This is a genomic window from Hyunsoonleella pacifica, from assembly GCF_004310335.1.
GTDB classification, from domain to species: domain Bacteria; phylum Bacteroidota; class Bacteroidia; order Flavobacteriales; family Flavobacteriaceae; genus Jejuia; species Jejuia pacifica.
In genome coordinates this window covers 405,199-462,869 of the sequence record NZ_SIRS01000004.1, presented here as the reverse complement: position 1 = coordinate 462,869, position 57,671 = coordinate 405,199, and the positions used below count along the sequence as shown (strand labels likewise).

Here is a 57,671-nt window from a genome sequence, read left to right as displayed (position 1 = left end):
TTATAGGAATAGCAACAGAAGTAATTACCAATCAAAACATTTTAGGATTTTGGTTTTTTGCAGGTTTAGCACTTACAGGAAAATATGTAAAGCAAACCAATCAACTATCTTCTAATGTAGATAAGGTAAAAGACACCTTTCGTCAGTATACCGTTTTGCTAGATTTAATTGAAAACGAAATATTTCAGTCCGAATTATTACAGCAAAAGCAAAAGCAAATTAAGTCAGAAACAGAAAAAGCATCAGTAATTTTTAAAAAGCTATCAAGGTCTTTAGATGCCTTAGACAATAGAAATAATATAATAGGAGCAATTTTTGGCAACGGTCTTTTTTTAACTGATATAAAAAATACTTACAGAATAGAACAATGGATAGAAACATATAAAACAAAGGTTGTTGATTGGTTTGAAGTTGTGTCATTCTTTGATGCTTACAGTACTTTAGGGAATTTTGTGTACAACCATCCAGAGTACGTGTTCCCTGTAATTCATAATAGCAAACATATTATTAAATCAGAAGGTTTAGGACACCCACTTTTAAACGCCGGCAAAAGGGTGGATAGCGATGTTATTATAGAAAAGGAGCAGTTTTTTATAGTAACTGGAGCAAATATGGCTGGTAAAAGTACATTTTTAAGAACGATTTCCCTACATATAGTTATGGCCAATGTTGGTTTACCAGTATGTGCTAAATCTAGTTTTTATACTCCAATAAAATTAATAACAAGTATGCGTACATCAGATTCTTTAACTGATGATAGTTCGTATTTCTTCTCAGAATTAACAAGATTGAAATATATTGTTGATACCATAAACGAAGATCCATATTTTATAGTATTAGATGAGATATTAAAGGGTACAAATAGCACTGATAAAGCAATTGGTTCAAGGAAGTTTGTAGAGAAGCTAGTATCTTCTAATGCTACAGGTATTATAGCAACTCATGATTTAAGTTTGTGTGAAGCAGAAAAAGAACTAGAAGCTATTAAAAACTATTATTTTGATGCTAAAATTATTAATGATGAACTACATTTTGATTATAAGTTAAAACAAGGTGTTTGTAAAAATATGAATGCAAGTTTCCTTTTGAAGAAAATGGAAATAGTATAATCTTTTTAACCATTAAAAGTGACTTTTTATCAAGTACAGCGTCTAAATATTAAAGTATTTAGACAATGAAGAATTTATTTAGATTTATATTATTGATAACGTTTATTTTGATTGGAATATCAGTATCAGCTCAAGAAATTAAAGTTAATGATAGTATATATGAAGTTAAAAAAGGCACTATTTTAAACAATGGAGTAGATGTGACTGATACGTTGAGTGAAGAGGAAAAAGCAAAAATCTTAGCTGAGTTTGAAAAAAGAAAACAAGCAGCAGTAGAAGCAGTAGCAACACAGAAAAGAGTAGAGAAGGCAGAGAAAGAGCAAAAAAAATCTGAGAAAAAGAGAAAAAAAGCAGAAAAAGCCTTAAAGCAAAAAGAAAAAGCGCAATCTAATTATAATAAAGCAACTAAGAAATACCAAGCTGCGCAAGAGAAGTATGAAAAGCTTAAAAGTAAGGGCAAATTGTCTCCAATGGATGAGAAAAAATGGTTAGAAAAAATTGAAAAGCTGCATGCTAATGTGATTAAAACAAAAAAGAAATTAAAATAGATATTCAAAACTAGATTTGTCTTAAATCTGGTTTGATTACTTAAAATTATATGATATCTTAAGAGTTCAAAAAAAATATTTTTTTGAACTCTTTTTATTTTTATACCCTATGCAGGAAACATTGAAAATAGCATTATTACAAACCGATTTGTTTTGGGAAGACCCTGAGCGTAACCGTAAAGCTTTCCAAAACAAACTACAAAGTATTAAAGAAAACGTTGATGTTATTATTCTGCCAGAAATGTTTACATCAGGATTTACTATGAATGCAGGTAAAGTAGCTGAAACTATGGAAGGTGTTACTGTATCTTGGATGGTAACTTTGGCAGAAAAATTTCAATCAGCTATTGTAGGAAGTATCGTAATTTTGGAGCATAATAAGTATTATAATAGACTTTTATTTGTTGAGCCATCAGGGAAAATATCGCATTACAATAAACGGCATACATTTACTTTAGCAGGAGAGCACAAAGTTTATACTGCTGGTAAAAGCAAGTTAATTGTAAATTATCAAGGGTGGAAAATTTGTCCATTGATTTGTTACGATTTAAGGTTCCCGGTTTGGGCAAGAAATACTGATGATTATGATGTGTTACTTTATGTTGCCAATTGGCCTGTAACAAGAATTGATGCCTGGGATACACTGCTTAAAGCAAGAGCTATTGAAAATATGAGTTATAGTATTGGTGTAAACAGGATAGGTGTTGATGGCGTAGGTGCTAAATACTGTGGGAGTACAGCTGTTTATGATGTTTTAGGAAAGCGTATATCTGAAATACCATTAAATCAAGACTTTGTAGAAGTTGTTACTTTATCTAAAAATCATGTTAGAAAATATAGAAATGCACTAAAGTTTTTAGAAGACAGAGACAGTTTTAATTTTTCAGAGTAAAGGTAGCTTCAACATCCCAACCTGCACGTACTTCGTCTAATTGCTTCTCAGAATGTTTAACAATTTCTGGTTGAATTTTTTTAAGATAATTACCAGTATCATAAACTTGATTTCCATTAGAATCAAAAATTACTCTAACAAAATAACTGCCAGGATTGATATTTAAAAAGTCAAACACTCTTTGCTCAGTAGCATATTGCTCATATTTTACTTTTCCACTTTTATCTGTAAGCTGAACTATAATGGGATACACTCCATTATTGATCTTTACACGTAAATTCCCATAACTATCCTGCTTTTTAGTTCTTAAGGTGTATTGCAATGTGTCATTTGTATTTTCAAAAAAATCTGTAAAAGCTTCCGGTAAAATAGTCATTTCATACTCGTTATTCTCAGTTTTTTCAAACTCAAAGATATATGCGTTTGACAATGAATCATAAGTTTTGATAGAGAAGGGAACAAGAGAAGAATCTCGGTCTATCAAGGTTACTTTTGTTTTATCAAATTTTGTAAACGGAATATTTCCAGAAACTTTGAAATCTTCATCGTAACGAATGGAGCCATCAGGTTGAGCTTCAATTATTAAAGAATCACGCTCCTTATCACGTATCCTAACTGTATATGTTTTTGAGGCTTGTGGATGCTCAATATTCATTATTAAAGAATCAACTTCTAATTTGGGTTTATACCAATAGTATAAAGTATCTGTTTTTTTGTCTTTAGAAATTCTATATTCAAAGTCTTGTGGTACTTCAGAATCCAACGAAAATGCTATGCCATCAGGATTTCCTTCATACCCAACCATAATTTTTTCTGCATTAACTAACAGAGGTCTAGACGGGGTAAAATCTATAATTTCGTTAAAGAGCCTAAGGTTGTATGTGCTATCAGTTGGCAGGGTAATAAATTCCTTTTTAAAAGCTATCTGATCTGACTTTTGCTGGTAAATATTATCTCCATTTTTGTCTTTTAGAGCTACTAGTAAATACTTACCTGCCTTAGCGTTTTCTATAGTGAAAGAGGTAACGCTATCCAATGTGTTTGTAATATACTTAGGGGTTTCTTTATAAATTATTGAATCTGTAAATATAGAGTCTACTTCGTATAGCATCACAGATACAAAAGTTTCGGGTTCACGAAGTAAAGCATCAGTAATGTTTCCAGAAACAGTTAAAGAATCAATAAAATCTCCAGTAGAAAATACGTAGCGATAGTAGGTGTATGGATTGCCTTCATTATTATCCTCAATACTATTACCAAAGTTAAAAGCATAAGTAGTATTAGGCGGAAGTGTGTCAAAAATTCGTATTCTAATGGTTTTACTCGCTGCTCCCAGTGGTGTAATTTCGGGTTGCGTTTTCATTGGAGGCGAGATAATTAATTGCTTCTGTAAGTTTTTGATTTTGATGTATTCGTCAAATTCAATCTTTATTTCTTTTGTGCTAAAATTGGTAGAATAATTTTTTGGAGATGTACTTACAATTACAGGAGGATCTATATCTTTTTCTCCTCCCTCTGGTCTACCCCTATTAGCGCAGTTAATAAAAATACAACCAATTATAATAGCTAAAAAAAAATTAAAAAACTTATTGCACATTGCTTTATCAAATTTTAAGCAAACCTACATAAAATTTGCCTTAAAAATAAACGTAAAAATTGTTAAGCTATTGCCATAGTAGCTATACTTATTTTTATGGTTTTTGCCTGATGTAAAGCAGAGCAACATCCTTCTAGTGTAGCTCCCGTTGTAATAATGTCATCAACTAAAAGTACATGTTTGTTTTCAATTTTTAAGATGTTTTTTATCGCAAAAATTTCATTTTTTTTGTTCCATCTAGCTAAACGTCCTTTGGTAGTTTGCGATTTGGTGTTGGATATTTTTACTAAAACATCATCTACATACTCTGCATGTAATGCCTTTGCTATTTGTTTTCCAAATTCAGTAACTTGATTATAGCCTCTTTTTTTTAGTTTCTTAGAGTGCATAGGTACAGGAATAACCATATCAATAGTTTGGTAGGTTTCAACCTCACAAAGTTCTCCGCCTAGCCAATCTCCTAGAAGTGTTCCAATATGCTCAGAGCCTTTGTATTTTAAAGCATGGATAAGTTGTTGCACAGGACCTTTCTTTTCAAAACGAAATAGGGCAGTGGCTTGTTCAATTTTAGCGCGTCCCTGTAGTACTTTTTTAACAGTATTATCATTGTTAAAGTGGAATTCAGTAACAGGTAAATCATGTCTGCAGTTAATGCAAATGGTGTCTTCGTTATCGGATAGATGGCTAGAGCATGCATAGCATACTTTAGGAAAGAGTAAGTTAATGACTGATTTCAAAAGAGAATAGATTACTTCCTTTTGTAAACATAAGTAAAAAAATAACGCTATTAGGCTTTAATTTTCGTCAAACTACCTATCCAGTTTAGAGCGGTTTTTTATTTTTGCACCTATGGCAAATCAAGATGATACATTTAAGAAGGTTATTTCGCATGCTAAGGAATACGGATATGTGTTTCAAAGTAGTGAAATTTATGATGGTTTAAGCGCAGTTTACGACTATGCGCAAAACGGTGCGGAGTTAAAAAAGAACATTAGAGACTATTGGTGGCGTGCCATGGTACAGATGAATGAAAATATTGTAGGTATTGATGCCGCAATTTTTATGCATCCTACCACGTGGAAAGCGTCTGGACATGTGGATGCGTTTAATGACCCTTTAATTGATAATAAAGATTCTAAAAAGCGATACCGCGCAGATGTTCTAGTTGAAGATTTTAGAGAAAAGATTAAAGAAAAGATTGAAAAAGATGTCAATAAAGCTAAAAAACGTTTTGGAGATGCTTTTGATGAAAAACAATTTAAAGAGACTAATCCAAATGTAATTCGCCGACAAAAACAAATTGATGAAATTACGGAGCGATTAACTCAGGTACAAGATGATGGAAATCTGGAAGATTTTAAACAGCTAATAGTTGATTTAGGTATTGTATGCCCTGTTTCTGGAAGCAAAAATTGGACTGATGTTAAACAGTTTAATTTAATGTTTGGAACCAAACTTGGTGCTTCTGCTGATAGTGCCATGGATTTATACTTACGTCCTGAAACAGCTCAGGGTATATTTGTGAATTTTTTAAACGTACAAAAAACAAGTCGCTTAAAAATTCCTTTTGGTATTGCGCAAACAGGTAAAGCGTTTAGGAATGAAATTGTTGCAAGGCAATTTATTTTTAGAATGCGTGAGTTTGAGCAAATGGAAATGCAGTTTTTTATTAAACCAGGTACGCAAGCAGAGTGGTATGAGCACTGGAAAGAAACACGATTAAAGTGGCATTTGTCATTAGGCATGGGAGAAGAAAACTATCGCTTTCATGATCACGAAAAATTAGCACATTATGCTGATGCTGCTGCAGATATTGAGTTTAAATTTCCGTTTGGGTTTAAAGAATTAGAGGGGATTCATTCTAGAACTGATTTTGATTTAAGTCAGCATGAAAAATTCTCTGGCAAAAAATTACAATACTTCGATCCAGAAGAAAATAAAAGTTATGTGCCTTATGTTTTAGAAACTTCTATTGGTTTAGATCGCATGTTTTTAGCTGTTTTTTCTAATGCGTTACAAGAGGAGGAATTAGAAAACGGAACTACTAGAACAGTGTTAAAATTACCAAGTGTTTTGGCGCCAGTTAAGGCAGCTGTTTTGCCTTTAGTTAAAAAAGATGGTTTACCAGAAATAGCGCGTAATATTGTTGAAGATTTAAAATGGGATTTCAACATTATTTACGATGAAAAAGATGCTGTGGGTAGACGTTACAGACGACAAGATGCCAATGGCACACCATTTTGTATCACAGTAGATCATGATACTTTAGAAGACAATACCGTAACTATACGTCATAGAGATACTATGGAACAGCAACGTGTAAAGATTGATGATTTAAGGGTTATCATCAAAAAAGAAGTTGATGTACGTAATTGGTTAATGAAGATGAAATAGCAAATTCCTACGGAAGTAGACATTTCAAATAGACAATAAAACCCAACTTTAAAATTGGGTTTTATTATTTGTATTAGCTAAAACCTATAGCCTATTCTGATACCAGCTTTCCCAACAATTTCATTATCGAATCTGTCATTTTTATCATTAAAGAGGTTTCTGCCAATTCCGAGATTGAGTTCGCCAATAAAACCTCTTTTGGTTAGAAATTTACCTCCAAGACCAATACCTAAAGCAAAATCGGTTATGTCCTCATTAATTTCGGTATCAAATGAGAATGTGTAGTTTTTGGTTGAATTTAGCATGCCAAACCCTTCTATAAAGAAGCCAGAGGCATAGTTGTTACCTATATATATGCGGTAATAAGGAGAAATATAGTAATTTATATCATCTTGTATTTCGTCGTCAAAAGGTAAAAATATATCAATACCAACCCCAGATTCTTCGTTGAGACTACGTTCGTAGGATACTTCAAAAGCGCCAAGGATTAAATATAAACTATTAAGTTTTACGTCATTAAAATTTGTTACGGAGCTGTCATCGGATTTAGAGTTTTGTTTTTCCTGAGAAAATGACGTATTAAATATTGATAACATGATTAATGTTATCAAGCATAGTTTTTTCATTTAAGTTTAATTTTAAGTTACAGTAACTAGATGTTATTTGTTACGTTTGGTTGCGTAACAATTGTACCTTAATTATTAAATCTTAACTTGTCTATGGAATAATTCAGATAAGGAAATAAAGGTTTCTGTTCTAGAAACACCATTTATTTCTTGAATGGTATTTAAAACCTGCATTAAATGGTCGTTACTCTTACAAATTACTTTTAAGAAAACATTCCAATTTCCCGTAGTGTAATGGCACTCTAAAACTTCAGGAACGCGTTTTAAAAGTTTTATAATTAGAGGTGCATCAGCAGCTTTATCAAAATAAACACCTACAAAAGCCATGGTGTCGAAACCTAAAACTTCAGGATTTACTACAAATTTTGATCCTGCTAGAAGACCAGATTTTTCCAGTTTACGAAGACGTTGATGTATAGCAGCTCCAGAAATACCTACGTTTCTTGCAATTTCAAGAATTGGTGTTCTTGCATCATCCATCAAGGTGCGTAGTATTTTTTTGTCTATGCCATCTATTTCAGTCTGTTTCTTCTTTGCCATTTGTGTTATAGTTTAGAAGGCAAAAGTAATGATTTGATTGCAAATAGAAACATTTTTTAGGTTGATGATTTGCTGAATTTTGAATCTTTGGAGACAAAACTAAACGTTAGATAAAGTAAAATGCTAGCAGACATGCCCGCGTTAAGGATAGTAGCGGCATCCTTTTAACATGGGTGGCTGCAGAAACGGAGGCCACCCATGTTAAAAGATATAGCGGATAGCCTGACCTCGCTTTAAGCGAGGTAACGCCCAAAAATTTTTAATTGTTTAATGGATTATACCCCAAATACGGCACTTCTTTCTCTTTAAATGAAATACCAAATTTTTTCAATTCCTTAAGTATTGGTTGGTAGATTTCTTTAGTAATAGGAATTTGAACTCCCGGACTTGTAATTTTTTCATTAAGAATGGCTAGCGTTGCTATTGCTACAGGTAAACCAACAGTTTTAGACATAGCTGTATACCTTTGATCTTTACCTATAACTACCATATTTGCATCTAGTTGGTGTTTTTTTCCATTGAGTTCATAACCAAATTTATGATACATTACAATCATATCTTTATCATCTTTACTCAATGTCCAACTATCAGTTAAAATCTTTTGTAATATTTGAGCTGGAGTAGCATTTTTAAGGCCTACTCTTTTATTTGGGTTAAAAATATCGAGCTCTACAAGTTTATCCCATATGGTGTCATCTTGATCTATTTTTAACTCATGTCTTAATTTTAATTCCACGGAATCTTTATGGCTGTATGGAAGGAATGCATTTGTAAAATCGCGATAACTCATATTTTCGCTGTCTTCAATGGTAAAACTATCATCTGTCATCCCTAGAGTTACAAAAATATTCCAAGCGCGACTAAATCCTACACGGCGTATGGTGCCCCGATATAGGGTTCTCACATTATGTAATCCATAGGCGTCTTGATATTTTAGCGAGTCGCGATTAGCATAAACTTCAAACCTACCAAAACCTTCAATATCTAAAAATTCGGTACGTCTAAAAAGACGCTGATAAGGAATGTATTTATTGCTGTTTTCTTGTATGAATTTAGCAGTGCCACCTTGTCCAGCTGTAACCACATTTCTTGGATTCCATGTAAATTTATAGTTCCATAAATTAGTATCGCTTTCAGGAGCTACTAAACCACCAGTAAACGACTCAAATAAAATAACATTACCTCCTTTTTCTCTGATGTTGTCTAGTACTTGCATTGCGCTCATGTGATCTATACCAGGATCTACACCAATCTCGTTCATCAAAATAATGCCATTCGCTTTAGCGTCTTTATCTAAGCGTTGCATCTCCTCACTTACATAAGATGCTGTTACTAAATGCTTTTTGTAGGTTATACAATCTTTCGCTACATGAATATGAAACCTTGCAGGGAGCATGGATACTACAATATTAGAATTTGAAATAGCTTTTGTGCGTTGCGCATCATTAAAAACATCCAATTTTATAACATTAGCATTAGAATGCTTGGGTAGAAAGGCGAGAGCGACATTAACATCTATATCGCCTATGGTAATATGAAGTTTTTCAGAAGTAGATATATCTAATAAATATTTTAAAAGAAAAGCTGTTGATTTTCCAGATCCTATGATTAAAACTTTTCGCATATTATTTTTGTTAAGTAGATTTGTTAAATAAAATGAATTTTAAGTATGAATAAAGTTATATTAATTACTGGGGCTGTAATAGGGGTATTAGCAATAATTTTGGGTGCTTTTGGCGCACATGGTTTAAAAGCGTATTTGTCAACTGAAAACTTGCAAACTTTTGAAACTGGTGTACGCTATCAAATGTATCATGCACTATTCTTATTATTCATAGGAGGTACATCTTTAGTTAAATCAGGATATAAAAATATCATTTTTTACTTAGTCATTATAGGAGTTGTATTATTTTCTGGTTCTATTTATGGGTTGGCCACAAATACCATGTCTAGCTTTAATTTTAAATCCATTGGTTTTGTTACGCCTATAGGAGGATTGTTTTTAATAGCTTCATGGGTTGTGTTAATTGTTAACTTTATAAAATTATAACAATTTATTGCATAATTAATATTTTTAGTTTCAAATTTTATCATAATTTTGAAAACTAATTATTTATTTTAAAAATTTATGATTAATAGTAATCAAATTAAAAATTCTGTTTCGTTAGAACAATATGGTATAAAGAATGCTAATATTCAATATCAGCTAACTTCAGAAGAATTACATGAAATTACGGTCAAAACTGGGCAAGGTGCTACTGCATCATCTGGTGCTTTGGCAGTAAATACAGGAGAGTTTACTGGACGTTCGCCAAAAGATAGATTTATAGTAAAGGATAACATTACTGAAGATAAAATTTGGTGGGGGGAAATAAATATACCATTTGCTTCAAGCGATTTTGACAAGTTGTATGATAAAGTAGTGAGGTATTTGTCTGAAAAAGAAATTTTTGTAAGAGACTGTTATGCTTGTGCAGATGATAATTACAGATTGAATATTCGTGTAATAAATGAGTATCCATGGAGTAATATGTTTGCTTATAATATGTTTTTAAGGCCTACTAATAAGGAATTAGAAAATTTTGAAGCAGAGTGGACTGTTATAAATGCACCAGGCTTTATGGCAAATCCTGATGTTGATGGTACGAGGCAACACAATTTTGCAATTTTAAACTTTACAAAAAAAATCGCCTTAATAGGAGGAACTGGTTATACTGGCGAGATTAAAAAAGGGATATTTTCTGCATTAAACTTTATATTACCTGTAGAGAAAAATACGTTACCAATGCATTGCAGTGCTAACGTAGGAAAGGATGGAGATACTGCTGTTTTTTTCGGTTTATCGGGAACAGGAAAAACGACACTTTCAACAGACCCTAACAGAAGCTTAATTGGAGATGATGAGCATGGATGGACTAATGAAAATTCAGTTTTTAATTTTGAGGGTGGATGTTATGCTAAAGTAATAAGCCTTTCAAAAGAGAAAGAACCTGAAATTTATAATGCAATTAAACCTGGTGCTATTCTTGAAAATGTAATCTTGGATGATACTGGTAATGTTGATTTTGAGGATACTTCTATCACTCAAAATACCAGAGTAAGTTATCCTATTCATCATATTGAGAATATAAAAGTTCCCTCTGTTGGTAAAAATCCTAAAAATATTTTCTTTCTAACAGCTGATGCTTTTGGAGTTATACCACCTATTTCTAAATTAACACCAAGTCAAGCTGCCTATCATTTCATATCAGGCTACACTGCAAAAGTAGCAGGTACAGAAGCAGGTGTAAAAGAGCCTCAACCTTCATTTTCTGCATGTTTTGGAGCACCTTTTATGCCATTACACCCTGCAAAATATGCAGAAATGCTAAGTGCTAAAATGATAGAAGCAGGTGTAAACGTTTGGTTGATAAATACAGGTTGGACAGGAGGTCCTTATGGAGTAGGTAAGCGGATGGAATTAAAGTATACTCGCGCTATGATTAATGCTGTATTAAATGGAGATTTGGGTTTGTATAATTATGATGACTACCATATTCATTCTGTATTTGGAGTAGCGCAACCAAGAACTTGTCCTGGCGTACCAACAAGTGTCTTAAGTCCAAGACAAACTTGGAATGATGATGAAGCGTATTATACAATGGCATTTAAATTAACTAATGCATTTAGAGAAAACTTTAAAAAATTCGAAGCACATTGTACAGAAGAGATAAGACGTGGGGGGCCACAACGGTATGCGTTTTAGTAATACAAAAAAAGCGTTTTCATTATGAAAACGCTTTTTTATAAATTATAAAAAGGTATTTATTTTCCTTTATTAACCTGATCTATATATTTTTCTAAAGCCATTGTCATTGATGGTGTTTCAGGAGTAGGTGCAGCAATATCCACACGTAAACCTTTCTCTTTTACAGCTTTTATAGTTGTGTTTCCAAAAACAGCTATGCGTGTATCGTTTTGTTTAAAATCTGGAAAGTTTTGAAATAAAGATTCTATTCCGGAAGGGCTAAAAAATACTAAAACATCATAGTATACATTAGCTAAATCAGATAAATCACTCACAACAGTTTTGTAAAATGTTGCTTGTTTCCAGTCTACACCTAAACCATCTAAAGTTTCAGGAACTAGAGGTTTTACTTTGTCTGTATTTGGTAATAAGAATTTTTCATCCTTATATTTTTTGATTAATGGAGATAGCTCTGCAAATGTACGCTTCCCAACATAAATCTTACGTTTTCTGTATACAACATATTTTTGAAGATAATAAGCAACGGCTTCAGACTGACAGAAATATTTCATAGTGTCTGGAACTTTAAAACGCATTTCTTCAGCAACTCTAAAAAAGTGATCTACTGCATTTCTACTGGTAAGAATTATAGCAGTATAATTATTTAAATCAATTTTTTGGTGTCTTATCTCTTTTGCAGGAACGCCTTCTACATGAATAAAGGGTCTAAAATCTATTTTAACTTTCTTTTTCTCCTGAAGATCAAAGTAAGGAGAATTTTCAATTTTAGGTTCTGGCTGGGATACTAAAATGGTCTTCACTTTCATAGGCTCAAAACAGTTTAATTAGGCACTAAAAATCGCATATATGATTACATAGGGCGCGATTTCAAGAGCGCAAAGATACAAAATAAAATAGAAAAAGTTGTTTTTAATTTCATTTTGATACGTTTTAAAAGTGGTAAATAACCCACTAATATTCACTATAAAGAGGAAACTAAAAATAAGATAGAGCAATATCTTTGAAGGAGTTATGCTAAATATTAAAATAGCATTAACAGGTAAGAGTAAAATGCCTAAATAATTTTTATAGCTAATTTTTTGAAAAAGATAGTCGTCTATAATATCGTCAATTTCAAATAGGCTTGCGATTAAACGCTCTAGAAGTACTTTTGCAAGCATAAAAACGCCAGAGCCTATAACAAACTTAACTAGTAGAGTGTTATTAACTTCAATTGAATTAGTAAAATTTTCAATGCATAACATGCAAAATATAGTGCCAGATATTATCAAGTTTAAAAACAATAAACCATCATAATAATCTAAGAACTTCTGGTCTTTACCATAAATTTTAAGATATCTTGAATTAGATATTACCATGATAAACTCATTAAAACGTTTTGGAGCAATGGTTTTAGCAATAGCAATAGTTACTAGGCAAATTAGTAGTAAAATAGTATAGAGTGTATGTGATGGTACTTCTCGAAGCATGGGTTAAAATTATCATAAATTTTAAAGAAGGGATAAATTATTACGAAATTTTTAAAAAAAAGAATACCTTAAAAATGTACATTTGTTTCATATTATTTTAGATGAAGCACGCTGTTGTAATCATTCCAACCTATAATGAGATTGAAAATATAGAACCAATAATAAGGGCTGTATTTTCTGAATCTAAGGATGTACACATCCTTATTGTAGATGATAATTCTCCTGATGGCACTTCTGATAAAGTTGTAGAGCTTCAAGGTGTTTTTACAGGTAGATTGCATTTAAAAAAACGCAATGAAAAATCAGGTTTAGGTACAGCGTATATTTTAGGGTTTAAATGGAGTTTGATTAGAAAATATGAGTACATATTTGAAATGGATGCTGATTTTTCACATGATCCAAAAGACTTAACAAAACTCTACAAAGCTTGTGCTGTAGATGGAGCAGATATGTCTATTGGCTCTCGTTACATCACTGGTGTGAATGTTGTAAACTGGCCAATGAGTAGGGTGTTAATGTCTTATTTGGCGTCAAAGTATGTGCGTTTTATAACAGGAATGGAAATTAATGATACTACAGCAGGTTTTGTTTGTTATAAACGTAAAGTTTTAGAAAGTATAGATTTACGTAAAGTTAAGTTTATTGGATATGCGTTTCAAATTGAAATGAAATTTAAAACGTACTTGAAAAAGTTTAAAATTGTTGAAGTGCCTGTTATTTTTACAGATAGAACTAGAGGCGAGTCCAAACTGAGTTCAGGAATTATTTCTGAAGCAGTTTTTGGAGTTATATCAATGAAATTTAAAAGTTTATTTAAACGAAAATAATTGTAATGGAATTGAAAAGGATACTGATAAAGAATGCTAAAATAGTTAACGAAGGCGATATTCATAGTGGCGATATATTAATTGAAGGAGAAGTTATAAAACAGATAGATAAATCAATTAGTGCCAAATGGGCTGATGTTACCATAATTGATGCAGAGGGAAAATATGTGCTACCAGGAGCAATTGACGATCAAGTGCATTTTAGAGAACCGGGATTAACACATAAAGCAAATATTGGTACGGAGTCTAAAGCTGCATTGGCAGGAGGGATTACATCTTTTATTGAGATGCCTAATACAAACCCACAGACGACAACGGTTGAAAAACTTGAAGAAAAATTTGAAATAGCTTCAAAAACTTCATCAGCAAATTATTCGTTTATGTTTGGAGGGACTAATGATAATTTGGATGAAATACTTAAGGTTGATGAATCCTCTGTTGCTGGATTAAAATTATTTTTAGGGTCATCAACGGGGAATATGCTAGTTGACGACCCAAAAGTTCTCGAGAAAATTTTCAAAAGTACTAATATGGTTATTTCAGTTCATTGTGAAGATGAAGGCACTATTAGAAAAAATCTTCAGGAGCATATTGATACTTATGGGGATGATATTCCTATTGAGAAGCATCCGATAATTAGAAGTGAAGAAGCGTGTTATTTATCCTCATCTAAGGCTATAGAATTAGCAAAAAAAACAGGAGCGAGATTACATGTGTTTCATCTATCAACAGGAAAAGAAACCAATTTGTTTACGAATAAAATTCCTTTAAAAGAAAAGAAGATAACAGCTGAAGTTTGTATTCATCATCTTTGGTTTTCAAATGAAGATTACAAGAAAAAAGGAACGCACATAAAATGGAATCCAGCGGTAAAAACAGCAACAGATAGAGATCAGCTATGGGAAGCACTGTTAGATGATAGAATTGATGTAATAGCCACAGATCACGCACCACATACTATTGAGGAGAAAAACAACGTTTATACTAAAGCACCATCAGGAGGGCCGTTAGTACAACATGCTTTACCTGCAATGTTAGAAAAGTATCATGAAGGTAAAATTTCAATTGAAAAAATAGTTGAAAAAATGTGTCATAACCCCGCTATTTTGTTTCAAGTAGAGCGCAGAGGATATATTAAAGAGGGATATTATGCAGATTTGGTTTTAGTAGATTTAAATAATCCGTGGACAGTAAAAAAAGAAAATATTCTATATAAATGTGGATGGTCACCTTTTGAAGGTGTTACTTTTAAATCAAGAATTACACATACTATTTTAAATGGTAGTTTAGTATATAAAAATTTTAAGTTTTCTGAAGTAAAAGCAGCAAAACGTTTAACATTTAACCGGTAATGTATAAAAAAACAATAATACTATTATGTATGGTATTAGGGCTTACTTCTTGCTATAGATATAATAAGCCAGATAAGCCTAAAAACCTTATTCCTAAAGATAAAATGGTTCATGTTTTGTTGGACTTAAAATATTTGGGAGCAATAACCGGAAAAGATAAAAAAGTACTTGATAGTGCCAAGGTTAATCCAGAAGGTTATGTTTATAAAAAGTATAATGTAGATAGCACACAGTTTGCGGAAAGTAATGCGTATTATACTTACTTTATGGATGAATATGCTGAAATCTATAAAAAAGTAAAAGATAGTCTCACTAAACTAAAAGCGCATTACAAAAAAATTCTTGATAAAGAGCGACAAGAAAAAAAGAAAGCAGATTCTCTAAAAGCTATAAAACAGGAATTGGAAGCAATAGAATTAGATACAGAAGTAGATTTGAAAGAGCTTGAACTTATTGCGCCTGTTTCAGATACTGATTCGCTATCTCCGAAATCACATCGTCAATAGATTGAAATTTATAACCCAAGGCTTTAGTTACTTTTGAATTTCTGTAATTTGTTTTAGTAGTTAAAGAAGTTGCAACTTGTTTTGTTAATACTCTGCGTTTACCAGTGAGTTTTCGTTTTAACCAATCTAATCGCCAACCAATTTTAAGTAACCAGGGTTTTGCTAATTTTTTTGGAGGTTTAACTTTAAGAGCCTTCGCTGTAGTTTTTAAAAAGGTTTTGTAAGACCAATTTTCTGCAACTAAAATATACCTTTCGTTTTTTATGTCGCTTTTTAGTAATTGTATCATAACATCCACAACATCTTTTACAGATACTAAACCGATACTTCCGGAAGTATAGTATTTAAGACCATTATATACTTTTTTAAATAAGCTGCCGCTACCGTAATGCCAGATGCCAGCAGCAAGAATAACACCTGGGTTAACAATTACAGCATCTAACCCTTCTTGAGTACCACGCCAAACCTCCATTTCAGCACCGTATTTAGTGATGGCATATACACTATTGTCATCTTCTGGATTCCAGTGCGTTTCTTCTGTAATAGCATTATCTCTTTTAATAGGGTTACCAATAGTTGCAATAGAACTTACGTAGCATATTTTTTTTATATTATTAGAAATACAAAGATTTACAATATTGGCAGTCCCTTCAATATTAGTTTGTCTTAAAAGCTGGTATTTATCAGGTTCAAAAGAAACAAAAGCAGCACAATGATATACATAACTAATTCCGTTAAGAGCCTCGCTTAAAGCGGGGACATCAAGAATGTCTGTCTTTACCCATTCAATTTTATCAAATAAAAGATTGTTGGTATCTCCGTAACAAGAAAATATATCTTTTACATTTTGAAGTTTACGCTCAGTGCGGTAAATAGCCCTAACGGTTTCATTGTTAGAAGTCAATTTGTGTAATAAGTGAGCTCCCACCAAGCCAGTTCCTCCTGTTACTAAAATCATGAAACGAAATTAAAGAATTATTCATAATCACTGCCTATGTCTGTGTGTATTTTTATATTTGCGCTAGTTTTCTAAAATTGAATAAAATGGCTAAGAATTTTGTTAAAGAGTTAACATGGAGAGGTATGATACACACAGTAATGCCGGGTGCTGATCAGCATTTGTTGGAAGGTATGAAAAGTGCATATGTGGGGTTTGATCCAACTGCAGATTCCTTGCATATAGGAAACTTGGTACCCATTATGCTTTTAGCGCATTACCAACGTTGTGGACATAAACCAGTTGCTTTAGTTGGTGGTGCAACAGGTATGATTGGAGACCCTTCAGGTAAATCAAATGAACGAAATTTGTTGGATGAAAAAACACTACGTCATAACCAAGAAGCTATAAAAAAACAATTAGCACATTTTTTAGATTTTGAAAGCAGTGCTGAAAATGCAGCAGTTTTAGTTAATAATTACGACTGGATGAAAGAATTCTCTTTTTTAGAATTTATTCGCGATGTGGGTAAACATATTACTGTAAACTACATGATGGCAAAAGATTCAGTAAAAAATAGAATATCTTCTGATGACTCAGAAGGTATGAGTTTTACAGAGTTTACATATCAATTAGTACAAGGATATGATTTTCTGCATTTGTACAGAGCTAACAATTGTACTGTTCAAATGGGAGGAAGCGACCAATGGGGTAATATCACTACAGGTACAGAACTGATAAGAAGAATAGGAGGTGGGAAAGGCTATGCTATAACTTGTCCGTTAATTACAAAATCGGATGGGTCTAAATTTGGAAAATCTGAAGGTGGTAATGTATGGTTAGATGCCAACCGAACGTCTCCATATAAATTTTATCAATATTGGTTAAACTCTAGTGATGAGGATGCTGAAAAATATATCAAAATATTTACATTTTTAGATGAAGAAGAAATTGATAGTTTGATTGAAGAGCATAATCAAGCGCCCCATTTAAGAGTGTTGCAAAAGCGTCTTGCGGAAGAGATTACAACAATGGTGCACTCCAAGGGAGATTTAGAAAATGCTTTAAAAGCAAGTAGCATTCTTTTTGGTAAATCTACAAGTGAAGATTTGAAACAACTGGATGAAAAAACATTTTTAGATGTTTTTGAAGGGGTACCGCAAGCGGAAGTTGATAAATCTGAAATCGATCAAGGCTTAGATATGATTGGTGCTTTGGCAGCTAAAACCAATTTTTTAAAGTCAAATGGAGATGCACGTCGTGCGCTTAAGGAAAATGCTATTTCTGTAAATAAAGAAAAGGTAAAAGAAGATTATAGAATTACCAAAGTAGATTTAATAAATGATAAGTTTGTATTGTTACAAAGAGGCAAGAAAAACTATTTTGTTTTAACTGTAAAATAAACAAAAGCCCAATCTCTCGATTGGGCTTTTCAAATTAACCAACTTACTAAAATAACTTTTCTTTATTCTTAGCTGTTGTTTTGTCGCAGTATTTTTTAATTACTTACATAAAGTAAGTTATTTGTTAAATTTAATTTTGTCCCAGTTATTATCTGCCATTTCTGTTAATTTATTATGGTTGTCTTTAAGCCATAACTCTAAGGTGTTTGTACCCCAAGCGTTGTAAAACAAATAGAGTTTTTCGTCTTTAATTAAAAACGACTTTGGATTTATTGAAACCTTATCACTTTTCAGTGCGACAGCATAAGCGCAGTAACCACCATATTGTGGTATATACTTTTCGGGATGTTCTAAAAATAGTTTTAGGTTCTCTTCGGAAGAGAATTTATAATTGATATTATTAAAAATGGTCTTAAACTTTTTAATGCCTTCCTTAGGTTCATTGGTAAAGTAAGCCACAACATCATATCCATTAGCGGCAAACCCCTTTTTAGTATTATAATCAATAGTTTGAGAAAATACAGTAGTACTAAGCGTTATAAAAAATATACTAAATAATTTCATGCTAAAGTTTATAACTCAGTCGTATATTTTATCATAACTTACTTAGTATTGGGTTTTAGTTATATAGTGCTTAACCTGCGCATTCAATACAATTTAAAATTAAATCAGATATCGTAGAATTCATAATTACAGTACCATCTGAACTACTAAAAACGGCGCTTAGTAATGCTTTATTGGAATTGCCGTTTAGGTTTGCTTGAAAAGATCTAATATCCAAACTTCCTGTAGCACCAGTAAAGGTAGAAGTGTTATCTACATACCTAAGCGTGGCATAAAAAGATTTAGTATTATCTCCTATTGGAAATTGGCTGCCGTTAACTAAAGCTTGAAAACTATCATCATTATCAACTATAGTTAATGTTAGTTTACCACCACTAGGGCCTTCAGCATCAGCAGTAATATTGATGTTTAAAGTTTGATCAGTTTCATAGTAATTAGTGAGTGTAGCAACTATGTTTTCCATAACAAAACCATCTCCATTTGTAAATGCAATAGAAATTGAACCCTGAGTTTGTTGCTGTTCTTCTTCAGAATTTTCAGATTCAGAACATGATAAAGTAAATACGAATACGAGAAGAAGTATACTTTTAAGAATTTTCATAAATATTAATGATTATAATTTTATACTATAACATCGTGTTATTTGTAAAATGTCATCATTAAAAATGTAAAATTTAATTTTTATAATTATTGTACTATTAAATTCTAGGAATTAAAGTGCCATTAAATTACAACCACGAATATCAGAATTATCAAAACGTCCAATAATTTCAAAAGAATTATCAGAATACATACGCCCTAAATCTTGAGTAGCTATAAAAGCGCAAGAGTTAACATTAGCTAAATCTATAATGTTGATGCCTCCAGTTTTTTCAGAATCAAGAAGAGTTAAAGGGTCTTCAGTATCTCGTATTAATATCTTCATCCATGGTGGAGAATTAAAAATACCATTTCCTTTAGAATATGCTTGGCTTAAGAGTTCTGTCATACCATATTCACTATGAATGGTATCAACGCCAAAGCCTTTTTTTAGGATGACATGTAACTCACTTCTTACAAGTTCTTTACGACGTCCTTTCATACCTCCGGTTTCCATTACAACGGTATTCTTTAAATTAAAAGAATGTTGTTCAATTAAATCTAACAAAGCAAAGGAAACACCAATAAGTAATATTTTTTCACCTTTTTTATCAAGTTGAATGAGTTTAGATGCTAATTCTGAAAAGTTATCCAAATAAAATCCACTATGTGAGGATTTTGATTGAGTAATTAAATCATTAACCATATAGATTAGCGATGAATCTTCGCGTTCTAGATAAGAAGGCAATAATGCTAAAACAACATAATCTTTAATATTGCCGTAAAATTGGGAAAACCCTTTAGAGAAACTGCCTTTGTAAACGTTTAGGTCAGAAACATAATGTTTGCTTTTTATACTTCCTGTAGTACCGGAGCTTGTAAATATAGTTTCGATTTGTTGGTTTTTGCAAATTACCTGTCGAGATTTAAAGAACTCAATAGGTAAAAAAGGAATCTCATTAACGGTTTTTACATCACTTGGGTGTTTGTATAGTAAATCGCAAAACGAACGATAGACTTTATTGTTTTCAAACTGATAATTGAATACACTAAGTGCGATTTTTTCAAATTCATGAGGAGAGCTTATGTTAAATATGTCCTTAGTATCTATCATAGTATTGCGGCGACAAAATTATATAAAAAAAGAGCATTGCTTTAAGCAATGCTCTAAATATCTTTAAAAAGATAATAGCTATAAGTTATTTTATCACTAATTTTCTTGTTTCACTAATTGATTCTTCTGTTATTTTTAGAATATAAACACCAGAATTTAATGAAGAGATATCTAACTCTTTTCTAGTGGTAACAGTAGCCTTAATTTGTTTGCCAAGAACATTATATATAGTTACTTCCTTAAACGCAAACTTATTCTTGCTTGTTATGTATATTGTAGATGCATTATCGCTTACCGGATTAGGATATACAAATAATTCTTCAATATTTAGTTTGGTTTCCAAAGGCGGAGGATTTCCTTGAGCAAATCCATTTTCAATAGACAACCCTAAAAAGCCGATAAAAAATAATAAAAAGTAGATGTTTTTCATAAAACGCTTTTTACATGATATAAAATTACTACAAAAGCATCAAAATCCATACCAAAATAGTGTTAAAAATTTATGTTTTATGTCGAAAAGTTAAATATCTGTAAGTGCTGTGTTACCTTTATGTTATTTGTGTTTTAAATTTTACAAATTATCGTTAATAATTTTATCTTTACTTTTCACATAAACGTCATTAATTAATAATGAATAAAAAGGATATAAAAATACTTCTTGTAGATGATGAGCCGGATATCTTGGAAATAGTAGGCTATAATTTATCAAGTGAAGGGTATCAGGTAATTACAGCCGAAAATGGTGTAGAAGCTGTAAAAAAAGCAAAAAAAGAATTACCTCAGTTGATAATTTTAGATGTAATGATGCCAGAAATGGATGGTATCGAAGCTTGTGAAAACATAAGAAAGCAACCAGAACTAAAAGATGTAGTAGTTACATTTTTAACAGCTAGAGGCGAAGATTATTCGCAAGTTGCTGGTTTTGATGCTGGCGCAGACGATTATATCACAAAACCCATAAAACCAAAAGTATTAGTAAGCAAAGTTAAAGCACTTTTAAGGCGCTTTAAGGAAGACGTAAAAGATACTGTTAAGGTTGGTAACCTTGTAATAAACAGGGATGAGTATAAAATTGTATTAAAAGGAAATGAAATAATTTTACCTAGAAAAGAGTTTGAATTACTATCTTTATTGGCGTCAAAACCAGGAAAAGTTTTTAAACGAGATGAAATCCTAGACAAAGTTTGGGGTAATGAAGTTGTAGTAGGAGGGCGTACTATTGATGTACACATCCGTAAATTACGCGAAAAAATAGGTGATAAAAGTTTTAAAACGGTAAAAGGTGTAGGCTACAAGTTTGTAGATTAATGCAAGTAAAATTTAAAAAGTCTTATAAGTTTGCGATAAATACATCGCTATACATTACCATATTTTTTACACTCTTAATGAGTGTTTTTTTGTATTATTATTTTACGTTTAAGTGGTTACCAGTTTTATTATTTGGTATCTGTTTTTATGCGTTCTCATTCATAATTATTCAATACCGTGTAGAGCGATACATATACAGAAGAGTAAAAAGTATTTATGATGATTTAACGCTTTTAGAATCAACAAGTTTAACACGTGGAGCTATAACTACTGATATGGCAACACTTACCCAAGAAATTGACAAATTTGCCAGAGATAAAAAACTTGAAATAGAAACTTTAAAAGTTAGGGAGCAATACCGAAAGGAGTTTTTAGGTAATGTGTCTCATGAGTTAAAAACACCATTATTTACCATCCAAGGTTACATTTTAACCTTACTAGATGGTGCTATGAATGATAAAAAAACTCGAAAAAAATATTTAGAAAGAGCCAATAGTGCTGTAGAACGTTTAAGCTATATAGTAAGTGATTTAGATTTAATAACTAAACTGGAAGCTGGAGATTTACGTTTACAACCAGAAGTTTTTGATATCGTAGTACTCATTAAAGAAGTATTTGGTATGGTAGAAATGCGTGCTAACGAAAAGAAAATTACATTAATGTTTGATAGAGATTATGAAAAACCAGTAATGGTACGCGCTGATAAAGAGCGTATTCAGCAAGTATTGGTAAATTTAATAATCAATTCCTTAAAGTACGGACGCTTAAAAGGAACCACAGAAGTAAGTATAGAAAACTTAATAAAAAATAAAGCAATTATCCGAGTTACAGATAATGGAGAAGGTATAGAGAAAAATCATTTGGCACGTTTATTTGAGCGTTTTTACCGAGTAGATAAAAGTGGATCAAGAAGAGAAGGTGGTTCAGGTCTTGGATTATCTATAGTAAAACATATTATAGAAGCGCACGATGAACGTATATATGTAGAAAGTGAATATGGTGTAGGTAGTGAGTTTTCTTTTACACTAGAAAAGGCTGAATAAGTCTTTATAATCTACTTGAGTATTAAAACTTTTTAATCCTTTGTATTCAGAAATCTTGTTGAGTAAAAAAATGCTAAAGTCTTTTTGTGAGCAACTGGGAACAAATCCTTGTTGTGTTAGACGTTTTGCCAAGTATTCCTGTTCGGTTTGTCCTGGTGTTGGAATAAAAAATGCTTTCTTCTCTAGTTTTGCAAGATCCATTATGGTGGTGTATCCAGACCTAGACAGTACTAGTTTACTCTGATTTATCGTTTTTTCAAGACGATTGGAGGTCATAAAATTATAAATAGTCACACCTTGTTTCTGTTCAATCGTTTGTTGTTTCTGTGGTACTCCCCTAACTACTACAACATTGCCACTAAAGTTTTTAACCTCTTTTAGTAACTTGTCTTCAAGTAAAGAGCGTTGAGGTTCAGGGCCAGAAAGCAATACAAGTAAATCAATAGATTCCTCTAGATCCATCTTAGTAAATCTGCTTATTGGTCCCATATATTTTGTGGTAATACTTAGGTGTTTTTTGTGCCCTAACTTTCCAGATAAGTTAAGATCGCTCTCTGCATCAGGAACCCAGCATTCATTAAAACGAGTAATATACTTCTCATGCAGTTTGGTGCTAAACCAAGTAGTGGTGCCACTTAAAACATTAAGTTGGTGGGTAATAAAGGTACACGGTACATGCTTATTGTAAACCCCTAGCCTATTATCTGAAATAATTCCTGAAATGTTATGTGTCTCTACAATATCACGTATGGCTTTTTTTTCAGCTTTAATCGCCTTTACCAATTTTGGGGAATCCTTTATCATTTTTAACTTAAAATGACTTCCTTTTTTGGAGTAGGTTACGTCATAAGACGGCAATTCTATCGAAGAGAATTCCGGGAATTCCTTTTGTAATAAGGTTAATGCTAAGCCATCGCTTGCAATTATAGGTTGAAAACCACGTGCATCTAAAGCTTTAAGTATGGGTATGCTTCTGGTGGCGTGTCCAAGGCCCCAATTAAGTGGAGCGACTAATATTCTTTTTTTCATGGTGTATTGAGACGAACCTAATTAAGGGTTGGGTTAAATTCAAAAGTAAAGATATAAACCCTGTTATATATTTCCTTAATTTTACCAAATCAAAATAAATAATTAAGAAACAGTTAATACACATTGGGTAGTAAAAACAAACTAAAACGGTTTAAGGAGAATGAAACATTTGCTAACGTGTTTCAACCAACACGAGAAGAGCTTGTAAAAAGTGAATATGGATTAAAAGGACAATGGAATGCAAAATTCTTTAAAAATAATAACCCAATTGTTTTAGAATTAGGATGTGGTAAAGGCGAATATTCTGTAGCGCTAGCGCAAAAATATACTAATAGAAACTTTGTAGGAATTGATATAAAGGGTGCCAGGTTTTGGAGAGGGGCAAAAACTGCAATTGAAGAAAATTTAAGTAATGTGGCATTTTTAAGAACTCAAATTGAGTTGATAGACTATGCCTTTGCTGAAAACGAAGTAGATGAAATTTGGATTACCTTTCCAGATCCACAAATAAAATACAAACGCACTAAGCACCGTTTAACAAACTTAGAGTTTTTAAAACGGTACAAGCATATTTTGAAGCCAGACGGATTAGTAAATTTAAAAACAGATAGTGAGTTTATGCATGGTTATACCTTAGGGCTGTTACATGGTGCAGGGCATGAAGTGCTGTATGCAAACCATAATGTATATAAACAAGAAGGAAGTCCAGAGGAAGTTACTAGCATACAAACTTTTTATGAATCACAATATCTAGAACAAAATAAACCTATTACCTTTATAAGGTTTAAAATAAATGGGTAAATGAACCTAACTTTTGTTTTTTTTCTTGGTCTTTTCTTTGCATTCATAGGAGTTATCCCTCCTGGGTTGCTTAATATGACAGCTGCGAAAATAAGTTTAAAAGAAGGGCATGTAAGAGGTATAGTATTTTCTATAGGAGTATGTATCATTGTTTTTGCTCAAACCTATTTGGCTGCCGTTTTTGCGCGGTATTTAAGTATGCATCCAGAGGTTGTTGATGTTTTAAGAAGTGTAGCTTTAGTAATTTTCATCTTAATAACAATTTACTTTTTGTTTATAGCAAAAGCTTCCTCAAAAAAGCAAATCAAACCAGAAGTTAAAAGCAAACATAGTCGGTTTTTTCAAGGCATGTTAATGTCAGCTATTAATGTATTTCCAATACCTTATCAAGCCTACATTACTATAACATTGGCATCAATTAATTTATTGGATTTTGAGTTTACAAGCATCATATCATATGTAGCAGGAGCAGGTATGGGTACCTTTGTAATGTTGTATGTGTATATTTTCTTCTTTGATAAAATTAAGAGTAAGTCGTTTACCTCTCAAAAAAATATGAATTATATAATTGGTGGTATTACAGGCATTATTTCAATTATAACTTTAATAAATGTTATTAGAGATTTTTAAAAGATGAAACCTGAGACCTTAAATTTTTTTGATAAAGTTTACGAAGTAGCACGTTTAATACCTTACGGAAAAGTAACCAGTTATGGTGCTATTGCAAAATATTTAGGAGCAGTAAGAAGTGCAAGAATGGTAGGCTATGCTATGAATGGTTCTACAGGGAAGGATGTGCCAGCACATCGCGTTGTAAATAGAAAAGGCTTATTAACAGGAAAGCATCATTTTGATGGCACCAATTTAATGCAGCAACTTTTGGAAAGTGAAGGCGTAATTGTTAAGGATAACCAAATTCAAAACTTTGATGCCGTGTTTTGGGATCCATCAAAAATGCTACAATAGCTTTTTTTACAAAAAATAAAAAGCCGCTTAAAGTTTAAATTTACACGGCTTTTTAAATATCACTATATTCTAGTAAATGTAAGTCTAAGAGAAAGGTTTATGTCAAAATCAACCCCAGAACTATTAATTTGTTCTGATGCACTTGTACTTAAGATCAAAGAAGTATTAGTAAGCTCCTCAATAATGTAATCAGGATTAGTAGAGAGGTCTTCATCTATAACGGGAGCATTAGTATTGAATGAAGCAAAATCCTCAGTAAAAGTTATTATATTCCCATTTCTACTCCAACCAGCTTCAGAATTTATATCGCTTATTGTAGTAGTTTCTGTTGAGTTTACCCCATTTACAGAAGATATTAATTCTACATCAAAACTACCGTTTTCAGTAATTGCTCTATTCGGATTTTCACTAAATGTTATAATGTAATCAATATTAAGTGCTTTGCTAGTAAAGCTAGAGGTTAAAGTGTTATCCTGTACAGTTGCGGTTGTACTGCCATTGCTAGTATAACTAATTAATTCCCAGTCTCCTAATAAATCTCCAGAGGTGTCCATTTCGTCATCACTCTTTTCACAGCTAAGCGTTGCTAGTACAACTAAAAATAATAGGGTTAATTGTTTAAGTGTTTTGTTCAACATAATCAAAAAGTTTAGGTTAATATAACAGTCCTATTGTCAGACGTTAATTTTGAGTCGCAAAGATATAATGTTTTAACTATGATAGAAGATTTGTCTTCTATTTTACAAATAGTATATTTTGTGTTGTTATTTTTTGAATTCTATTAAAAACTACAATAACTTAATATGCGAATTTTATGAAATACTCAATAATCAATGTGATAAAAACCCATAACCAAACCCAATAACTACATCAAGAAAACTTCTTACTTAGGTCATTAGTCTTCACTCATATTGCCTATCTTTGCATTTAGAATGATTCTGAATAAAGACAATGAAATTAAATAAACAAGATATACTAAAAGCCTTAGAAACTATTACTGTTCCAGGAGAAGGGCAAAATATGGTAGAAAGCGGTGCTGTAAAAAATGTAGTAACTTTTGCGGATGAAGTAATTGTTGATATTACCATAAATAACCCTAGTCTTCAAGCTAAAAAGCGAACAGAAGTTGATATTCTTAAAACAATTCATGAAAAAGTTTACGAGAAGGCAAAAATTACAGTTAACGTTAAGGTAGAAGCTCCTGCAAAGCCAAAAGCCAATGTTATTAAAGGTAAGCCTATTCCTGGGATTCAAAATATTGTAGCAGTAGCTTCAGGAAAAGGAGGAGTTGGTAAATCCACGGTTACAGCTAACTTGGCAGTATCCTTATCTAAAATGGGTTTTAAAGTAGGTGTATTAGATGCTGATATTTACGGACCTTCAATACCAATAATGTTTGATGTAGAGGCAGAAAAACCTCTGGCCGTAAATATAGATGGAAAATCTAAAATGAAACCCATTGAAAATTATGGAGTAAAAGTATTATCCATCGGATTTTTTACGCAACCTAATCAAGCTGTAGTATGGAGAGGCCCTATGGCAGCAAAGGCATTAAACCAAATGATTTTTGATGCACATTGGGGAGAATTAGATTTCTTATTACTGGATTTACCTCCAGGAACTGGTGATATTCATTTAAGTATAATGCAATCGTTACCTATAACAGGTGCAGTTGTAGTAAGCACACCGCAAAATGTAGCATTGGCAGATGCAAAAAAGGGTGTAGCTATGTTTCAACAAGATAGTATTCAAGTACCAGTTTTAGGAATTATTGAAAATATGGCGTACTTTACGCCTGCCGAGTTACCTGAAAATAAGTACTATATTTTTGGACAAGAAGGTGCTAAACACTTAGCGGAAGATATAGAGGTGCCATTTTTGGGAGAGATTCCTTTAGTGCAAAGTATTAGAGAAGCAGGAGACATTGGAAGACCGGCAGCGTTACAAACTGCAACACCGTTAGAGCAAGCATTTGAAGCCCTAACGCAAAATGTAGTGCAGGAAGTTGTAAGGAGAAATGAAGATTTACCACCAACTGAAGCAATAAAAATTACCACAATGGCTGGGTGTTCAGCTGTAAAGAAATAAGACATGACAACAGAGGAAGTAAAATCAAATGTAGAGAAAGCTCTGGAAGAGATTCGCCCGTTTCTTCAAAGTGATGGTGGCGATATTTCGTTATTATCTATAGAGAATGACGATACGCTGGTAAAAGTGCAGTTACAAGGCGCTTGTGTTGGCTGTAGTGTTAATCAAATGACCTTAAAATCAGGTGTGGAAATGACAATAAAAAAGTACGCACCTCAAATCGAAGAAGTTATCAATATTGAAGTTTAATTGTCACACTATAAAACTTTCGATAATACACGCTTTTTGATGCAAAAGCTATGTAAAAAGTATACTTATTTTATGGATTTGATATTTTTTTTAAATCCTATTAAATTAGTAGGATATTAATGTGAAAGTTCCATTTCCTTCATTTAAATTTGTGGCATAAATTATGCTAAGTCTTTCGCAGTAAATAGTTTCAAATGCAAGATATTAATATAAAAATAACGGATAGAGATGGTGTAACGCATGATATTGTGGCACCAACAGATATGGCAATGAATTTAATGGAGGTTGTAAGATCTTACGAACTCGCGCCAGAAGGGACCATTGGTGTTTGTGGCGGTATGGCAATGTGTGCTTCTTGCCAGTGTTATGTACATAGTGAAACTGAACTACCAGAGATGAGTGATGATGAAGAAGCTATGCTATCTGAAGCCTTTGATGTTCGTGATAATAGTCGTTTGGGTTGTCAAATACAAATCACATCAGATATGGAAGGTTTAGAGGTAGAACTAGCACCAGAAAGTTAATTTTATGTGACTATAACAATAATTTAGTGTCTAATAAATACTTAATCTAAAGTAAATGACACTAATAAAATTATACAAAGATAAATTTGAAAAATATAGCTTTTTTGTTAAAGTAAATCATCAAATAATTTTTTTTAGTAGACCTTACGCTTCAAAATATAAATGTATAGAAAAGATAAATTTTTATAGAGCGCATTGTAGGTTAGACAAAAATTATAAACGTTTAAAAGCTGATTGTGGTAGTTATTATTTTGTTTATTGTAATCATTTAAATGGAGAGGAAATAGGGATGAGCGAAAGTTATTTAGATGCTAATACTATGGAACATTCAATAACACAAATGAGAATGATTAAAATAAATATGGATACTCAAGTATATGCTATTTAATTTATCTATTCGATAACCAAGACCTGCAAAATATTTGGAAAATACATTTAAATATATCTCCTATAATTTAATTTTAATTTATTCTAAATAAAAAGTATATTTGCGTCGTGAATATAGAAAAGCAGATGGAATATCCGTACCAAATTAAAAAAGCTACATTTTGTAAGTATGTTTTATGTACTCCAAATAAAGATATTCATCTAAACTTTCCTCAAATGTTAGAGTTAAGACGTAAGATAAATGAATTAACTGCTTTTAACTCGCTAACAAATATTATAAACACAGATAATTTTGTGTTATTGTTTATTGCAGATAAACAACATCTTCTCTATCTAGATATACCGCAACTTCTTAAGTTAAGAGATGAAATAATGGTTCTATTTCATGCGCCTAGCATTTCTTATGTGTAAAAACTATATTTATTTAGACTCTTTATAAATTTTACTTATACTAGTTTCTGGTTTTCATTTATTGTAACTTTGTTAAAAACAATGAAGTTATGAATACAACAGCTATAAGAAAACAAATGTCCATTCATCCAGATGTAATGGATTTATTAAATAATCAAGTCGCTATGGAAATGAAGGCATCTGCCTCTTATTTAGCAATGGCATCTTGGTGTGATCAAAGAGAATTATTGAATAGTAAGGCTTTTTTCTACAAGCAAGCCGAGGAAGAAAGAGAGCATGCTATGAAGATATTTGAATTTATTAATGATAATGGTGGAGCTGCACTTTCTCCAAACGTTACCAATGTAAATAATGATTATGAGAGCCTAAGAGGTGTCTATGAAACAGCCTTGGAGCATGAAATAGCCGTTACAGAATCTATTTTTAACATTTTTAGAGCAGCAAGAAAAGAAGGAGATCTTATAACGGAGGTATTTTTACAATGGTTTATTACAGAACAATCTGAAGAAGAAGATACTATGAGAAGTATTATTGATGTATTTGATTTAATGGAAGGTATGCCTCTTAAAATGATAGATGAAAGATTGCCAAAAGAATAAAAGACTCAAAAGAGTATAAACTAGACTAAACGATAAAAATGTTCCTTAGGTTACCACCATACAAGGAACATTTTTTTTATCTCTCCATTTTTGAATTTTACCCAGCTAAGTATAGATACTTCTTTTGCGAGATAGTCTTTAGTATTAAATATAAAATCATCAAAGTTTAACCAATCAATATCAGTATATGGTATAACTAACCAATCCTTTTTATTTGGAATATGAAATTTGCAGTCTATAAGTTGGAGTAGTTGTTTTTTATTAAGATAATAACCAGAAATACACGAAGTATTAAGTGTGTTTAGTGTTCTATTTTGATTAGAAAAGGGTAAAAATAATTGTGCTTTAAAATAGACATATTGCGTAATAGACGAAGTTTGCAAGCCTAATTCTTCTAGATAGGGTTTACAGACATCAGAAAAAAGTAGAGGTAGTTGTTTGTCTTTTAGTTTATTTAACTTTTCAATAAGAGAATCTTTTCTATTTGGTCCAATGAAATGTTCAATTTCAGAATTTCCAGCAGAGTCGTCGAATAAGTAAAATTTATAAATAACCTCAAGATGTATAGGTGTATTGTCTCTTAATAACAAACAGTCTAACTCTCCTAAAGTTGTTTTGTCTTTTTGAATTTGAATGTTTTCAGCGATGATAGAAATACCCGCTTGCTGTTCTAATTCAAAAGACACCAAGCGTTCCACATATTTGCCCAAACGTAGCTGTTCATCTATAGCAATATTTATTTTATTGGTTTTAGATGAGATTTCAAATTGCTTTAAATCAAAAACAGCGTTATTATGCCATAAATAGGACGTATTTAAAAAACCTTCGTAACGTTTTTGAATGCTAATAGTTCTGTAGATTTACTCGGTTTTATAATCAATTAATTTTCTAGGACCTTCTAATAATACCCTTACTATCTGTAGTGTACCATCGTCTTTTGTTGAAATTTGCCATTTAATTAATGAGATAGCCCCGTTTTCAATTTCTAAACCAGTAATACTTCTGGGGTGCACACAGCTACCATCATTAAAAAAAGCAATATCCCCCGGCTCAGGAAAACGAGGGCGATGGGTATGACCAAAAATAGTTAGTAGATTATTGTTTTGGGCAATCCATTTCTTAGCACGCTTTTCAACTTTTATAAGTTCTTTGTAATTTTTAGCAGGACTTGTAGGGTCTGCAATTCCCATAACATTTAGAGGTTTCCAAAGAATTCGTACTAAAAATCTGCTCCACTTCCAAAATAAATAATTCCACCAATCTGCCTGATGCCCGTGTGTTAAAAACAGCTCTTGTTCAGTAGTACAATGCTTTAAAATCAACCCTTCATGATAGGTAATATTTCCAAAAAGCTCAACCTCCTTACCAATTTTAGGATCAAAATACGTAGAGAGATGCTTTTTTACATAATTAGGATTGCGATATACCATATCATGATTACCCCAAATCATGTGAAGACGATTATCCTTATGAAATAACTTCATAAGCATATACACATTCTTGTGGGCATTAAGAATAGACTCAAACGTGAGGTTTTCCCAAAGTTCATCACCATCTCCTAATTCGCAATATTGAAACCCTTCGGCGTAATAATGTTTTAGTGCATGGAAATAGATGTTGCGATTATTAGCAAAATCGTCTGCAAAACTGTTGTCACCACGGTGACAATCGCTAAATAATACAAACTTGCTATCGTCATCAAAATCAATAACTTTAGCGTTTTTATAAGCCTTATTTAGACGTTTTTTAGAAGAAAACATGCCCACTAGTGTTTAGGCTAATATAGGTAATTTAGTTACTATTATAGCCAATTTTTTCAAGTGCATATGGTAAAATACGACTCACAAATTTAGAGTAAGCTAAGGTAGAAGGGTGTAAACGATCGCTCGCAATCAAGTTAGGCTCATCTAAACCTAACCTGGTAATATCAGTAATATAAACATAGGTTATATCGTTTTGCTTGCAATAGGCTTCAATAAAGTTATTATACTTATCAATACCTGTAGAGATAGATTCTCTTCCAGCACCATAAGGCGTGTATGCATAGTCTGGTATAGAAACTACTATTAAGTGCTTTTTAATCCCCTTTGTGTAGCATATAGCTTTATTAACTAACTCAGGAAATTGTGTTTCAAATTGTTCAAATGGTCTTCCTTGAAATTGATTGTTAACTCCAATTAATAAAGTAGCTAAGTCATAATCGTTTTCAATAGTATTGTCCTTTAATGCATTGAGGAGAGCACTGGTAGTCCATCCGGTTGTAGCAATAACTTTTAAAGCTATATTGTCGTTTTTAGTTATTAGTTTTAAACTATCTTTAAGTTGTTCAGGAAATCTACAAGTATCACATACACTTGCACCAATAGTGTAACTGTCTCCTAGTGAAATAATTTTTAAGGGCTTTTTAGTTTCTGTGTCATTAACATTGTCTTCTTGAGAATTAGTAGAACAACTCACACACAGAAAAACTGCTAAAACGACGTTTAGCAATAAACGATTCAATTTCATTTTTCTTTTAAAGATACGGCTTTAAAAGCTAAAAATCAATTAAAAAGCGTTTCCCAATTTAGGAAAACGCTTTTTTACAATTGCATTAAGTGTAATCGTTAATGCATAGCATATTGTATACCAAACGTTATGTTATAATTTTGCTTTAATTGAATACCATTTAAATCTTGATAAAGCGGTGTGGTAATCTCACTAGCTAAACGAATCCCTTTTAAAACCCCATTTTTTATCATATAGTTCAATCCAAAACCAGAATTGATAAAAGTACCCCCAGAGTTTACAGTATCGGCGGTAGTTACCATCATTGGGTTTAATAACGGGCTAGCTCCATCAATCTCATCAACTAAAAGGGCTTGTAGACGTACAGAAACACTTAAGTTGTCCCCAGCTTTGGCTGCAATCCAATTGTTAAAGCTGTAGCGATTTCCAAATTTATAATCTTGGTCGTTATCGTTAATGTTTACAATACCTGTTAGTTGGTGTCCCCAAGAAAACGAATCGCATTGTCCTAAATACGTTAACCCAAGTTTAGCACCAAAAGAACCAGTTCCAATTTGCATAGGGTATGGTAATTGTACAGCATTACCCATGGATACAGGCAGTACGTTCTTTTCTTCTATACTACCGGTAGGTATGTTTACACCCAGTTGTGCGTGCATCGCTTTTCTATTTTTATTAAAAATGCTATAAAGCGCACTTACCATAACATCCCCAAGCCCAGAAGTATTTGTAGAAAATACATTCCCATTTCGCATTTGCAAATTCATATCGTTTTCAATGTAATTAGCCATAGCCATCAATGTAATTTTATCAGAAGGTGCATACATAGCACCCAGCATGTGCATGTTCATTATCATATCAATAGGCGCTACCATATAGTTAGCATGTGCATCTGCTGCTGTAGCATCGTTCGTGCCCTGTCTTAATTGACGCATATCCATGGTCATGTAGCGATAAGAAAACATAAATTCTCCCTTGTGGTGTGTATGGTCTGCCATAACAGCTATAGGTGCATGTCCATCAGGTCTACTAGAAGACCATAAATTTGAATTTGAGGTATTATGATTGTCGTGTTGTGCAAAAGTTAATGATGTTACAATACACAGTATTGCAATGATTATATGTTTCATTTTAAGTTTAGATTAATTTTTTAATGTAATTATTTGAGCGCCTGCCTGCCGGTAGGCAGGTTACCACAAGGGTCGGGCTATCCGCTATATCTTTTTTGAGAAAAACAAAAAAGGATGTCGCTTCTATCCCTAACGCAAAAGAATATTTAGAAAGAATAATTACACAGCGTCTGGCGGTTGAAATGTACTGCTGTTATAGTTAAAGTGATATAATATATGGTATGGGATACACTCTAGCTTTTTTAAAGGTAGGAGGTTGTTTAAACCTTCAATTTTAAAAATAGATACAAATCCAATAGGATAATTTTCTAAAGAAATACTCAAGGAAGTAAGAGGTGTATTTTCCTGTTGTTTTTCAATTTGTTTTGCCAGATGACACTTTCCGTTACATTGCAACTTAGGTTTGTCTTTATTGACACATAAAAATTCAGCAATATAGTCTTGATTTAGCACATATTCAATGTAGGGCTGCACAGGTCTTAACATGGCAATCATGTATAAAAAGGCAAAACATAAAGCAGTGAATTTGTGCAAGACTTAAAATTTTCGGCAAATATAGTTGAAGCTATAGTTGAAACAAAAAAATCTGGATGATATTATGTAACATATATCATCCAGATTAAAAACAAATAACTAAAATTAACTAACTCGTTATTAGACTGCTTTTCTTTACAAAGGGTCTGCTCCAATGGTACCAATTAAATCTTTTAAATACGCTTCAGATTTTACTTTGGAAAACAACGCTTTCACAGACGTTAGTCTATGTTTTATCTGCATTTCTTTAACTAAATCCTTGTTATTTGGGTTTGCTATAAAATCTTCTAAATAATCAATTTGCGATTCGTAAAATTTGATGTCTTTTTCTTGTTTCAAGTGTAAGCGTTCTTGATACCAATCGCTATTTACAACATAACCTCTGTCAAAGAATTTACGTAATTCAGGATCGCTAATACCTTTACCTTCATAGTTACCATAAGCCATAATGTGTAGCAGTATTTTTAATGGAGGAATAGCCGCTCCAACACTACCATCTTCAAAATAATTGAGGGCTACTTTTTGCTGTGCTTCAGTTATATTGTTAATGCCATCTACATAATCTTCCATACCTTGTAATTCTGGTTTCAGCATGCGCTCGTTAAACACGGCTGTGGGTTCATCAAAAATTCGGTTTAGGCAGAGTAAATTAAATTTTTCAGTAATTCTATAGCCCAATCTGCTTGCTAGTATGTTTTGTCCGTTATATTCAAAATCTTCTAGTTTTTCTAAAGCCCCAACTTTAATAAGATGTTTTGGGTCTCTATCTTCAGGAGCCATTCTAGCCCATATTTCGGGGATTAATAAACTAACGTCATGGTCTATCTTGTTTTCAGCACCTACATAACCCGCAGCAGTACTAAACCCATTAGACTCCGTAAGTATATGTGATAGTAAAGCATTATTTAAATCAGTTGTTGGTGTCAACATGTTAAACGGTGCTTTGGTTAAAGCACCCTCCGATCCAGCTCCTGTAGTAGATGGTGATTTACCCGTTAAGCTACAGATAAAATCCATAAATAACTCTGGAGTTTCTTGATAATGAATTGGGTTATACACAGCTAAAGGCCTAATACCTGCTTTTTTATCAACAGGATTGTTTCTTCTACCAGGTAACACTGCATTTACTGTATGAATTACAGGATCTTCCAGCTTAATTTTTCGTTTCAAACGTACACCCATATCAGAGATATAGGACGCTTCGGTTTCATTATAAAACTTGTTAGGTTCTAAATAACGCGGATTTTTTGTAGGTAAACCATCCTCAATAATTCTTGGGTGTGATGGTAATACAAATTGAATATCCTTGTCGTCACTATCAATAATGGCTTTTATAAAATCTTGAACAGGTTGTGTATATTTATCAAAATTAATAGTGTCTTCATATATTTCAATAGCATCTTGTTTGGTCAACATTTCGTAGTTAGTTAAAAATCTACCATCAGAAATAATATCCAATTCAGCACCTTTATCATAACCACGTACAATAGCTTCATCTGGTCTTTGAAATAAATGCGCTTCACAGTTTACAAGAACTTTTACGCTTTTGTTAGGGTATTCCGGATTTAGATATTTGAACTGATGTTTAGGTAATGTTATAGATGCTGAAATATCATCTTCAGTTTGAATTTTTTCCGAAGCCGAAAAATCCGAACGTAATTTATTTAACATCCAGTTGCCTTCTTGGTTAAAACCAATTCTAACATAGCTGCCGACTACGGGATTGTTATTGTAAATAAGAGATGTGCCTTTAACGCCATTAATGGTTTCTACAGACATCATGTCTTTCCAGTTAAAGTTAGCCCCATGAGCTTGTCTAAATAAACGTTTAACAAATAACACTAAAGAACGCACATGAACAGGAATGTTTTTTAACCACTCGTTAAATTCTTCTGAGTTTTCTTCAGATGGTGTTAGTAATTTTACAACAGAACCTAAAGTGCGTTTTTCACTCAATAACGCTCTGGATTTTGGTCTATTATTACTTTTATCTTTCCATCGGGTTGAATAATCAAACTCTATAATTTCATCAGCCTTTTTAAAATCTTTTTCTATGTTGTGAATATTAAAGTTGCTATAGGTAATAGCATTTTGCATAGACTTAGAGATTTCCGATTTACCACCACCAGAAACCGTACAAGGTTTATGGCAAAACACGCCTTCTGGATAAGTTTCAACCATACGCCATAAATCGACGGATTTATGTTTTTCTAACCGTAGTTTATTACCTGAAGGATGTATATAGGTTTTGTAAGGCGATAACTTTAATTGTTGTTTCTTTCCCTTATGATCCCAGGAAATACTGTTGATATTAGTATCAAAATAAGATGATTCTGGAATATAAATGATGTTGGGGTAGACTTTATCTATGGCATAATTTTCAGGTTGTACCTCAATACGGTCTCCTAATAAAATTTTCACATCTTCGATGGTATGATCTAGCCCGTAATACACTTTATAATCCTCGCAATTAACGGTGTCTCCCATAACACGTCTTGCATAAGCAATAGCGCCGCCAGCATGCTCTTCTTCTAAAACACCATATAGATTAGCCGAATAGCTAATTTGTGTTTTAATTTCTTTTTTAGAATAGCCATAGTAGTTATCGGCAATTAGGGTTATTACTACGCCACTATCATCTCTACATGTAATTTTAAACGCACCTCCCTCATTATATAATTCATTTTCATCTTTCCAGCACATGCCATCTTTTTTCTGACGTTCAGTAGCATCATTAAAATAGGGTAATCCCACCTCTTTCTTTTTAAGTTTTAATAACTGAGGTGCTAGTATGATACAACCTGTATGCCCCGTCCAGTGTTCTGGATCTAACGCAGCATCGTTGTGTGCTAAATTGGGGTTACCAGCATTACCAAATATATTTTCAACAAAATCTAAATTGCTAACTAAATTTCCAGGAGCAAAAAAACGTACTTCTAAAGTTTTTTTTGAAATAATATCTTTTACTTCAGGACAAACTGTTGGTCTTAAAAGCATAGAAACCATAGTTCTTGCTTTTTCTTTTTGGTTTGAAGTAAATGGTAAGGTGTTTAAATCATCAGAAGGCTTAAAAGCTTCATTTAAAAAATGAGCCAGAACAATTTTTGGTACTTCTTTTTTATCCAAAGGCACAGGTAATGGGCCTTCAACAATATGAAATGTACCTTTAGTAGTTCTTTTGTCATGTAATGGATTATTCAAAACACCTTGTTTTAGGCGCTTAGAGCTTACCAAATCACTTTCAAAAGAATTCCCATCAGGAGGTAGGCTAACTTCTCTGGCTTGTCCTTTTTTAGAAAGTATCAGTGTATTATTAGGCAATTTATACGGTTTGTCAATAGAAATATCCTTTAAATAGCTATCTATAAAACTTTGAATTCTGGAGTCGGCAGGGGATAAATGATCCGCGAGTAATCTTGACTTCTCCCTTAAACTCATAATGAGTGGTTTGGTAGTTTTTTCAAACTCTGGGTCACAAAATTTAATACTGCTATCGTCCTTATCTTTGAATGTAGGCTGACCTAAAGCAGCGAGTTGTAGATTGGTAAACTGGATAATGTCTTTTCTTGAATCTTTCATGATGCTTAACTATTGAATGGTGTATGAATACATTCATGTTCAAGACAAAATTAGAGTTAGAATTCATGAAAAAACCTGACAAAAATCACTTTGCGGTTATATTTATTACTAAAACGATGTAGTGGTGTTAATTAAATTTTTTGTGGAATAATGATTGGGTTAATTGAAGTTTGAAGGTTCTGGATTAGAGGCTTCAAAATATTGTTTTTGGTATTTAAGCGGTATTTCATACTTAAAATGGACTATCCGTTATTGAATGAATTCATTCATTTTTTTATATGGTAAAATATTATCTTTTGGATTACATAAATCGATTTAATATTCTTACATTTAACTTCTCCTTTTTAAGCGCTAAAAAGTATTAGTTACTTTTTCAACAAAAAATATTTATTTAATGGAAGCTACCAAAACAACAAATGTATATTACTATCAAATTTTCCCATCTGACGAATATTTGCCTAAAGAAGAAGCGGAGTCTCTTTTAAAAATAATGGATTCTAAGATTTTTGCTTATCATGAAGAAGTGTTCCATAATATAGCTCATTCAGATGGATACATAAGTATATACGATATAAAGGAAATTGAAAATAGATATATCCTCGGGACTTTTGTTTATAATCAAACTTCTAATATCCCTCCTTCATATGACCCTGAAAAAAATAAACCTTCAAAATTGAAAATAGGTGACTATGATGGATTAGGATACGATAGCTCATTTATTTATGATAGGACAACTAGAATTCTTGGCTTAGAATCAAAAAAGCCAGGCACTTCACCTTCATCAGTTTTAAAATTTTTAATTCGTAATTTTGAGTTGCCGCATATTACACTTAAAGATGTAGTCTTGCCAGACGAATACGTTAAGTTTCTAAACTCAAATGAATATACAAGGATTGAAATGGATTTGGCAATACCGAATAATGATATGGGTATTTTAAAGCCAAATGAGAAAAATGCTTACCGTCTTTTGGAGTTAATGCAAGATTTAAAAGGGGCTAATGCAAAAGTTGTTATTTCAAATGGCCGTTCACGGAAAAACAAATTATCTTTACAACAAGTAAGACAATTGGCTCAATGGTTTTATAAATCAGATAAAGGGGAGGATTTAGCGAAAAATTTGCGAATCACAGGAATTGATGTTGATTCTGATCATACCCATGTCTTTGATTTGATTTCAAATAGGTTAATAACTCAACTGACTATTAAAAAAACAAGAACTATCGGGAATTTTCAAATAAAAAGTAAATATGAACAACTGAAAAAAGATTTTATTAAGAATCGAAATCAACTAGAACTTTTGCAAAAATAATGATAACCAAGGCTTTTACTATACCAATTATTATATCTATAATAATTACGCTTTTTCTTTATTGTTGCTCTACTTGGTTTTGTGTAAATCTAAAGTTCCCTAAATTTTTTGAAATTTTTATTACTGCTTTTAGTATTATTATCGGTTTTATTTTGACAACAGCAACAATATTGAATTCTTACAGAAGTGAGAAATTAGATTTTATCAGAAAATCTGATGGTATGAAGTCCCTATTTAGGTCCCTAAGATATTCTATTTATAGTGGTTTTTTTGCAATATTTATATCAATTACTTTTTTCTTATTTGAAGATATCCTTACTTGTCATAAATTAGTTATTTATATCATTGTAGGTATTAATATAGCCTCAATGGTATATTGTATAAGATATATGAAGTTGTTCCTGAATATTGTTACGAATTAGTAGTGAAGTAAACTTTTATGGTTTTGGAAAAAAACAAAACTCTTTATTATACATTATCACGAAAACACTTAGAAGTATTCTACTTAAACCCATTCAATCCCGTAATATCCAAACCAGTAATTAATAAATGGATATCATGAGTACCTTCATAGGTAATTACACTTTCTAGATTCATCATGTGGCGCATAATGCTGTATTCTCCAGTAATGCCCATACCACCAAGCATTTGTCTAGCTTCTCTGGCGATATTAATGGCCATATCTACATTGTTACGTTTTGCCATAGAGATTTGTGCAGAGGTAGCTTTGCCATCATTACGTAATACGCCTAACCTCCAAGCGAGTAGTTGTGCTTTGGTAATTTCTGTAATCATTTCAGCTAATTTTTTTTGCTGTAATTGAAATTGCCCAATGGGTTTTCCAAATTGCATGCGCTCTTTACTATAGCGTAATGCGGTATCGTAACAGTCCATAGCAGCACCAATAGCGCCCCAAGCAATACCATAGCGTGCAGAGTCTAAACAGCCTAATGGCGCACCTAATCCAGATTTATTTGGTAATATGTTTTCTTTAGGTACTTTAACATTATCAAAAATAAGTTCGCCAGTTGCAGATGCACGAAGCGACCATTTGTTATGAGTTTCAGGAGTAGAGAATCCCTCCATACCGCGCTCAACAATTAGTCCGTGAATTCTACCTTCTTCATTTTTAGCCCATACTACGGCTACTTGAGCAAAAGGGGCGTTACTAATCCATAGTTTTGCACCATTTAAAAGATAATGGTCTCCCATGTCCTTAAAATTTGTGGTCATACCACTTGGGTTACTGCCATGATCGGGTTCTGTTAATCCAAAGCATCCCATCCATTCCCCGCTGGCTAATTTAGGTAGGTATTTTTTACGCTGTATTTCGTTACCATATTTCCAAATAGGGTACATTACTAAGGAAGATTGCACAGATGCTGTAGATCGTACTCCAGAATCGCCACGTTCAATTTCTTGCATAATTAAACCATAACTTATTTGATCTAAACCAGCACCTCCATATTCTAAAGGTATATACGGACCAAAAGCCCCAATTTCTGCTAAACCTCCAATAATTTGTTTTGGAAATTCTGCTTTTTGTGCATAATCTTCAATAATAGGAGAAACGTCACGTTTTACCCACTCTCTGGCTGCATTACGCACTAACTTGTGCTCATCATTAAGTAACTCGTCTACGTTGTAATAATCGGGAGCTTCGAATAAATCTGGCTTCATAAAATTTGATTTTATTCATGTATAAATCAAATTTATTGAAAATATTAAATTAAAAACAGGGTTTTTTGAAGAATTTGTAATGATTAAAGTTGGTAAACGTGAAAAACTTCTACATTTTTAAGTAAAAATCTTTAGTTAGGTTGATATACGCATCAGTATATTGATGCCTATCTGTTTCAATAATCAATTCACTCACTTTTATATCACTTTCGTGATAAGAAAACTCAATAAGACTTCGTTTTATATTAGAAGTAGGATTGCCTTTAACATGTAAAATACGATTTGGAAAAAGCCTAATAAGGCTAGCTTCTTCTATATATTTTTGTTCTTCTTTATAAGGTATAATAATAGAAAATTTGCCTTGATCTGATAGAAGATTAATAACTGCAAAAATGATATGTTCTAGTGGCATAGCGTCACTAAAACGAGCTAAATTTCTAGATGTTTCTTGTGTTTTATAATCTTCAGAATAAAAAGGAGGGTTACAAATGATAAGGTCAAATTTTTCATCTACAGCTTCAATATATTCTAGTAAGGAAGCGTGAAAACAAAAGAGTCTGTCATTCCATGGAGAGTTTTCGAAATTTTCAGCGCACTGTTCATAAGCATCATCATCAATTTCTATAGCTTCTATTTGTGTTGCATTAGTACGTTGCGCCATCATAAGGCTTAAAATTCCTGTGCCAGCACCAATATCTAAAATATTATAGGGATTATGCTTTACTGAGGTCCAAGCGCCCAACAAAACCCCATCAGTACCAATTTTCATAGCGCACCTTTCTTGTTGAACTGCAAATTCTTTAAATCTAAAAGTTGATTTTTCCACTACAATGATTTTAGAAAATGATTTTGGTAAAAATAACCTGAAATTATATTAAAAAATGTTAAAAATGGATTTTAAGATATACGTTTTACTAAAGGCGTGCGTATATAAATATATGTATGTATTTACGGAACTGTTTTAAAGAAAAAGAATATGAGGTATTTAAAAAGAAATTTAGAAAAATTAAACAGTTTGTTGCAGTTAAACCATGAGATGAAGACCATTTATGAAATGTCTTCTCATATTGCTTTAGGTGCTGAATTGGAAGCTTTGTTAAAACGGTATAGTTTTCAACGCAGTGAATTTAGTAATGATTTAAAAGCACAAATTTTAGATATGGGAGGTGTGCCATCAATTCAAGATAGATTAAGCAGCGTAAATAATCAGTTTTTAGATGTCATCAATAGATTAGTGATGGATAACGAAGTAGATAACATATTACGACATATATGTAATGTTGAACAGATGAGTATTGATAACTATAATAATTTTCTACAAGAACTACACATACCAGTATCGGTTTGTAAACTGTTAATAGGGCAGCGCGATGATTTTCAAAATAATATAAGTATCATAGAGACGAAAGCAGTTTTAGAAGCTTAGGATTACAAATAAAGGTCTATTAAACCTTCTGGAGTTTCAACTAGAATGATTTTTTGCGCTCGATCTACTTTTACAATAAATTCATCATTCATAGGAATAAGTATTTCTGTTCCTTCTCGATCAATTTCAAAAAGTGCTTGAGCAGTTGAATCATTTATTGCTTTAATGATACCTACATCTCCAAAGTTTGAATCTGTAATTTTAAATCCTATCACTTCATGAAAATAAAATTTATTGCCTTCTAGCTTTGGTAATAAAGCTAGAGGTAGATATAAACCACTTTTCATTAAAGCATCTGCATCAGCTTCTGTATCTACATCTTCAAATTTTAGACGTAGTAATGTGGATTTGTGTAGTTGCGAGCGTTCTACAAAAAAGGGAACCAGATTATTTCTAAGTTCCAAGAAGATGGCGTCTAAATTTTCGTAAAGCTCAGGTTCATCGGTATCTAATTTTGCTAATACTTCCCCCTTAAAGCTATACTTTTTAACAATTTTTCCTAAATAAAAACACTCTTCTTTTTTCATTGAAAATGCATTTTTTGTCATTCCCGCGGAGGCGGGAATCTTTTTAAGATTTTTCCAAAATTTATGAGATTCCTACATTTGTGGGATTTGTTCAATCACGTATTTATTTTGTAAAATACTATTTCACAAAAAAACTCCGATAGTACTATCGGAGTTTAAAAGTATAAAAAATTAGTTTTTTATTCTTCTTCGTTTGAAGCTTCTGCTTCAGCAGCTGGAGCATCTTCTTCTGTTGCTTCTTCAACAACAGGAGCAGCTGCAGCTATTCTTGCATCGTTAACTGCTTTTTCAGCAGCTAATGCTTCAGCTTTAGCTTTTGCTTCAGCTTCAGATAATCCATCAGTTTTAGCTTGGATTTTAGCAGCTTTTTCTTCTAACCAAGCGTTAAATTTCGCTTCTGCTTGCTCTTCAGTTAAAGCACCTTTTTTAACACCACCTGCAAGATGATTTTTTAACAAAGCACCTTTGTAAGACAAAAGTGTTCTTGCTGTATCGGTTGGTTGTGCACCATTTTGTAACCATTGTACAGCACCATCAACGTTTAATTCAACAGTTGCTGGATTAGTGTTTGGATTGTATGCACCTAGTTTTTCAAGGTATTTACCATCTCTTTTTGAGCGCGAATCTGCTGCTACAATCCAGTAATAAGGTTTCCCTTTTTTACCGTGTCTTTGTAATCTAATTTTTACTGGCATAATAATTAATTATTTGAGGTTCCCGACCTCGGTTATTAATTGAAAAAAATTCCTTGAAGTTTTTGCTTCAAGGTTTCCGTTGTAATTGTCATTCCCGAGACATCGGGAATCTAAATAAAGAATTTGTGCTATTTCCAAATAAATGAAAACGAATTCTTTATTGAGGGCGCAAATATACCATATTTTTTTAAAAATCAGTATTTTATTTATTGTCGAATTTTAAAATAATAAACATACTGGTTCTGGTACTTTAAAATCATGTAAGTACTTAAGTGTACCAGCATTTTTATCAATACTAAATACTGCAATATTTTCAGTTCTCATATTGGCTACTAGAAGAAAGTTACCTGTAGGGTCTATCGCAAAATTACGAGGCCAATCGCCATGCACAGATATGCTTTGTATTTTATTGAGTTTTCCGTTTTTGGTATTGCGTTCAAAAACAGCAATAGTATTCTCGCCTCGGTTAGAACCATAAATAAAACGTTCGTCTTCAGATATGTGAATATCAGCACATTTATTAAATTCAGTAAAATCAGGCGCTAATGTATTGTCTTCATCAATTTGTTTAAATCCTTTTTTTGTGCGTTTAATGCTAGTAATGGTAGCTCCATATTCATTAATTACATAGAAAAAATTTCCATCTTTAGTGAATTTAAAATGGCGAGGACCAGGGTTGCCTTTAGTTTGTACGAGAGCATCAGATTTTAATTGGTAATTATTGTCCTGCATTACATATTGAAATACGGTATTTCTTCCCAAATCAGCTACAAACAATTCGTCTTTAAAGAATAATGAAGAATGCGCATGAGATTCCCTATCATCACTACTTTGGTTAAAAACTTGAGATGCTTCTGCTAAACTATTATCATCATTTATTGGATAAATTGCAATATTACCGCCAACATAGTTTGACACAGCAACTGCTTTACCATCTTCCCGTATAGCAATATGACAAGGGCCTTTACCTTTGCTACTAACGCGAGTTAATAGTAACAAGCTACCATCGTCATTTATTTTGTATGAAGAGATGAAACCGCTATTACTACCATTGGTAGAGTACAGGTATTTCCTGTCTGGTGCATAAGTTAAAAACGAGGGATTGTCAATTGGGATAGCTAATTCTAAATCACTTAACTCGCCAGTTTCTGTATTAAAATTAAGCTTATAAATGCCTTTGCTATTGCTTTTTGTGTATGTGCCTACATAAAGTGGTGCTATTTGAGCATAACTAATCATATAGAAAGTAAAGGTAATGAGGAAAAAAAATAATTTCATTGTGTAGTATTAAATTATAAGGAAACTAAATTATAATAAATTATTCTAATATAACTCAATATACCCAATATTAGGTATGTTTATTTGCTCAAAAAGTATTAACTTTACCTTGCTATTAATTAGTTCTTAGGGAGAATTATAAAGGGCGTCTTGATTCTAAAAAGAAACGAGGCGCTTTTTTGTTTACAACTGTTTATAACTTCACTTTAAAAAAGTAGAAATTCTACCTATTTTTATATGCTCGTTATTCTTGAATAAACGATTATACAGTTGAACAAATAAACACCTCGTATGTATTTAATTTTTGATACAGAAACTACAGGATTACCTAAACGTTGGGATGCACCAATTACAGATGTAGATAATTGGCCAAGGTGTATACAAATTGCATGGCAATTACACGATGCTATGGGGAATTGTATAGATCAGCAAGATTATTTGGTTAAACCTGAAGGTTTTAATATTCCCTACGATGCGGAAAAAATTCATGGTATTTCTACAGAATTAGCAGAAGAACAAGGTGTGTCTTTAGCTGAGGTTTTAGAAAAATTTAATGACGTTTTAGGGAAAACTAAGTTTGTAGTCGGACAGAATGTAAAGTTCGATTTGAATATTATGGGCGCTGAATTTGTTCGAGGAAACATTGAAAACCCATTACAAAAATCACCTGTTTTAGATACCTGTACCGAACACACAGCGAGTTTATGTCAAATTCCTGGTGGACGTTATGGTAAATTTAAATTGCCAACTTTAACTGAGTTACACGAGTTTTTATTTAACAAGCCATTTGCTGAAGCGCATAACGCAACAGCAGATGTTGAAGCCACTACGCGTTGTTTTTTAGAACTGGTACGTTTAGGCGAATACACTAAAGAACAACTCGATGTACAACCCGATTATTTTGAGAATTTCAAAAAAGAGAATCCTGATACGATTCAGACCATCGGTTTAAAGCATGTTAATCTTAAGCGGGAAAGTGATAAAATTCGTGAGCGTATTGCAAAATCAGAATCGTCAATTTCTTTTGAAGATATTCAGCAAAATGCATCCGATTTAGCTGATATTGATTTTGTGCATTTACATAATCATTCACAATTTTCGGTGTTGCAATCTACCATGAGTGTTTCTGATGTTGTTGCAGCGGCGGCAGAACATAATATGCCTGCTGTAGCGTTAACTGATCATGCCAATATGATGGGGGCATTTCATTTTGTAAATGCTGTGAATAAAGCCAACAAGGGTATAAAAGATAAAATAGCCGAAGCAGAAAAAAGGGGAGAAGTACCAGATGCAAAATTAATTAAGCCAATTGTAGGTTGTGAGTTTTTTGTTTGTGAAGACCATACCGATAAAACCAGAAAAGACAATGGCTACCAAATAGTACTGTTGGCTAAAAATAAAAATGGCTATCATAACCTTGCTAAATTATCGTCTCATGCCTTTGTAGATGGTTTTTATTATTTACCGCGTATTGATAAAAAACTCATCCAACAATACAAAGAAGATATTATTGTACTTACAGGGAATTTATATGGCGAAGTACCTAGTAAAGTATTGAATATTGGCGAAAACCAAGCTGAAGAAGCTCTAATTTGGTGGAAAAATGAGTTTGGAGACGATTTGTATGTGGAATTGATGCGCCATAATCAAGAAGACGAAAATCGTGTAAACCCTACGCTAATAAAACTTGCAAAAAAGCATAATGTAAAGCTAGTAGCATCAAATAATACATATTATAGAAACCAAGAAGATGCTAATGCACATGATATTTTGTTATGTGTAAAAGATGGCGAAAAGCAGGCTACTCCTATTGGTCGTGGTCGAGGTTATCGTTATGGTTTGCCAAATCAGGAGTATTATTTTAAATCTTCTGAGGAAATGAAAGCCTTATTTCGAGATGTTCCCGAGGCGATTTTAAATGTTCAGGAAGTTGTTGATAAGATAGAAGCCTTTCAGTTAGCAAGAGATGTACTATTGCCAGCTTTTGATATTCCAGATGAATTTAAACATGAAGAAGATCTAGTAGATGGAGGCAAACGCGGCGAAAATGCATATTTAAAACATTTGGTGTATGAAGGTGCAAAAAAGCGTTATGGCGAGCCGCTTTCAGAAGAGGTTATAGAACGATTAGATTTTGAGCTGAGTGTTATTGAAAATACAGGTTACCCTGGATATTTCTTAATTGTAGAAGACTTTATCCGAGAGGCTAGAAATATGGATGTATCGGTAGGTCCTGGTCGGGGTTCTGCCGCAGGTTCAGTAGCCGCCTATTGTTTATGGATTACCAATATAGACCCCTTAAAGTACGACTTGCTTTTTGAGCGTTTCTTAAATCCAGATCGTATCAGTATGCCAGATATTGATATTGATTTTGATGATGAAGGGCGAAGTCGCGTCATGGATTATGTAATTGAAAAATATGGTGCCAACCAAGTGGCACAAATCATTACCTACGGTACCATGGCAGCAAAATCTTCTATTCGTGATACAGCACGTGTATTGGATTTACCATTGTTTGATGCGGATAGAATTGCAAAATTGATTCCCAACATGTCTAAACTGAACAAAATTTTTGGTTTAGATGAAAAGGAATTGGGCAAGAAGTTTAGGGCAGAAGATTTAGAAAAAGTAAATCAACTTTTAAATATTTCTGAAGGTAGTGATCTAGAAGCCGAAACTGTAAACACAGCTAGAACACTTGAAGGTTCGGTAAGAAACACAGGAATACATGCCTGTGGTGTTATTATTACACCTGATGATATTACCAAATTTGTGCCTGTCTCTGTTGCTAAAGATTCGGATTTATATGTAACCCAATTTGACAACTCTGTAGTGGAAGATGCTGGTTTGCTAAAGATGGATTTCTTGGGTTTAAAAACGCTAACGTTAATTAAGGACACCGTTAAAATTGTTAAAGCAAAACATGATATCCAGCTAGATCCTGAGAGTTTTCCATTAGATGATGAAGAAACTTATGCCTTGTTCCAAAGAGGAGAAACGGTTGGGGTATTCCAATACGAATCTCCTGGGATGCAAAAACACTTAAGAGATTTAAAACCAACGGTGTTTGAGGATTTAATTGCGATGAATGCCTTGTATCGTCCTGGACCGATGGAATACATACCTAGTTTTGTTCGTAGAAAACATGGTGATGAGGAGATTGAATACGATTTACCTGCCATGGAAGAATACCTAAAAGAAACCTATGGTATTACGGTTTACCAAGAGCAGGTAATGTTATTGTCTCAAAAATTGGCAGATTTTACCAAAGGTGAAGCAGATGTGTTACGTAAGGCGATGGGTAAAAAGCAAATTGCTGTACTGGATAAAATGAAACCCAAGTTTATTGAGCAAGCCAGTGCTAATGGGCATGATGCTAAAATATTAGAAAAGGTTTGGAAAGATTGGGAAGCTTTTGCGAGTTACGCTTTTAATAAATCACACTCGACTTGTTATGCTTGGATTGCATACCAAACGGCTTATTTAAAGGCACATTATCCAGCGGAATATATGGCGGCCGTACTTTCCAATAATATGAATGATATTAAATCCGTTACCTTCTTTATGGAAGAATGTAAGCGTATGAAGTTGGATGTTTTAGGTCCTGATGTTAACGAATCGTATTATAAATTTTCGGTAAACAAAGATGGTGCAGTACGTTTTGGTATGGGAGCTATAAAAGGTGTTGGTCATGGAGCGGTAATGACGATTGTAGATAACAGAAAAGAAGATGGGCATTACAAGTCTATTTTCGATTTAGCAAAGCGAATAGATTTACGAGCGGCTAATAAAAAAGCCTTTGAAAACTTAGCATTAGCTGGTGGATTTGATGGTTTAAGTGATACACACCGTGCACAATATTTTCATGATGATGGCGATGGTATTACCTTTTTAGAAAAGGCCATAAAATATGCTCAGAAGCATAAGGAGAATGAAAACTCAGCACAGGTAAGTTTGTTTGGAGAGTCTAGCGATGTGCAGATTCCTGAACCTGAAGTACCACCATGTGAAGAGTGGGGCACTATGAAAACCTTGAGTAAAGAGCGTGAGGTAGTTGGTGTTTATATTTCTGGACATCCTTTAGATGATTTTAAAACCGAAATGAAAACCTTTTGTAATGCCACGGTGGGTATGTTTAATAATTTGGAGCCTTATGTAAACCGAGAATTAGTATTTGGAGGCGTAGTTACAGATGTGCAACACCGCGTAAGTAAACAAGGTAAAGGATGGGCATTATTTACCATTGAAGACTATACAGATAGTTATGAGTTTAGGATTTTTGGAGAGGACTATTTAAAACAACGGCACTTTTTATTGCAGAATAACTTTGTGTTTGTAAAGACTTTTGTTCGTGAGGGTTGGGTAAATAAGGATACGGGTAAGAAGAGCGATCCTAGGTTGCAATTTAACAGTTTTCAATTGTTGCATGATGTGATGGAGCAATATGCAAAAAAATTGTCGATACAGGTTGATATAAAAGATTTAGATGAGCAAAAAATAATAGATTTAAAGGAATTATTACACATGCACCCTGGAAATCAAGCTCTGAATTTTTTAGTGTATGATACTAAAGAAAAAATGAAGTTGACCATGCCTAGTCGCAGACAAAAGGTAAAGGTGTCTCAAGAATTATTGAATGAGCTAGAAGCCCAGGATGTAAGGTTTAAGTTGAATTAAGAAAAATCTTAATTGTTAAAATTTGATAGTCATGGTAGGGAATTTTAAAGATTACCTGTTTTATTAATAAATAAGACAAATATTAATTACCATGAGAAAAATTTTAAGTTTAATGTTTTTAGTTAGTCTTTTCTTTGTTGGATGTGATAAAGAAGAGGCACCCCAAAACGATTTGAATGCTGCTACAGAACTTTCTGTTGATGCAGAAGTAACAATTGAAGAAACCGAGGAGGTTTTAGATAATATAGTTTTGTATTCTGAAAGTTCTTATGGTGTTACTACATCAAGTAACGGATTAACATCTAAAGGTCCAGATAGACATGGTTGGTCAGGGTTTTTTAAAGCGTGTGCAGGTATTACAGTAGTAGAAACTGATATGACTATTACAACTACTATAGTGTTTAATGGTGAGTGTACTGATAAGGAGGGGAACTCAATTACAGGTACAATTACTAAAGAAAGAGAAAAGACTGAAGGTTCTAGAACAAGAACTGTAACTTTTACTGATGTTACTATAAATGGAAGAGTGGTAAATGGTACCAAACAGTATGTATTTACTGAAGAAAATGATAATGGTAACCCTGAGATGTCTGGTTCAGTAGATATTACAATTGAGACTGAAGATGGGACTGTGTCTAAAGTAGGTAACAGAACTGTAGAAATTACTGCAGGAAGCGATACCTATTCGTGGTTTGATGACGAAAAAACCATTACAGGCGCTTCTATATATACTAATGCTGAGGGTAATACTTTTACAGTAGAAATTACAACCCCACTAGTAAAACCTGCAGAGTGTAAATATATTGCTTCTGGAGTTAAAGAATATACCAGACCAGAAGGGACTACGGTTATAGATTACGGTGATGGAACTTGTGACAATGTTGCTACAAAGACAGCTCCAGATGGAACAGTTACAGAAATTACTCTTAGAAAAAGAAAAAGGAAATAGTTAATTTAATGTGGCCCCGCTTATAATCGTCAACTAGTACTACATAGTTGACGATTTTTTATTTATATACGATTTTAGTTTTTGTGTAATGAACATATCCCAAGTAGTAGAACAAACTTCGTAACAGTGTAATTGGGGTGTTAGTCCGATTTGATGAAAATTTAGGATGGTTTTTTGGTTTACTTCTTTTATATCCCAATGCAATTCATGTCCTATCCATTCTTTATTAAATTCAGGTTCGCCATCAATACACTTCCAAGTTAATTTTTGATAAGGTATAAATTCGGTAATTTTAAAAGCCCACCAATAGCCATTTTCAAAAGTGATGGTAAATTTTCCGTTACTTTTAAAATTAGAATTGCTGATTGCTCCCCACCAAATATCCATGCCTTCGTTTAGAGCTTCAAATACTGTTTTTGGACTTGTATTTATTTTAATTTCTTGTGAATAGTTACTGTTTTTATTCATTATTTAAGCTTTAGAGTCTAAGTAATTACTCAAACTACCCAATTTATCATCCCAGAATTGTTCATAGAATTTTAACCATTTGTTGATTTCTTTAAGCTCTTTTGGATTGGCATTACAAAAACGCTCTCTACCTTGTGTGTTTATGTTTACTAAGCCTGCATCTTCTAAGGTTTTTATGTGTTTGGTAACGCCTTGACGTGTCATATCAAATTGATTTGATATTTGAGTAATAGATAGTGCTGTGGTTGCGATAACCAAGGCGTGAAATATTTCTCGCCTTGTTGGGTCTGCTATGGCTTTAAATAGTTTTGTGATGTTATCCTGCATTCACTTCTTCTTTTAGGTAGCTTGTTAATCCGCTAATGCAATTGTCCCATCCGCCATTAAAACTTTCAAACATAGCTACCGCAGTTTCTCCTTCATAATTTGATATACCTGAGTGCTCCAAAGTGAGTTTTGTACCTTCTTGTGTGGTTTTTAGTTCCCACTTTACTGTAGTTTCTGTTGTGGTATCTCCCACAATCCAGGTGTAAATTAGTGTATATGGGCTGGCTTCTATAATTTCTCCACCAATGGTTGTGCACCCTTTTTCGTTTGGTGGTGAGGTAAATAGGTATTTGTATCCTTTTTTTGCTTTAAAATCGGCTGAGATAAACCAAGTTGAGATTTCTTCGGCTTTTGTTATGGCATTCCATACTTGATCTATGTTATGATTTAACACCACTTCTTTTGTTATTACATCTTTCATTATCGTTAGGTTTTTTGATTTATATGCAACTTTATGGTTGCTAAAATAATAAATATATTTTATTTAAGCAACTTTTTAGTTGCTTATTGATTTTTATAATGTTTAAAGTAAGAAGGAGTATACATTTAGTTTTAGTACAAGTTTTTGTAAACACGCACCGCGTTAGGGATTGCAGAGGAAAGCCCACAGCGAGGCACGAGCGAGGACTTGTAACGTAAAGCCCGACCACGCCTAAAGCGGGGTAACGCCCAAAAAAGAAATAAGCCTAACCAATGCTATTATAGGCAAAACAAATTGTTGAGTTGTAAGCTTTGGGCTTTTTTTTGACTAATTTTGTGTAATTAAAATGAATTAAGAACTTAAAAAATATATATTATGGCATTAGAAATAACAGATGCAACGTTTGAAGAAACAGTATTGAATAGCGATAAACCAGTTTTAGTAGACTTTTGGGCTGCTTGGTGTGGACCTTGTAGAATGGTTGGACCAGTAATTGAGCAAATTAGTGATGAGTATGAAGGTAAAGCTGTTGTTGGGAAGGTGGATGTTGATGCTAACCAAGAGTTTGCTGGTAAATACGGTGTTAGAAACATCCCAACGGTTTTGGTATTTCAAAACGGAGAAGTTGTTGGAAGACAAGTGGGTGTTGCACCTAAGAATGCGTATACAGATGCGATAGATTCGCTTCTATAATAGAAAAAGAAAAGAAAGTTGAAAAGGTTTGCCTTATGGTAAACCTTTTTTTATTTTAGATGCTTAATAAATTAAAAATTACGATGAGTAAAAATAAAGTTCAAGACGCAATAGATAATAAATTATTAGAACAACGTAAGGTGTTTTTATGGGGTATGGTTGAAGATAAATCTGCTAAACACGTAATAGACCGCTTATTGTATTTAGATGCTTTAGAAACTGCAGATATCCAATTGTATATTAATAGCCCAGGAGGTTATGTAACTTCTGGTTTTGCTATGTACGATTGTATACAATCTTTAAATAGTGATGTTTCTACAATCTGTACAGGTTTAGCTGCTTCTATGGGATCTATTTTATTAAGTGTTGGTACTAAAGGCAAGCGTTTTATACAACCACATGCACGTGTAATGATTCATCAACCTAGTGGAGGTGCTAGAGGACAAGCAAGTGATATTGAAATTACAGCACAAGAGATTTTAAAAACTAAAGAGTTAAGTGCCAAAATTTTGGCCGACAACTGTGGGCAAGATTTTGATAAAGTAATGAAAGACTTTAATCGCGACCATTGGATGGGAGCAGAAGAGTCTGTTGCTTATGGTATTGTGGATGGGATAATATAAAAGCCCTACTTAACCACCCCAAAGGGGAGGAGTGCTTACTCTTGAAAATAAGAGTTGATAATAATAAATAGGTATACATTTCGTACACATAGATTTTAATATAGAGTATGAGTAGAATTCCTCCCTTTTGGGGAGGTCAGGATGGGCTATGAACTTACAATCGGAACTTAATAAAGCAGAAGGTTTTAAAAACCTTGAACTACTTGCAAAACAAGTTGTGGAAGGGTTTATTGCTGGTATGCATAAGAGTCCGTTTCATGGGTTTTCTGCAGAATTTGCGGAGCATAAGATTTATAATCGTGGTGAGAGCACACGGCACATTGATTGGAAATTATATGCTAAAACAGATAAGTTATATACCAAGCGTTATGATGATGAGACGAATTTACGTTGTCATATCATCTTAGATAATAGTAGCTCTATGCATTACCCTGCGTTGGATACTTTTTCTATTGACAGTTTAAATAAGATTGGGTTTTCGGTTTTAGCAGCAGCATCGTTAATGCAAATTTTAAAGAAGCAACGTGATGCAGTTGGCTTAAGTATTTACAGTGATGCATACGATTATTATGCACCTGAAAAGGGTAGTGAGCGCCACCACCAAATGCTATTAAATCATTTAAGTGATGCTGTAATTTCTAAGCCTATAAATACCAAAACGGAAACTTATAAATATTTACATGAGATTGCCGAAAAAATTCATAGACGTTCTATGATATTTTTGTTTACAGACATGTTTCAAACTTCTGAAGATGAAGTGAAACTGTTTGAGGCACTAAGGCATTTAAAATATAATAAGCATGAAGTTGTTCTATTTCATGTATTTGATAAGGAAAAGGAATTGTATTTTGATTTTGATAATACTCCTAAACGTTTTATTGATGTAGAAACTGGGGAACATATTAACCTGTATGCTGATACTATTAAGGCTAATTATAATGAAGCTGTAAATCACTATTTTGAGGCATTACGTTTAAAATGTGCGCAATACAAGATTAAATATGTTGAGGCAGATATAAATAAAGATTTTAATTCTATTTTAACTACGTATATGGTAGAACGGCAAAAATTTAAGTAGACCTGCCTTAAGGGAAAGAGCTCCGTTCTAACCTTAGTTTCTAGGGTTTCAAAAAATATTTAAAAAACTTAAAAAAACATTTGACATATAAAAAAAGGCGTGTATATTTGCAACCGCAATAACGCAACGGTCTGGTAGTTCAGTTGGTTAGAATATCTGCCTGTCACGCAGGGGGTCGCGGGTTCGAGTCCCGTCCAGACCGCAACTATTGCAAGAAAGCTCTGAGAAATTAGAGCTTTTTTAGTATCAAGATGTTGTGTTGTTCCCGTATTACTCGGGAATGTAGTTTACCAAAGTAATTTGGTAACCAATGGAAAGCTTTCCTTTTTTCTTTTTAGAAAATTGGGATGCTTTTTTGTTTTAAAGCTGTTTTTCTATTAATAACTACAGTAGCTAAAAGTCTTCATTTTTCAATAGAAATTTAAAATTTCATACTTCTACAAAACAATTGAAATCAACGCGTTATTTTTTTGAAATTAAATAGAAATATGTAGTATTATCTTACCATTTAATGATACGATATTGATTTTTCTTGCATTAATAAGAAAAATTACATACTTTTACCGAGTAAATTTGCTTTTTATCGATAAAAAATTGAGAATTCATGTTTTTGAATCCTTAATTATGAAAAAAGTTAATACCCCAAACTCTACCATAATAAGAACAATTTGTTTGTTTTTATTTGGAATCTTTTTAGCAAATAGTCAAACACCTCAGGTAGAAATTCTTGGAGGAGCCATTGTTACTCAGGGCTCTACAGTAACTATAAATGCTGGTAATACAATTGATTTTAGAATAACTAATACTTCTGGGGGTTGTACCAAATTAAGGGTGGATGATGTTGATATTTCCAATACTACAGACTTTGATATCTCTCCAAATAATCCTGGAAGGAATATACGTTCATCAGGATGTAGAAATTGGAGAAAGTATTTAGATTTTGAAATAGAGAATATAAACACTACTTGTGTTACTACAAGTACATTAGTAACAATTGAAATAAGAAATCAAGCAGATTTCACATTTACGGTAGAAGTTAATTCTTCTCCAGAAATTTACATTCTAGGAGGTGACCCTTATGCAGATATTATGCATGGGGATACAACAACTTCTGATACAAATGGTACGTACTTTGGTATAGTAGATGAACAGAATACAGTAACTAGAAGGTATTTAGTAGCTAATATTGGTAATTGTGGGTTAGATATAAGTTCGGTTACTAGTTCTAATACAGACTTTACGATATCATCTCCATATTCAATTCCTTTCACGGGGCTAGATCCATACTATTACATTGTATTTGACGTAACGTTTACAGCACCTATAGGAGGTACTGGTATACAATCCACTACCATAAGTATTGGGAATAATGATAATACAACATTTACTTTTGTGGCTGAAGCCGAAATGTTTAATGAAAATATTCCTGGACCAGGTGGCATTACGGCAGACTTTAGGCTTTGGCTTAAAGCAACTAGAGGTATAGTAGAAACAGCATCCAAGGTTTCTGAATGGCAAGATTTGGGAACTAATGGTCAAGATGCGATACAACCTACAGGAGCTAACCAACCCACCTATTTAGATACTGCTGCTGATAATATTAATTTTAATCCAGTAATTAGATTCGAGAATGATGGTGGTAGTATAGAACAGTATCTATATAATACTACTAATGGTTTTTATAGTCAGGATATTTTTATAGTTATGATTCCAGATGCAACTATGAATAATGCAAGCAGTAGAAATACAATTTTTGCGGGAGTTTCATCAGGAAGCGCAGGAGATATTACAGGAGTAGGTTTTGGAGATTATTCTTCAGAATTTACAGGAGAGACATTATCGTATAACCAAGATGTTGATGGAGGCGGAAGTTTCAATGGGGAAGCAGAGTTAAATTCAACCTATTCAAATGCAGGTATAATTAATGTAAGAAACAATGCAGCTAGTTCTCCAACAGGGCAAGATATTTTATATAATTCTCAAGTTTTAACCACAACATCAGTAAACGATATAGCCTTTGCAAATGTTGGTTCTCCAGGGCCGCCAACTTTAGGAACAGAATATTGGATAGGTAGAAACTTTGATGTTCAAGGTAGTTTAAATGGACGTGTTGCTGAAATATTCACTTTTGCCGAGCGAGTTACAGATGCAGATCGCCAAAAAATTGAATCTTATCTTGCCATTAAATATGGTATTACATTAGGAAGTGCTACAGAAGCTCAAAAAGACTATATTAATTCTTTTGATACAGAGGTTTGGGATATTTCAGCAAATACAGGTTACAATTACCATGTGGCTGGTATTGGTAGAGATTCTATTTCCGATTTAAATCAAAAACAATCAAAAACACTTAATTTAACAAACGAAGTAACTATTGGTTTAAACGGAATTTTTACTATAAATTCAGTAAATACAAATGAATTTAATAACGATGGGGACTTTTTGGTCTGGGGTAGTAACGATTTAGCTTATACAGCTTCTGGATCAAATACAGTTACTATTAATTCTGGAATCACAACATCTTTTACACGAATTCTTAGGCAATGGAAAATTATAGAGTCTACCGAGGTTACAAGTGATGTAGAAAATGTTTATGTAAGTATTCCATCAGGAGCATTTAGCAGTTTTGCATTGGGTACAGATGAAGAGTATGTATTGGTGGTAGCCGATGCAGATACCTTCAATGATGCAGATATTATTGATGTTATCCCACTAAAGGATGATGGTTCTGGTAACCTGCAAACCTGGTATGATTTTGATGGCACTAAGTATTTTACCTTTGGTAGAGCAGCAAAATATACGAATAATAGTGCTGTTAGTATTGGTTCTGGAGATTATCTTGTAGGAGAGTATGCGCTCAATTTAAATGTAGACGATTTTACCATTTCCACATGGATAAAGAACAGTACCACTTCTGGAACAAGAACAATTATAGCTAAGGGAGAGAAACTGCAAATAAGATTAAATGATAATGAACAAGTAGAGGTAATGATGGATAATGCTGTTACCCCAAGATTTACTTCTAATATGCAAATAAATGATGGAAAATGGCATCACATTACATTGGTTTATGATAGTGGTACAGTATACATTTATATTGACGGTATTTTAGATAAATCTGAACAAGATGTGATACATCCATCCCCAAACTTTAATAGGTTTTCTGTAGGTGTAGTTTATATTGATAAGAATAATATCATTAATCCGTTTTTAGGAGAAATAGACGAAGTTTATGTTTGGGATTGCGGTTTAAGTGCAGACCAAATAAGATACTTAATGAATCAAGAAGTAGAACGTTTTGATAATGCAGGTACAGATTTTGTTTCTGGAAAAATTATTCCATGGGCTAGTGCAAGTAATGAAATGAATACTTTAGAATGGTCTCATTTAAGAGCTTATTATGATTTTAATGCTTTTTATGGTTCTACAACAGAGGGCTTAACAGATGCTAGAAACTTTTTGAGACTTAAATATTTAGATAAAGATAAAGAGATGACAGATGCACAAACTATCCCTGCGCCTTACATTAGTGCGAATAATGGGGCTTGGGATACTGCAACAACATGGAGCAATAATGCAGACCAAATCATTCCAAATACTGCTGGATTGGATGGTACGGTTGTAGATTGGAATATTGTAGAAATTGGTCACGATATTACTTCAGGAGACAGAGACATTTCTGTATTAAGTTTAATTCAAACAGCAGGAACACTAACCATTGCTGATCCTTCAGATCCTCAAAATGAGACAAATTCAGGACAGGCGTTAACTATTTCTCATTATTTAGAGCTTGATGGTGTTATTGATCTTGTAGGAGAATCTCAATTAATACAAAACGAAGGTAGTATTATTGATGCTGATAGTGGAGGGTATTTAGAGCGTGACCAGCAAGGTGTGGCCAATGGTTTTAATTATAATTATTGGAGTTCTTCAGTTGGACCCATATCAGGTAATACAGCTACTAGAGGTACAGGTGTATCCGCAACACATTCAAATTACACTATAGCAGGCGTATTAAATGACGGATCAAACTCTGCAATTTATCAACCGCTTTTATATAGTGCTTCTCCAAATGGAAGTGGTTCTATACCGCCACCAGGTTTAGCAAAAACTATAAGTACCTATTGGCTATATAAATTTTATGGACCTGCAGATGATT

Annotated in this window: 57 protein-coding genes and 1 tRNA gene (2 of these 58 only partly in view); 30 read left to right on the top strand and 28 right to left on the bottom strand. The window is 32.9% G+C overall.

The annotated features are described in order from the left end of the window. From EYD46_RS11340 to EYD46_RS11330, 3 genes are all read left to right on the top strand, one after another. On the top strand, nt 1–1,109 hold the 3' portion of the coding sequence (locus tag EYD46_RS11340) for a MutS-related protein (protein WP_130937262.1). The gene continues 670 nt to the left of window position 1, outside the view; the window shows 1,109 of its 1,779 coding nt (coding positions 671–1,779); its start codon lies beyond the left edge, outside the window; its stop codon occupies nt 1,107–1,109. A 65-nt stretch (nt 1,110–1,174) separates the two neighbouring features. Continuing rightward, nucleotides 1,175–1,657, top strand: a complete 483-nt coding sequence (locus EYD46_RS11335; protein ID WP_130937261.1) for a hypothetical protein — start codon at nt 1,175–1,177, stop codon at nt 1,655–1,657. Nucleotides 1,658–1,766: 109 nt separating this feature from the next. After that, nucleotides 1,767–2,549: an amidohydrolase gene (locus EYD46_RS11330; protein WP_130937260.1), complete on the top strand. Its 783-nt coding sequence runs from the start codon at nt 1,767–1,769 to the stop codon at nt 2,547–2,549. Here the strand turns inward: EYD46_RS11330 and EYD46_RS11325 are convergent. Next, entirely contained in the window at nt 2,533–4,146 is a 1,614-nt protein-coding gene (locus EYD46_RS11325) for an Ig-like domain-containing protein (protein WP_130937259.1), read from the bottom strand. The genes EYD46_RS11330 and EYD46_RS11325 overlap by 17 nt on opposite strands. Before the next feature lie 62 nt (nt 4,147–4,208). Then, the gene (locus EYD46_RS11320; protein WP_229731339.1) at nt 4,209–4,883 is read right to left on the bottom strand and encodes a ComF family protein; all 675 of its coding nucleotides are present in this window, start codon (nt 4,881–4,883) and stop codon (nt 4,209–4,211) included. A 112-nt stretch (nt 4,884–4,995) separates the two neighbouring features. Here EYD46_RS11320 and EYD46_RS11315 point away from each other — a divergent pair, with 112 nt between their 5' ends. Continuing rightward, nucleotides 4,996–6,540, top strand: a complete 1,545-nt coding sequence (locus EYD46_RS11315; RefSeq protein ID WP_130937257.1) for a glycine--tRNA ligase — start codon at nt 4,996–4,998, stop codon at nt 6,538–6,540. A 77-nt stretch (nt 6,541–6,617) separates the two neighbouring features. Here EYD46_RS11315 and EYD46_RS11310 read toward each other — a convergent pair whose 3' ends face one another. The 3 genes from EYD46_RS11310 to EYD46_RS11300 form a co-directional block, all read right to left on the bottom strand. After that, entirely contained in the window at nt 6,618–7,166 is a 549-nt protein-coding gene (locus EYD46_RS11310) for a hypothetical protein (protein ID WP_130937256.1), read from the bottom strand. A 75-nt stretch (nt 7,167–7,241) separates the two neighbouring features. After that, on the bottom strand, nt 7,242–7,706 hold the full coding sequence (locus EYD46_RS11305; protein WP_130937255.1) for an Lrp/AsnC ligand binding domain-containing protein: 465 nt from the start codon (nt 7,704–7,706) through the stop codon (nt 7,242–7,244). Between the two features lie 259 nt (nt 7,707–7,965). Further along, entirely contained in the window at nt 7,966–9,330 is a 1,365-nt protein-coding gene (locus tag EYD46_RS11300) for a saccharopine dehydrogenase family protein (RefSeq protein ID WP_130937254.1), read from the bottom strand. A gap of 45 nt (nt 9,331–9,375) precedes the next feature. Between EYD46_RS11300 and EYD46_RS11295 the strand changes: the two genes are divergently transcribed. Both EYD46_RS11295 and pckA read left to right on the top strand, forming a co-directional pair. Then, the gene (locus EYD46_RS11295; RefSeq protein ID WP_130937253.1) at nt 9,376–9,756 is read left to right on the top strand and encodes a DUF423 domain-containing protein; all 381 of its coding nucleotides are present in this window, start codon (nt 9,376–9,378) and stop codon (nt 9,754–9,756) included. A gap of 78 nt (nt 9,757–9,834) precedes the next feature. Then, on the top strand, nt 9,835–11,451 hold the full coding sequence (gene pckA / locus EYD46_RS11290; protein WP_130937252.1) for a phosphoenolpyruvate carboxykinase (ATP): 1,617 nt from the start codon (nt 9,835–9,837) through the stop codon (nt 11,449–11,451). A gap of 59 nt (nt 11,452–11,510) precedes the next feature. On the opposite strand, the gene EYD46_RS11285 is transcribed toward pckA, so the two are convergent. Next, nucleotides 11,511–12,260, bottom strand: a complete 750-nt coding sequence (locus tag EYD46_RS11285) for a uroporphyrinogen-III synthase (protein WP_130937251.1) — start codon at nt 12,258–12,260, stop codon at nt 11,511–11,513. Nucleotides 12,261–12,278: 18 nt separating this feature from the next. After that, on the bottom strand, nt 12,279–12,923 hold the full coding sequence (locus EYD46_RS11280; RefSeq protein ID WP_130937250.1) for a DUF4271 domain-containing protein: 645 nt from the start codon (nt 12,921–12,923) through the stop codon (nt 12,279–12,281). Nucleotides 12,924–13,024: 101 nt separating this feature from the next. Between EYD46_RS11280 and EYD46_RS11275 the strand changes: the two genes are divergently transcribed. Genes EYD46_RS11275 through EYD46_RS11265 form a run of 3 tightly spaced genes read left to right on the top strand, consistent with a single transcriptional unit; the run spans nt 13,025 to nt 15,608 of the window. After that, nucleotides 13,025–13,750, top strand: a complete 726-nt coding sequence (locus EYD46_RS11275) for a polyprenol monophosphomannose synthase (protein WP_130937249.1) — start codon at nt 13,025–13,027, stop codon at nt 13,748–13,750. Between the two features lie 11 nt (nt 13,751–13,761). Beyond that, nucleotides 13,762–15,102 (top strand): dihydroorotase, encoded by a 1,341-nt coding sequence (locus EYD46_RS11270; protein ID WP_130937399.1) that lies wholly within the window; start codon nt 13,762–13,764, stop codon nt 15,100–15,102. Continuing rightward, nucleotides 15,102–15,608 carry a DUF4296 domain-containing protein gene (locus EYD46_RS11265; RefSeq protein WP_130937248.1) on the top strand — a complete coding sequence of 169 codons (507 nt, stop codon included), beginning with the start codon at nt 15,102–15,104 and terminating at the stop codon, nt 15,606–15,608. Before EYD46_RS11270 ends, EYD46_RS11265 begins: the two co-directional genes overlap by 1 nt. Here the strand turns inward: EYD46_RS11265 and EYD46_RS11260 are convergent. Then, nucleotides 15,553–16,566: an NAD-dependent epimerase/dehydratase family protein gene (locus EYD46_RS11260; protein ID WP_130937247.1), complete on the bottom strand. Its 1,014-nt coding sequence runs from the start codon at nt 16,564–16,566 to the stop codon at nt 15,553–15,555. The genes EYD46_RS11265 and EYD46_RS11260 overlap by 56 nt on opposite strands. Before the next feature lie 86 nt (nt 16,567–16,652). On the opposite strand from EYD46_RS11260, the gene tyrS reads away from it, so the two are divergent. Beyond that, nucleotides 16,653–17,948, top strand: a complete 1,296-nt coding sequence (tyrS, locus tag EYD46_RS11255; RefSeq protein WP_130937246.1) for a tyrosine--tRNA ligase — start codon at nt 16,653–16,655, stop codon at nt 17,946–17,948. 117 nt (nt 17,949–18,065) lie between these two features. Here the strand turns inward: tyrS and EYD46_RS11250 are convergent, their stop codons facing one another. The 4 genes from EYD46_RS11250 to EYD46_RS11235 form a co-directional block, all read right to left on the bottom strand. Then, nucleotides 18,066–18,512, bottom strand: coding sequence for a YHS domain-containing (seleno)protein (locus tag EYD46_RS11250; protein WP_130937245.1), 447 nt, complete (start codon nt 18,510–18,512; stop codon nt 18,066–18,068). Nucleotides 18,513–18,582: 70 nt separating this feature from the next. Further along, nucleotides 18,583–19,113 (bottom strand): hypothetical protein, encoded by a 531-nt coding sequence (locus tag EYD46_RS11245; RefSeq protein WP_130937244.1) that lies wholly within the window; start codon nt 19,111–19,113, stop codon nt 18,583–18,585. 111 nt (nt 19,114–19,224) lie between these two features. Next, complete coding sequence (locus tag EYD46_RS11240; RefSeq protein WP_130937243.1) at nt 19,225–20,205, bottom strand: LuxE/PaaK family acyltransferase; 981 nt, start codon at nt 20,203–20,205, stop codon at nt 19,225–19,227. Between the two features lie 85 nt (nt 20,206–20,290). Next, a complete protein-coding gene (locus EYD46_RS11235; RefSeq protein ID WP_130937242.1) occupies nt 20,291–20,635 on the bottom strand; it encodes a T9SS type A sorting domain-containing protein in 345 nt (114 codons plus the stop codon). Nucleotides 20,636–20,835: 200 nt separating this feature from the next. Here EYD46_RS11235 and EYD46_RS11230 point away from each other — a divergent pair, with 200 nt between their 5' ends. Further along, nucleotides 20,836–21,513, top strand: coding sequence for a response regulator transcription factor (locus EYD46_RS11230; protein ID WP_130937241.1), 678 nt, complete (start codon nt 20,836–20,838; stop codon nt 21,511–21,513). Further along, entirely contained in the window at nt 21,513–22,556 is a 1,044-nt protein-coding gene (locus tag EYD46_RS11225) for a sensor histidine kinase (RefSeq protein ID WP_130937240.1), read from the top strand. The genes EYD46_RS11230 and EYD46_RS11225 overlap by 1 nt, the downstream gene beginning before the upstream one ends. Here the strand turns inward: EYD46_RS11225 and EYD46_RS11220 are convergent. After that, a complete protein-coding gene (locus tag EYD46_RS11220) occupies nt 22,539–23,585 on the bottom strand; it encodes a glycosyltransferase (protein WP_130937239.1) in 1,047 nt (348 codons plus the stop codon). The two genes, EYD46_RS11225 and EYD46_RS11220, sit on opposite strands and share 18 nt — an antisense overlap. A 123-nt stretch (nt 23,586–23,708) precedes the next feature. Here EYD46_RS11220 and trmB point away from each other — a divergent pair, with 123 nt between their 5' ends. From trmB to EYD46_RS11205, 3 genes are read left to right on the top strand one after another with little or no spacing between them, the layout of a single operon-like run. Continuing rightward, nucleotides 23,709–24,386: a tRNA (guanosine(46)-N7)-methyltransferase TrmB gene (gene trmB, locus EYD46_RS11215; RefSeq protein WP_130937238.1), complete on the top strand. Its 678-nt coding sequence runs from the start codon at nt 23,709–23,711 to the stop codon at nt 24,384–24,386. Next, nucleotides 24,387–25,016, top strand: coding sequence for a LysE family transporter (locus EYD46_RS11210; RefSeq protein WP_130937237.1), 630 nt, complete (start codon nt 24,387–24,389; stop codon nt 25,014–25,016). A 3-nt stretch (nt 25,017–25,019) separates the two neighbouring features. Further along, the gene (locus EYD46_RS11205) at nt 25,020–25,352 is read left to right on the top strand and encodes an MGMT family protein (protein WP_130937236.1); all 333 of its coding nucleotides are present in this window, start codon (nt 25,020–25,022) and stop codon (nt 25,350–25,352) included. A 62-nt stretch (nt 25,353–25,414) separates the two neighbouring features. On the opposite strand, the gene EYD46_RS11200 is transcribed toward EYD46_RS11205, so the two are convergent. Continuing rightward, complete coding sequence (locus EYD46_RS11200) at nt 25,415–25,990, bottom strand: hypothetical protein (protein ID WP_130937235.1); 576 nt, start codon at nt 25,988–25,990, stop codon at nt 25,415–25,417. Between the two features lie 313 nt (nt 25,991–26,303). On the opposite strand from EYD46_RS11200, the gene EYD46_RS11195 reads away from it, so the two are divergent. From EYD46_RS11195 to EYD46_RS11170, 6 genes are all read left to right on the top strand, one after another. Then, nucleotides 26,304–27,440, top strand: coding sequence for an Mrp/NBP35 family ATP-binding protein (locus EYD46_RS11195; RefSeq protein WP_130937234.1), 1,137 nt, complete (start codon nt 26,304–26,306; stop codon nt 27,438–27,440). 3 nt (nt 27,441–27,443) lie between these two features. Next, nucleotides 27,444–27,689 carry a NifU family protein gene (locus EYD46_RS11190; RefSeq protein ID WP_130937233.1) on the top strand — a complete coding sequence of 82 codons (246 nt, stop codon included), beginning with the start codon at nt 27,444–27,446 and terminating at the stop codon, nt 27,687–27,689. A gap of 194 nt (nt 27,690–27,883) precedes the next feature. Continuing rightward, nucleotides 27,884–28,213 (top strand): 2Fe-2S iron-sulfur cluster-binding family protein, encoded by a 330-nt coding sequence (locus EYD46_RS11185; protein ID WP_130937232.1) that lies wholly within the window; start codon nt 27,884–27,886, stop codon nt 28,211–28,213. A 55-nt stretch (nt 28,214–28,268) separates the two neighbouring features. Then, entirely contained in the window at nt 28,269–28,601 is a 333-nt protein-coding gene (locus EYD46_RS11180; protein ID WP_130937231.1) for a YegP family protein, read from the top strand. Between the two features lie 107 nt (nt 28,602–28,708). Further along, nucleotides 28,709–29,011, top strand: a complete 303-nt coding sequence (locus EYD46_RS11175; protein WP_229731338.1) for a hypothetical protein — start codon at nt 28,709–28,711, stop codon at nt 29,009–29,011. 89 nt (nt 29,012–29,100) lie between these two features. Then, nucleotides 29,101–29,610 carry a ferritin gene (locus tag EYD46_RS11170; protein ID WP_130937230.1) on the top strand — a complete coding sequence of 170 codons (510 nt, stop codon included), beginning with the start codon at nt 29,101–29,103 and terminating at the stop codon, nt 29,608–29,610. 50 nt (nt 29,611–29,660) lie between these two features. Here the strand turns inward: EYD46_RS11170 and EYD46_RS11165 are convergent, their stop codons facing one another. From EYD46_RS11165 to EYD46_RS11140, 6 genes are all read right to left on the bottom strand, one after another. Next, nucleotides 29,661–30,452 (bottom strand): DUF1853 family protein, encoded by a 792-nt coding sequence (locus EYD46_RS11165; RefSeq protein WP_229731342.1) that lies wholly within the window; start codon nt 30,450–30,452, stop codon nt 29,661–29,663. An 18-nt stretch (nt 30,453–30,470) separates the two neighbouring features. Further along, nucleotides 30,471–31,370 carry a metallophosphoesterase gene (locus tag EYD46_RS11160; protein ID WP_130937228.1) on the bottom strand — a complete coding sequence of 300 codons (900 nt, stop codon included), beginning with the start codon at nt 31,368–31,370 and terminating at the stop codon, nt 30,471–30,473. Between the two features lie 31 nt (nt 31,371–31,401). After that, nucleotides 31,402–32,118: an SGNH/GDSL hydrolase family protein gene (locus tag EYD46_RS11155; RefSeq protein WP_130937227.1), complete on the bottom strand. Its 717-nt coding sequence runs from the start codon at nt 32,116–32,118 to the stop codon at nt 31,402–31,404. Between the two features lie 98 nt (nt 32,119–32,216). After that, entirely contained in the window at nt 32,217–33,248 is a 1,032-nt protein-coding gene (locus tag EYD46_RS11150) for a transporter (protein WP_130937226.1), read from the bottom strand. Nucleotides 33,249–33,407: 159 nt separating this feature from the next. Continuing rightward, the gene (locus EYD46_RS11145) at nt 33,408–33,782 is read right to left on the bottom strand and encodes a hypothetical protein (protein ID WP_130937225.1); all 375 of its coding nucleotides are present in this window, start codon (nt 33,780–33,782) and stop codon (nt 33,408–33,410) included. Nucleotides 33,783–33,917: 135 nt separating this feature from the next. Continuing rightward, nucleotides 33,918–37,361 carry a hypothetical protein gene (locus EYD46_RS11140; protein ID WP_130937224.1) on the bottom strand — a complete coding sequence of 1,148 codons (3,444 nt, stop codon included), beginning with the start codon at nt 37,359–37,361 and terminating at the stop codon, nt 33,918–33,920. A 394-nt stretch (nt 37,362–37,755) separates the two neighbouring features. Between EYD46_RS11140 and EYD46_RS11135 the strand changes: the two genes are divergently transcribed. Next, complete coding sequence (locus EYD46_RS11135; RefSeq protein ID WP_130937223.1) at nt 37,756–38,670, top strand: DUF6731 family protein; 915 nt, start codon at nt 37,756–37,758, stop codon at nt 38,668–38,670. A gap of 501 nt (nt 38,671–39,171) precedes the next feature. On the opposite strand, the gene EYD46_RS11130 is transcribed toward EYD46_RS11135, so the two are convergent. Both EYD46_RS11130 and EYD46_RS11125 read right to left on the bottom strand, forming a co-directional pair. Next, on the bottom strand, nt 39,172–40,350 hold the full coding sequence (locus EYD46_RS11130; protein WP_130937222.1) for an acyl-CoA dehydrogenase family protein: 1,179 nt from the start codon (nt 40,348–40,350) through the stop codon (nt 39,172–39,174). 109 nt (nt 40,351–40,459) lie between these two features. Next, nucleotides 40,460–41,119, bottom strand: coding sequence for a tRNA1(Val) (adenine(37)-N6)-methyltransferase (locus EYD46_RS11125; RefSeq protein WP_130937397.1), 660 nt, complete (start codon nt 41,117–41,119; stop codon nt 40,460–40,462). Between the two features lie 207 nt (nt 41,120–41,326). Here EYD46_RS11125 and EYD46_RS11120 point away from each other — a divergent pair, with 207 nt between their 5' ends. Next, a complete protein-coding gene (locus EYD46_RS11120; protein WP_130937221.1) occupies nt 41,327–41,776 on the top strand; it encodes a DUF2383 domain-containing protein in 450 nt (149 codons plus the stop codon). 2 nt (nt 41,777–41,778) lie between these two features. On the opposite strand, the gene rimM is transcribed toward EYD46_RS11120, so the two are convergent. The 3 genes from rimM to EYD46_RS11105 all read right to left on the bottom strand — a co-directional run bounded on the left by rimM (nt 41,779) and on the right by EYD46_RS11105 (nt 44,276). Further along, on the bottom strand, nt 41,779–42,303 hold the full coding sequence (rimM, locus tag EYD46_RS11115; protein WP_130937220.1) for a ribosome maturation factor RimM: 525 nt from the start codon (nt 42,301–42,303) through the stop codon (nt 41,779–41,781). Nucleotides 42,304–42,482: 179 nt separating this feature from the next. Further along, nucleotides 42,483–42,998, bottom strand: coding sequence for a 30S ribosomal protein S16 (locus tag EYD46_RS11110; protein WP_130937219.1), 516 nt, complete (start codon nt 42,996–42,998; stop codon nt 42,483–42,485). A 219-nt stretch (nt 42,999–43,217) separates the two neighbouring features. After that, the gene (locus EYD46_RS11105; RefSeq protein ID WP_130937218.1) at nt 43,218–44,276 is read right to left on the bottom strand and encodes a lactonase family protein; all 1,059 of its coding nucleotides are present in this window, start codon (nt 44,274–44,276) and stop codon (nt 43,218–43,220) included. Nucleotides 44,277–44,567: 291 nt separating this feature from the next. Here EYD46_RS11105 and dnaE point away from each other — a divergent pair, with 291 nt between their 5' ends. Both dnaE and EYD46_RS11095 read left to right on the top strand, forming a co-directional pair. Continuing rightward, entirely contained in the window at nt 44,568–48,953 is a 4,386-nt protein-coding gene (gene dnaE, locus EYD46_RS11100) for a DNA polymerase III subunit alpha (RefSeq protein ID WP_130937217.1), read from the top strand. 91 nt (nt 48,954–49,044) lie between these two features. After that, complete coding sequence (locus EYD46_RS11095) at nt 49,045–49,902, top strand: hypothetical protein (protein WP_130937216.1); 858 nt, start codon at nt 49,045–49,047, stop codon at nt 49,900–49,902. Between the two features lie 39 nt (nt 49,903–49,941). Here EYD46_RS11095 and EYD46_RS11090 read toward each other — a convergent pair whose 3' ends face one another. The 3 genes from EYD46_RS11090 to EYD46_RS11080 are packed head-to-tail and all read right to left on the bottom strand — an operon-like array spanning nt 49,942 to nt 51,118. Continuing rightward, entirely contained in the window at nt 49,942–50,370 is a 429-nt protein-coding gene (locus EYD46_RS11090) for an SRPBCC family protein (RefSeq protein ID WP_130937215.1), read from the bottom strand. A 3-nt stretch (nt 50,371–50,373) separates the two neighbouring features. Beyond that, nucleotides 50,374–50,697 carry an ArsR/SmtB family transcription factor gene (locus tag EYD46_RS11085; protein ID WP_130937214.1) on the bottom strand — a complete coding sequence of 108 codons (324 nt, stop codon included), beginning with the start codon at nt 50,695–50,697 and terminating at the stop codon, nt 50,374–50,376. Then, nucleotides 50,687–51,118 carry an SRPBCC family protein gene (locus EYD46_RS11080; protein WP_130937213.1) on the bottom strand — a complete coding sequence of 144 codons (432 nt, stop codon included), beginning with the start codon at nt 51,116–51,118 and terminating at the stop codon, nt 50,687–50,689. Before EYD46_RS11080 ends, EYD46_RS11085 begins: the two co-directional genes overlap by 11 nt. A 375-nt stretch (nt 51,119–51,493) precedes the next feature. On the opposite strand from EYD46_RS11080, the gene trxA reads away from it, so the two are divergent. The 5 genes from trxA to EYD46_RS11055 form a co-directional block, all read left to right on the top strand. Next, nucleotides 51,494–51,811, top strand: a complete 318-nt coding sequence (trxA, locus tag EYD46_RS11075) for a thioredoxin (protein WP_130937212.1) — start codon at nt 51,494–51,496, stop codon at nt 51,809–51,811. 83 nt (nt 51,812–51,894) lie between these two features. Continuing rightward, on the top strand, nt 51,895–52,434 hold the full coding sequence (locus tag EYD46_RS11070) for a ClpP family protease (RefSeq protein WP_174719900.1): 540 nt from the start codon (nt 51,895–51,897) through the stop codon (nt 52,432–52,434). A gap of 148 nt (nt 52,435–52,582) precedes the next feature. Beyond that, nucleotides 52,583–53,512 (top strand): DUF58 domain-containing protein, encoded by a 930-nt coding sequence (locus EYD46_RS11065; protein WP_130937395.1) that lies wholly within the window; start codon nt 52,583–52,585, stop codon nt 53,510–53,512. A gap of 128 nt (nt 53,513–53,640) precedes the next feature. Further along, nucleotides 53,641–53,714: transfer RNA gene (locus EYD46_RS11060), tRNA-Asp, on the top strand. A gap of 422 nt (nt 53,715–54,136) precedes the next feature. Then, nucleotides 54,137–57,671: the 5' portion of a LamG-like jellyroll fold domain-containing protein gene (locus EYD46_RS11055; RefSeq protein WP_130937211.1), read on the top strand. 1,331 nt of this gene lie beyond the right edge of the window; only the first 3,535 of its 4,866 coding nucleotides appear in the window; it begins with the start codon at nt 54,137–54,139; its stop codon lies beyond the right edge, outside the window.

Coding starts and splice junctions, on each gene's coding strand:
- EYD46_RS11310 (WP_130937256.1), bottom strand. CDS start 7,166: ATGAAAAAACTATGCTTGATAACATTAATCATGTTATCAATATTTAAT.
- EYD46_RS11325 (WP_130937259.1), bottom strand. CDS start 4,146: ATGTGCAATAAGTTTTTTAATTTTTTTTTAGCTATTATAATTGGTTGT.
- EYD46_RS11230 (WP_130937241.1), top strand. CDS start 20,836: ATGAATAAAAAGGATATAAAAATACTTCTTGTAGATGATGAGCCGGAT.
- EYD46_RS11110 (WP_130937219.1), bottom strand. CDS start 42,998: ATGCCAGTAAAAATTAGATTACAAAGACACGGTAAAAAAGGGAAACCT.
- EYD46_RS11105 (WP_130937218.1), bottom strand. CDS start 44,276: ATGAAATTATTTTTTTTCCTCATTACCTTTACTTTCTATATGATTAGT.
- EYD46_RS11285 (WP_130937251.1), bottom strand. CDS start 12,260: ATGAAAGTGAAGACCATTTTAGTATCCCAGCCAGAACCTAAAATTGAA.
- EYD46_RS11170 (WP_130937230.1), top strand. CDS start 29,101: ATGAATACAACAGCTATAAGAAAACAAATGTCCATTCATCCAGATGTA.
- EYD46_RS11210 (WP_130937237.1), top strand. CDS start 24,387: ATGAACCTAACTTTTGTTTTTTTTCTTGGTCTTTTCTTTGCATTCATA.
- EYD46_RS11085 (WP_130937214.1), bottom strand. CDS start 50,697: ATGCAGGATAACATCACAAAACTATTTAAAGCCATAGCAGACCCAACA.
- EYD46_RS11300 (WP_130937254.1), bottom strand. CDS start 9,330: ATGCGAAAAGTTTTAATCATAGGATCTGGAAAATCAACAGCTTTTCTT.
- EYD46_RS11120 (WP_130937221.1), top strand. CDS start 41,327: ATGAGGTATTTAAAAAGAAATTTAGAAAAATTAAACAGTTTGTTGCAG.
- EYD46_RS11135 (WP_130937223.1), top strand. CDS start 37,756: ATGGAAGCTACCAAAACAACAAATGTATATTACTATCAAATTTTCCCA.
- EYD46_RS11250 (WP_130937245.1), bottom strand. CDS start 18,512: ATGAAATTATTTAGTATATTTTTTATAACGCTTAGTACTACTGTATTT.
- EYD46_RS11185 (WP_130937232.1), top strand. CDS start 27,884: ATGCAAGATATTAATATAAAAATAACGGATAGAGATGGTGTAACGCAT.
- EYD46_RS11180 (WP_130937231.1), top strand. CDS start 28,269: ATGACACTAATAAAATTATACAAAGATAAATTTGAAAAATATAGCTTT.
- EYD46_RS11160 (WP_130937228.1), bottom strand. CDS start 31,370: ATGTTTTCTTCTAAAAAACGTCTAAATAAGGCTTATAAAAACGCTAAA.
- EYD46_RS11235 (WP_130937242.1), bottom strand. CDS start 20,635: ATGAAAAACATCTACTTTTTATTATTTTTTATCGGCTTTTTAGGGTTG.
- EYD46_RS11275 (WP_130937249.1), top strand. CDS start 13,025: ATGAAGCACGCTGTTGTAATCATTCCAACCTATAATGAGATTGAAAAT.
- EYD46_RS11195 (WP_130937234.1), top strand. CDS start 26,304: ATGAAATTAAATAAACAAGATATACTAAAAGCCTTAGAAACTATTACT.
- EYD46_RS11125 (WP_130937397.1), bottom strand. CDS start 41,119: ATGAAAATTGGTACTGATGGGGTTTTGTTGGGCGCTTGGACCTCAGTA.
- EYD46_RS11295 (WP_130937253.1), top strand. CDS start 9,376: ATGAATAAAGTTATATTAATTACTGGGGCTGTAATAGGGGTATTAGCA.
- EYD46_RS11205 (WP_130937236.1), top strand. CDS start 25,020: ATGAAACCTGAGACCTTAAATTTTTTTGATAAAGTTTACGAAGTAGCA.
- EYD46_RS11305 (WP_130937255.1), bottom strand. CDS start 7,706: ATGGCAAAGAAGAAACAGACTGAAATAGATGGCATAGACAAAAAAATA.
- EYD46_RS11220 (WP_130937239.1), bottom strand. CDS start 23,585: ATGAAAAAAAGAATATTAGTCGCTCCACTTAATTGGGGCCTTGGACAC.
- EYD46_RS11155 (WP_130937227.1), bottom strand. CDS start 32,118: ATGAAATTGAATCGTTTATTGCTAAACGTCGTTTTAGCAGTTTTTCTG.
- pckA (WP_130937252.1), top strand. CDS start 9,835: ATGATTAATAGTAATCAAATTAAAAATTCTGTTTCGTTAGAACAATAT.
- EYD46_RS11070 (WP_174719900.1), top strand. CDS start 51,895: ATGAGTAAAAATAAAGTTCAAGACGCAATAGATAATAAATTATTAGAA.
- tyrS (WP_130937246.1), top strand. CDS start 16,653: ATGGCTAAGAATTTTGTTAAAGAGTTAACATGGAGAGGTATGATACAC.
- EYD46_RS11265 (WP_130937248.1), top strand. CDS start 15,102: ATGTATAAAAAAACAATAATACTATTATGTATGGTATTAGGGCTTACT.
- EYD46_RS11335 (WP_130937261.1), top strand. CDS start 1,175: ATGAAGAATTTATTTAGATTTATATTATTGATAACGTTTATTTTGATT.
- EYD46_RS11315 (WP_130937257.1), top strand. CDS start 4,996: ATGGCAAATCAAGATGATACATTTAAGAAGGTTATTTCGCATGCTAAG.
- EYD46_RS11200 (WP_130937235.1), bottom strand. CDS start 25,990: ATGTTGAACAAAACACTTAAACAATTAACCCTATTATTTTTAGTTGTA.
- EYD46_RS11065 (WP_130937395.1), top strand. CDS start 52,583: ATGAACTTACAATCGGAACTTAATAAAGCAGAAGGTTTTAAAAACCTT.
- trxA (WP_130937212.1), top strand. CDS start 51,494: ATGGCATTAGAAATAACAGATGCAACGTTTGAAGAAACAGTATTGAAT.
- EYD46_RS11130 (WP_130937222.1), bottom strand. CDS start 40,350: ATGAAGCCAGATTTATTCGAAGCTCCCGATTATTACAACGTAGACGAG.
- EYD46_RS11150 (WP_130937226.1), bottom strand. CDS start 33,248: ATGAAACATATAATCATTGCAATACTGTGTATTGTAACATCATTAACT.
- EYD46_RS11245 (WP_130937244.1), bottom strand. CDS start 19,113: ATGAAAATTCTTAAAAGTATACTTCTTCTCGTATTCGTATTTACTTTA.
- EYD46_RS11225 (WP_130937240.1), top strand. CDS start 21,513: ATGCAAGTAAAATTTAAAAAGTCTTATAAGTTTGCGATAAATACATCG.
- EYD46_RS11260 (WP_130937247.1), bottom strand. CDS start 16,566: ATGATTTTAGTAACAGGAGGAACTGGCTTGGTGGGAGCTCACTTATTA.
- EYD46_RS11095 (WP_130937216.1), top strand. CDS start 49,045: ATGAGAAAAATTTTAAGTTTAATGTTTTTAGTTAGTCTTTTCTTTGTT.
- EYD46_RS11240 (WP_130937243.1), bottom strand. CDS start 20,205: ATGATAGATACTAAGGACATATTTAACATAAGCTCTCCTCATGAATTT.
- EYD46_RS11280 (WP_130937250.1), bottom strand. CDS start 12,923: ATGCTTCGAGAAGTACCATCACATACACTCTATACTATTTTACTACTA.
- EYD46_RS11190 (WP_130937233.1), top strand. CDS start 27,444: ATGACAACAGAGGAAGTAAAATCAAATGTAGAGAAAGCTCTGGAAGAG.
- dnaE (WP_130937217.1), top strand. CDS start 44,568: ATGTATTTAATTTTTGATACAGAAACTACAGGATTACCTAAACGTTGG.
- EYD46_RS11090 (WP_130937215.1), bottom strand. CDS start 50,370: ATGAATAAAAACAGTAACTATTCACAAGAAATTAAAATAAATACAAGT.
- EYD46_RS11330 (WP_130937260.1), top strand. CDS start 1,767: ATGCAGGAAACATTGAAAATAGCATTATTACAAACCGATTTGTTTTGG.
- EYD46_RS11080 (WP_130937213.1), bottom strand. CDS start 51,118: ATGAAAGATGTAATAACAAAAGAAGTGGTGTTAAATCATAACATAGAT.
- rimM (WP_130937220.1), bottom strand. CDS start 42,303: ATGAAAAAAGAAGAGTGTTTTTATTTAGGAAAAATTGTTAAAAAGTAT.
- EYD46_RS11140 (WP_130937224.1), bottom strand. CDS start 37,361: ATGAAAGATTCAAGAAAAGACATTATCCAGTTTACCAATCTACAACTC.